Annotated in this window: 53 protein-coding genes and 2 pseudogenes (2 of these 55 only partly in view); 28 read left to right on the top strand and 27 right to left on the bottom strand. The window is 59.5% G+C overall.

Going from position 1 to position 57,308, the window contains the following annotated elements; genetic code table 11:
- From IB264_RS13155 to IB264_RS13140, 4 genes are all read left to right on the top strand, one after another.
- Window positions 1-612: the 3' portion of a LysR family transcriptional regulator gene (locus IB264_RS13155; RefSeq protein ID WP_025430697.1), read on the top strand. It extends 282 nt beyond the left edge of the window; only the last 612 of its 894 coding nucleotides appear in the window; its start codon lies beyond the left edge, outside the window; its stop codon occupies window positions 610-612.
- A gap of 398 nt (window positions 613-1,010) precedes the next feature.
- Entirely contained in the window at window positions 1,011-2,096 is a 1,086-nt protein-coding gene (locus IB264_RS13150; RefSeq protein ID WP_192433644.1) for a substrate-binding domain-containing protein, read from the top strand.
- Window positions 2,097-2,183: 87 nt separating this feature from the next.
- Window positions 2,184-4,442: an ABC transporter permease gene (locus IB264_RS13145; RefSeq protein WP_025430695.1), complete on the top strand. Its 2,259-nt coding sequence runs from the start codon at window positions 2,184-2,186 to the stop codon at window positions 4,440-4,442.
- Window positions 4,432-5,211: an ATP-binding cassette domain-containing protein gene (locus IB264_RS13140; RefSeq protein ID WP_192433642.1), complete on the top strand. Its 780-nt coding sequence runs from the start codon at window positions 4,432-4,434 to the stop codon at window positions 5,209-5,211. Before IB264_RS13145 ends, IB264_RS13140 begins: the two co-directional genes overlap by 11 nt.
- A 571-nt stretch (window positions 5,212-5,782) precedes the next feature.
- Here the strand turns inward: IB264_RS13140 and IB264_RS13135 are convergent.
- Window positions 5,783-6,121: pseudogene (locus IB264_RS13135) on the bottom strand (GSU2403 family nucleotidyltransferase fold protein); the annotation flags it as partial.
- 2 nt (window positions 6,122-6,123) lie between these two features.
- Between IB264_RS13135 and IB264_RS13130 the strand changes: the two are divergent.
- Window positions 6,124-6,492: pseudogene (locus IB264_RS13130) on the top strand (2,3-bisphosphoglycerate-independent phosphoglycerate mutase); the annotation flags it as partial.
- Between the two features lie 170 nt (window positions 6,493-6,662).
- Here IB264_RS13130 and IB264_RS13125 read toward each other — a convergent pair.
- Window positions 6,663-7,112: a glyoxalase superfamily protein gene (locus IB264_RS13125; RefSeq protein WP_309141646.1), complete on the bottom strand. Its 450-nt coding sequence runs from the start codon at window positions 7,110-7,112 to the stop codon at window positions 6,663-6,665.
- A 79-nt stretch (window positions 7,113-7,191) separates the two neighbouring features.
- Here IB264_RS13125 and IB264_RS13120 point away from each other — a divergent pair, with 79 nt between their 5' ends.
- Window positions 7,192-8,067 (top strand): sigma-70 family RNA polymerase sigma factor, encoded by an 876-nt coding sequence (locus tag IB264_RS13120; protein ID WP_192433639.1) that lies wholly within the window; start codon window positions 7,192-7,194, stop codon window positions 8,065-8,067.
- A gap of 568 nt (window positions 8,068-8,635) precedes the next feature.
- Here IB264_RS13120 and IB264_RS13115 read toward each other — a convergent pair.
- From IB264_RS13115 to IB264_RS13080, 8 genes are all read right to left on the bottom strand, one after another.
- Window positions 8,636-8,941 (bottom strand): hypothetical protein, encoded by a 306-nt coding sequence (locus IB264_RS13115; RefSeq protein WP_025430689.1) that lies wholly within the window; start codon window positions 8,939-8,941, stop codon window positions 8,636-8,638.
- Between the two features lie 21 nt (window positions 8,942-8,962).
- Window positions 8,963-9,169: a cbb3-type cytochrome oxidase assembly protein CcoS gene (gene ccoS / locus IB264_RS13110; RefSeq protein ID WP_309141645.1), complete on the bottom strand. Its 207-nt coding sequence runs from the start codon at window positions 9,167-9,169 to the stop codon at window positions 8,963-8,965.
- 90 nt (window positions 9,170-9,259) lie between these two features.
- Window positions 9,260-10,066 carry a DUF2189 domain-containing protein gene (locus IB264_RS13105; protein WP_025430688.1) on the bottom strand — a complete coding sequence of 269 codons (807 nt, stop codon included), beginning with the start codon at window positions 10,064-10,066 and terminating at the stop codon, window positions 9,260-9,262.
- 213 nt (window positions 10,067-10,279) lie between these two features.
- A complete protein-coding gene (ccoP, locus tag IB264_RS13100; RefSeq protein ID WP_025430687.1) occupies window positions 10,280-11,161 on the bottom strand; it encodes a cytochrome-c oxidase, cbb3-type subunit III in 882 nt (293 codons plus the stop codon).
- Complete coding sequence (locus IB264_RS13095) at window positions 11,152-11,319, bottom strand: CcoQ/FixQ family Cbb3-type cytochrome c oxidase assembly chaperone (protein WP_025430686.1); 168 nt, start codon at window positions 11,317-11,319, stop codon at window positions 11,152-11,154. Before IB264_RS13095 ends, ccoP begins: the two co-directional genes overlap by 10 nt.
- Before the next feature lie 18 nt (window positions 11,320-11,337).
- Window positions 11,338-12,090, bottom strand: coding sequence for a cytochrome-c oxidase, cbb3-type subunit II (gene ccoO, locus IB264_RS13090; RefSeq protein ID WP_192433637.1), 753 nt, complete (start codon window positions 12,088-12,090; stop codon window positions 11,338-11,340).
- Between the two features lie 4 nt (window positions 12,091-12,094).
- Window positions 12,095-13,747, bottom strand: a complete 1,653-nt coding sequence (gene ccoN / locus IB264_RS13085) for a cytochrome-c oxidase, cbb3-type subunit I (RefSeq protein ID WP_246811752.1) — start codon at window positions 13,745-13,747, stop codon at window positions 12,095-12,097.
- 669 nt (window positions 13,748-14,416) lie between these two features.
- Window positions 14,417-15,166, bottom strand: a complete 750-nt coding sequence (locus IB264_RS13080) for an SDR family NAD(P)-dependent oxidoreductase (protein WP_192433635.1) — start codon at window positions 15,164-15,166, stop codon at window positions 14,417-14,419.
- A 58-nt stretch (window positions 15,167-15,224) separates the two neighbouring features.
- Here IB264_RS13080 and IB264_RS13075 point away from each other — a divergent pair, with 58 nt between their 5' ends.
- Window positions 15,225-16,157, top strand: a complete 933-nt coding sequence (locus tag IB264_RS13075) for a LysR family transcriptional regulator (protein ID WP_192433633.1) — start codon at window positions 15,225-15,227, stop codon at window positions 16,155-16,157.
- Window positions 16,158-16,177: 20 nt separating this feature from the next.
- Here IB264_RS13075 and IB264_RS13070 read toward each other — a convergent pair whose 3' ends face one another.
- From IB264_RS13070 to IB264_RS13055, 4 genes are read right to left on the bottom strand one after another with little or no spacing between them, the layout of a single operon-like run.
- The gene (locus tag IB264_RS13070) at window positions 16,178-16,879 is read right to left on the bottom strand and encodes a response regulator transcription factor (RefSeq protein ID WP_192433631.1); all 702 of its coding nucleotides are present in this window, start codon (window positions 16,877-16,879) and stop codon (window positions 16,178-16,180) included.
- Complete coding sequence (locus IB264_RS13065) at window positions 16,869-17,255, bottom strand: response regulator (protein ID WP_192433629.1); 387 nt, start codon at window positions 17,253-17,255, stop codon at window positions 16,869-16,871. Before IB264_RS13065 ends, IB264_RS13070 begins: the two co-directional genes overlap by 11 nt.
- 2 nt (window positions 17,256-17,257) lie before the next feature.
- Window positions 17,258-17,899, bottom strand: a complete 642-nt coding sequence (locus tag IB264_RS13060) for a response regulator transcription factor (protein WP_084815304.1) — start codon at window positions 17,897-17,899, stop codon at window positions 17,258-17,260.
- A complete protein-coding gene (locus IB264_RS13055) occupies window positions 17,896-21,585 on the bottom strand; it encodes a PAS domain-containing protein (protein WP_192433627.1) in 3,690 nt (1,229 codons plus the stop codon). Before IB264_RS13055 ends, IB264_RS13060 begins: the two co-directional genes overlap by 4 nt.
- A gap of 418 nt (window positions 21,586-22,003) precedes the next feature.
- On the opposite strand from IB264_RS13055, the gene IB264_RS13050 reads away from it, so the two are divergent.
- The 4 genes from IB264_RS13050 (at window position 22,004) to IB264_RS13035 (ending at window position 25,445) form a co-directional block, all read left to right on the top strand.
- Window positions 22,004-22,957, top strand: coding sequence for an MBL fold metallo-hydrolase (locus IB264_RS13050; RefSeq protein WP_192433625.1), 954 nt, complete (start codon window positions 22,004-22,006; stop codon window positions 22,955-22,957).
- Between the two features lie 148 nt (window positions 22,958-23,105).
- On the top strand, window positions 23,106-23,858 hold the full coding sequence (locus IB264_RS13045) for an SDR family oxidoreductase (RefSeq protein ID WP_192433623.1): 753 nt from the start codon (window positions 23,106-23,108) through the stop codon (window positions 23,856-23,858).
- Between the two features lie 62 nt (window positions 23,859-23,920).
- Complete coding sequence (locus IB264_RS13040; RefSeq protein ID WP_084815307.1) at window positions 23,921-24,346, top strand: cupin domain-containing protein; 426 nt, start codon at window positions 23,921-23,923, stop codon at window positions 24,344-24,346.
- 70 nt (window positions 24,347-24,416) lie between these two features.
- Window positions 24,417-25,445: a mechanosensitive ion channel family protein gene (locus IB264_RS13035; protein WP_084815308.1), complete on the top strand. Its 1,029-nt coding sequence runs from the start codon at window positions 24,417-24,419 to the stop codon at window positions 25,443-25,445.
- A gap of 729 nt (window positions 25,446-26,174) precedes the next feature.
- On the opposite strand, the gene IB264_RS13030 is transcribed toward IB264_RS13035, so the two are convergent.
- The 3 genes from IB264_RS13030 to IB264_RS13020 form a co-directional block, all read right to left on the bottom strand.
- Complete coding sequence (locus IB264_RS13030) at window positions 26,175-27,380, bottom strand: NAD(P)/FAD-dependent oxidoreductase (protein ID WP_192433621.1); 1,206 nt, start codon at window positions 27,378-27,380, stop codon at window positions 26,175-26,177.
- Between the two features lie 114 nt (window positions 27,381-27,494).
- Window positions 27,495-28,325 (bottom strand): alpha/beta fold hydrolase, encoded by an 831-nt coding sequence (locus IB264_RS13025; RefSeq protein WP_192433619.1) that lies wholly within the window; start codon window positions 28,323-28,325, stop codon window positions 27,495-27,497.
- 436 nt (window positions 28,326-28,761) lie between these two features.
- A complete protein-coding gene (locus tag IB264_RS13020; RefSeq protein WP_084815312.1) occupies window positions 28,762-29,712 on the bottom strand; it encodes an AraC family transcriptional regulator in 951 nt (316 codons plus the stop codon).
- Between the two features lie 463 nt (window positions 29,713-30,175).
- Here IB264_RS13020 and IB264_RS13015 point away from each other — a divergent pair, with 463 nt between their 5' ends.
- Window positions 30,176-30,430, top strand: coding sequence for a type II toxin-antitoxin system Phd/YefM family antitoxin (locus tag IB264_RS13015; protein WP_025430670.1), 255 nt, complete (start codon window positions 30,176-30,178; stop codon window positions 30,428-30,430).
- Window positions 30,427-30,849, top strand: coding sequence for a type II toxin-antitoxin system VapC family toxin (locus tag IB264_RS13010; protein WP_025430669.1), 423 nt, complete (start codon window positions 30,427-30,429; stop codon window positions 30,847-30,849). Before IB264_RS13015 ends, IB264_RS13010 begins: the two co-directional genes overlap by 4 nt.
- Before the next feature lie 417 nt (window positions 30,850-31,266).
- Here IB264_RS13010 and IB264_RS13005 read toward each other — a convergent pair whose 3' ends face one another.
- Complete coding sequence (locus tag IB264_RS13005) at window positions 31,267-32,163, bottom strand: SMP-30/gluconolactonase/LRE family protein (protein WP_084815314.1); 897 nt, start codon at window positions 32,161-32,163, stop codon at window positions 31,267-31,269.
- Window positions 32,164-32,276: 113 nt separating this feature from the next.
- On the opposite strand from IB264_RS13005, the gene IB264_RS13000 reads away from it, so the two are divergent.
- The 8 genes from IB264_RS13000 (at window position 32,277) to IB264_RS12965 (ending at window position 39,897) form a co-directional block, all read left to right on the top strand.
- Window positions 32,277-32,999: a FadR/GntR family transcriptional regulator gene (locus tag IB264_RS13000; protein WP_025430665.1), complete on the top strand. Its 723-nt coding sequence runs from the start codon at window positions 32,277-32,279 to the stop codon at window positions 32,997-32,999.
- An 11-nt stretch (window positions 33,000-33,010) separates the two neighbouring features.
- Window positions 33,011-34,213 (top strand): mandelate racemase/muconate lactonizing enzyme family protein, encoded by a 1,203-nt coding sequence (locus IB264_RS12995; RefSeq protein ID WP_084815315.1) that lies wholly within the window; start codon window positions 33,011-33,013, stop codon window positions 34,211-34,213.
- A 46-nt stretch (window positions 34,214-34,259) separates the two neighbouring features.
- Window positions 34,260-35,240, top strand: a complete 981-nt coding sequence (locus IB264_RS12990; protein ID WP_084815316.1) for a sugar ABC transporter substrate-binding protein — start codon at window positions 34,260-34,262, stop codon at window positions 35,238-35,240.
- Window positions 35,241-35,404: 164 nt separating this feature from the next.
- Window positions 35,405-36,382, top strand: coding sequence for an ABC transporter permease (locus IB264_RS12985; RefSeq protein WP_192433617.1), 978 nt, complete (start codon window positions 35,405-35,407; stop codon window positions 36,380-36,382).
- 3 nt (window positions 36,383-36,385) lie between these two features.
- Window positions 36,386-37,117 (top strand): ATP-binding cassette domain-containing protein, encoded by a 732-nt coding sequence (locus IB264_RS12980; protein ID WP_025430661.1) that lies wholly within the window; start codon window positions 36,386-36,388, stop codon window positions 37,115-37,117.
- 11 nt (window positions 37,118-37,128) lie between these two features.
- Window positions 37,129-37,872, top strand: coding sequence for an SDR family oxidoreductase (locus IB264_RS12975; protein ID WP_025430660.1), 744 nt, complete (start codon window positions 37,129-37,131; stop codon window positions 37,870-37,872).
- Between the two features lie 5 nt (window positions 37,873-37,877).
- A complete protein-coding gene (locus tag IB264_RS12970) occupies window positions 37,878-38,774 on the top strand; it encodes an aldose 1-epimerase (RefSeq protein ID WP_210335611.1) in 897 nt (298 codons plus the stop codon).
- Window positions 38,761-39,897, top strand: a complete 1,137-nt coding sequence (locus IB264_RS12965) for a fumarylacetoacetate hydrolase family protein (RefSeq protein ID WP_192433613.1) — start codon at window positions 38,761-38,763, stop codon at window positions 39,895-39,897. Before IB264_RS12970 ends, IB264_RS12965 begins: the two co-directional genes overlap by 14 nt.
- Window positions 39,898-40,274: 377 nt before the next feature.
- Here IB264_RS12965 and IB264_RS12960 read toward each other — a convergent pair whose 3' ends face one another.
- Complete coding sequence (locus IB264_RS12960) at window positions 40,275-42,176, bottom strand: potassium transporter Kup (RefSeq protein WP_192433611.1); 1,902 nt, start codon at window positions 42,174-42,176, stop codon at window positions 40,275-40,277.
- Between the two features lie 284 nt (window positions 42,177-42,460).
- On the bottom strand, window positions 42,461-43,192 hold the full coding sequence (locus IB264_RS12955) for a GntR family transcriptional regulator (protein ID WP_025430655.1): 732 nt from the start codon (window positions 43,190-43,192) through the stop codon (window positions 42,461-42,463).
- Between the two features lie 218 nt (window positions 43,193-43,410).
- Between IB264_RS12955 and IB264_RS12950 the strand changes: the two genes are divergently transcribed.
- Both IB264_RS12950 and IB264_RS12945 read left to right on the top strand, forming a co-directional pair.
- Complete coding sequence (locus IB264_RS12950) at window positions 43,411-44,424, top strand: SIS domain-containing protein (RefSeq protein WP_025430654.1); 1,014 nt, start codon at window positions 43,411-43,413, stop codon at window positions 44,422-44,424.
- 83 nt (window positions 44,425-44,507) lie between these two features.
- Window positions 44,508-45,320: a PfkB family carbohydrate kinase gene (locus tag IB264_RS12945; RefSeq protein ID WP_192433609.1), complete on the top strand. Its 813-nt coding sequence runs from the start codon at window positions 44,508-44,510 to the stop codon at window positions 45,318-45,320.
- A gap of 131 nt (window positions 45,321-45,451) precedes the next feature.
- Here IB264_RS12945 and IB264_RS12940 read toward each other — a convergent pair whose 3' ends face one another.
- From IB264_RS12940 to IB264_RS12910, 7 genes are all read right to left on the bottom strand, one after another.
- Entirely contained in the window at window positions 45,452-46,423 is a 972-nt protein-coding gene (locus IB264_RS12940; protein ID WP_025430652.1) for an amino acid ABC transporter permease, read from the bottom strand.
- A gap of 21 nt (window positions 46,424-46,444) precedes the next feature.
- Window positions 46,445-47,725, bottom strand: coding sequence for an FAD-binding oxidoreductase (locus IB264_RS12935; protein ID WP_192433607.1), 1,281 nt, complete (start codon window positions 47,723-47,725; stop codon window positions 46,445-46,447).
- A 64-nt stretch (window positions 47,726-47,789) separates the two neighbouring features.
- Window positions 47,790-48,617, bottom strand: a complete 828-nt coding sequence (locus tag IB264_RS12930) for a transporter substrate-binding domain-containing protein (RefSeq protein WP_025430650.1) — start codon at window positions 48,615-48,617, stop codon at window positions 47,790-47,792.
- A 581-nt stretch (window positions 48,618-49,198) separates the two neighbouring features.
- Window positions 49,199-49,504: a hypothetical protein gene (locus IB264_RS12925; protein ID WP_192433605.1), complete on the bottom strand. Its 306-nt coding sequence runs from the start codon at window positions 49,502-49,504 to the stop codon at window positions 49,199-49,201.
- 215 nt (window positions 49,505-49,719) lie between these two features.
- Window positions 49,720-51,453: an adenylate/guanylate cyclase domain-containing protein gene (locus IB264_RS12920; RefSeq protein WP_192433603.1), complete on the bottom strand. Its 1,734-nt coding sequence runs from the start codon at window positions 51,451-51,453 to the stop codon at window positions 49,720-49,722.
- Between the two features lie 251 nt (window positions 51,454-51,704).
- Window positions 51,705-52,487 (bottom strand): pyrroline-5-carboxylate reductase, encoded by a 783-nt coding sequence (locus IB264_RS12915; RefSeq protein ID WP_192433601.1) that lies wholly within the window; start codon window positions 52,485-52,487, stop codon window positions 51,705-51,707.
- Window positions 52,488-52,490: 3 nt separating this feature from the next.
- Window positions 52,491-53,210 (bottom strand): GntR family transcriptional regulator, encoded by a 720-nt coding sequence (locus tag IB264_RS12910; protein ID WP_025430602.1) that lies wholly within the window; start codon window positions 53,208-53,210, stop codon window positions 52,491-52,493.
- 198 nt (window positions 53,211-53,408) lie between these two features.
- On the opposite strand from IB264_RS12910, the gene IB264_RS12905 reads away from it, so the two are divergent.
- From IB264_RS12905 to IB264_RS12885, 5 genes are all read left to right on the top strand, one after another.
- Window positions 53,409-54,242, top strand: coding sequence for an ABC transporter substrate-binding protein (locus IB264_RS12905; protein ID WP_192433599.1), 834 nt, complete (start codon window positions 53,409-53,411; stop codon window positions 54,240-54,242).
- Window positions 54,243-54,303: 61 nt separating this feature from the next.
- Entirely contained in the window at window positions 54,304-55,074 is a 771-nt protein-coding gene (locus IB264_RS12900) for an amino acid ABC transporter ATP-binding protein (RefSeq protein WP_192433597.1), read from the top strand.
- A gap of 10 nt (window positions 55,075-55,084) precedes the next feature.
- Window positions 55,085-55,753, top strand: a complete 669-nt coding sequence (locus tag IB264_RS12895) for an amino acid ABC transporter permease (protein ID WP_192433595.1) — start codon at window positions 55,085-55,087, stop codon at window positions 55,751-55,753.
- A gap of 11 nt (window positions 55,754-55,764) precedes the next feature.
- Window positions 55,765-56,430, top strand: coding sequence for an amino acid ABC transporter permease (locus tag IB264_RS12890; protein ID WP_192433593.1), 666 nt, complete (start codon window positions 55,765-55,767; stop codon window positions 56,428-56,430).
- Between the two features lie 35 nt (window positions 56,431-56,465).
- Window positions 56,466-57,308: the 5' portion of a dihydrodipicolinate synthase family protein gene (locus IB264_RS12885; RefSeq protein ID WP_192433591.1), read on the top strand. Its footprint extends 36 nt past the window's final position; only the first 843 of its 879 coding nucleotides appear in the window; it begins with the start codon at window positions 56,466-56,468; its stop codon lies off the right edge, out of view.

Here is a 57,308-nt window from a genome sequence, read left to right as displayed (position 1 = left end):
GCCGTGCCGTTTTCTTTCGGTCCGACCCACTTCGCTCCTGTGCTCGCGCAAATGGCACAACGCCACCCGCAGCTCCACATCCATACGTCCTACAGCGATCGCTTTGTTGATCTCATCGCAGAGGGCTTTGATTGCGCGATCCGGGTTGGCTATCTGCAGGACTCCAACCTGATCGCAAGACGCGTCGGTCCGCTCTACGGGAAGCTGGTCGCAAGCCCGGACTATATTAGAACGCATGGTTCCCCCGAGACACCGGCGGAGCTCGTCGCCCATCAGGCCCTCATGCAAGGAACGGAGGCCTGGCAATTCATGGATGGCGAAGAGATCATTACGGTCCATCCGCGGGGACGCTTCAAGGCCGACAACGCCCTGGCTCTCGCCGCCGCCGCATTGGCAGGGGTTGGCATAGCTTGGATCCCCGATGGCGTAACCCATGAATATGTAGCTTCCGGCGCGCTGGTTCCCGTCATGACACGCTATCCGCCACCTCCGGCAGGCATATATATCATCCGCCCGTCGGGGCAGCATCCCGCAAGAAAGGTACGTGTCCTCACAGAAATGCTGATCGAGTGTTTCGAGGAGGCTCCGGCCCCTGTGAGCGGCGGTCTCTAAGGCACTAACGTCGCGATGTCAGGGCGTGGGGCTACCGTTTCTGGCGCAATGCGGATTTCTACTGCGCGTAATGTATCGTGAGGAACGGTCAGCTTCGATTGTTCGACGGTCCATCGCTGGGTCGTCCACTTGCGCCCGTGCTGGCGGAACGGCTCAATCGGCGCAAGCGCGCCGTTACCGAATGCGCGCCGAGTCCGCCTTTTGCACCTTCGCATTCCAGGTTCATCTTCGGTGGACAACAACTTAACGCCGCCGCCAAACAAATTCGCCAGCACCACGCGTTCACCATTTACTTACGATGGAATTACGCGGAAAATTAGCGTCGTGGGAGGAAGGCATTCGGCCCTCACGACTAGCGCGCCCGAACGGCTTCTGCCCCTTTCAAGGGAGGACCAGTTATGAGGCGTATTTTGTTGCACGCGGCAGCATCGGTCGCGGCGCTCTCGCTTGGCGTCTCGTATGCATCCGCGCAATCAGGCAGTGTCGAGAAGGCGGTCGGCGGCTACAGTTTCGAGGACGCCGCAAAAGAGGCGCCCGGTACCAAGGACTTCCATTCGGCCGACGGCCACCTCACCTTTGGTGTCGTGACGCACACGGCCGGGAACGGCTTTTTCGATCCCGTCTATGTTGGCGCCATGGTGGCCGGCAACATGATCGGCGCCAAGATCCTGCTGCTTGGCTCGGAGTCGCCGGTGGACGATCCGGCCCGCGAGATCGAAATACTTAATCAGATCGTTCAGGATCCGACGATCGACGGCATCATCATGACGACGCCGCAGATCGGCGCCTACAACGACATCGTAAAGGCCGCCGAGGCAAAGGGCATTCCCGTCGCCACGACGAACTCCTTTGACGGGACGCTGCTCAACCGCAGCGGCATCAGTCATACCGGCCAGGACGCATCCGCGGCCGCGATCGGCGGCGAAGCACTTGCCAAATGCGTACTCGACAGCGGCAAGACCAGCGGCTCGATCCTGCTGCCGTCCTCGACCGCGATGGGCAACATCGAAGTGAACAATCGGGTGACCTCTGCCTTTAATGCGATCGTCAAGACACTGAAAGACGCCGGAAAGCTTGAAAATTTCAAGGTGGACGCCGGGCCGGAGAATGTCGGCATCGACACGAACCCGAACGATCCCGTGAACGCGCTCGTGTCGCTCTTCGAGTCGCGTGGTGACGTCGTCGGAGCCTTCACCGCAAACAACGTCTTCACGCCGCCCCTCGTCAAGGCAGTCGCGCAAATGGGATGGACCGGTAAGTTCTGCGCCTTCGGCTTCGATCTGGGGCCGGCGCAGCAAGAGGGCATCACCGCGGGGAACCTTACGGGCTCGCTGGGACAACAGCCGTTCCTGCAAGGCTTTTGGCCGGTCATGCAGCTCTACCTGCAGATCGACCGCGGCATCTCGGCCGCCAATCTCGACACGCGGGCCCAACTGGTGACGAAGGCGACAGTCGCCAATGTCGGCAAGCGCTTCGAGAACTGATTTCGCACGAGCCGCCTGACATATACGGGCGGGAGGGCTGAACGTTCCTGCCGCCCGCGCAAGTGCAAAGTTCGACCGGACAAACCCATGGCGCCTGTGGAGACGACATCGCTCGGCCGCGCGCCTCCGCAGCTCGCCGGCGGCTGGGAGGCCGGTCTCCTACTGTTCCTTGTCCTGCTCTATGTCGGCGGCGTGTTCGCCAATCCGACCTTCTTCGCCTCGACGGACGCGCTTCACGCCCTGCTTCGTGACACCTCCCGCGTGGGGATCATCGCCGTAGGGATGACCTTCGTTATCGTCAACAAGGACCTCGATCTATCGGTAGGTTCCACCTACGGTCTCGTCGCGGTGGTGTTCGCCAGGCTTTTTTCACCGAGCTTTCTCGATCTCGACATCACCGCCTCGGTCATTCTTTGCCTGCTGCTGGGGACGGCGATCGGGTTGCTCAACGGCGTGCTCGTGACCATCCTGAGGGCGCCGGCATTCATAGCGACGCTGACGATCCTCTTCATCGGCCGTGGTTTCGTGCTGGCGCTGACGCACGGCCAGGCGATCTATTATTCCGGCAAGGCGGATGAATTTCCGCTCTTCTTCCACCTAGGCCAAACCAATTTCCTCGGCTTCAACAACCAGATCCTCGTCTTCGCCTCCGTTGTCGCGCTCGGAGCCTTTGTGCTTGCCAAGACCCGCTGGGGCTACGAGACACTCGCCACCGGTGGCAACGAACAGGCGGCAGTCTATGCCGGTATTCCCGCGCGCTGGGTGCGCATCCGCGCCTACCTGATCTCGTCGCTCTGCGCGACCCTTGCGGCTCTCCTGTCGGCGGCACAGGATAAGGGTGTAACCCCTCTTTATGGCGTCAGCTGGGAACTCACCGTCATCGCATCCGTGGTCATCGGCGGCGCGTCGATCCTGGGCGGTCGCGGCCGCGTGTTAGGCTCTTGCCTGGGGGCCGCAGTCGTCGTGCTGGTCGACAAGGTCTTGCGCGAAGGATGGCCGATCACGCGCATCGTCGTCATCGACGGCGAGAGTATTGCGGTCAACGCCAGGTTCACCCTGCCCGCGGGCGCGGTGCTGGTTTTCCTCGGCTTCCTTCTCGTCACTGCGGTGCTGATAGAGCCCCACCTCATCCGCCGCCAGGTCGCGGGCCGCTTCTGGGCGTGGCTGCGCGGCCGCCCGCCGCCACCCGCCTATGAGATGGGCGGCGTGGCTCTCGAGGGCGTCCAGACCAAGGGAGCGATGGCGAGCGACCTGGCGCTGACGGCTACCGGGTTTGGCAAGTTTCTCGCCCGCCGCGACGCGCTTGCCATCATCCTGACCGTCCTGTTGTGGCTGACGGGGCTCACCCTCAGGCCCGACTACTGGTGGAATCTCTCCAATACGTTCGCGATCCTGCTCAACTACACAGAACTTGCCCTCATTGCGGTCGGGCTCACCTATGTCATCGCTGCTGGCGATATCGATCTCTCGGTCGGGGCGGTGCTTGCGCTTTCCGGCAGCACCGCGGCCTATTTCCTGAAGGTGCTTGGCGCTGACCCGATGACCGCCGTGGCGATGGGGCTGGTTGTCGGGATGGTAGCCGGCCTCGTCAACGCCACCGTCACGGTCGGTTTCAAGCTGCCGGCCTTCATCGCTACGCTAGGCATGTTCTACATCGCCCGCGGTCTTGCCGCCTGGTTCGTCGCCGGCCAGCAACTGACGGGCTGGCCCGAAAGCTACAACCTGCTCGGCCGCAAGGCGAACGACGTCCTCCTGCATTTCGGCTTTTCGCTGCCGCCTGGCTTTCTTCGGACCGTTGCAGAAGTCGTCAGCGTGCAGACGATCTGGATGTTCTTTGTCGCCCTGGTGGCTGGCCTCGTGCTCGCTTACTCGCCGTTCGGACTGAAGGTCCTGTCCACCGGCGGCAACCTCCGCGCCGCGGCTTACGCGGGAATCAACACGAACCGCGTGCGTTTCCTCGCGCTCTTGTTGTCGGCGCTCTGCGCCTCCATGGCCGGGATCATCAACGTCGCCTACTTCCGCAGTTTCAACCCCGTCGCCGGCCAGTTCCGCGAACTGGACGCCATCGCCTCGGTTATCATCGGTGGCGGATCGATCTTCGGCGGTTACGGCACCATCATCGGCTCGCTTGCCGGCGCTGCGGCGATCACGCTCGTGCGGGCGCTGCTGCAATTGAACGTCCAGGGGTTCACCATGCCGCAGCACTGGATCAATGTCTTCATCGGCGTCATCCTTATCCTGGCCGTGCTCGTCGACATTTGGGTGCGCCAGGCCAATATCTTCGGACGCATGCGCTCCTATTTGGCGCGACGCGGACAAGCTTCGGAGACCACTCATGGCCGCTGATACCCAAGGCACACCGATCGTGGAAATGCGGGGCATCGAAAAGGTATTCGGTGCCGTCCAGGCGCTACGCTCGGTCGACCTGGTGCTCCATCCCGGCGAAATCCTCGGTCTCGTTGGCGACAATTCCGCCGGCAAATCGACGCTAATGAAAATCCTGACCGGCGCCTACCAGCGCGATGCTGGCGAGATCTTCGTCGCCGGACACCCGGTGCGTTTTAGGAGCCCGCATGAGAGCCGCGACGTCGGTATCGAGATGATCTATCAGGATTTCGCGCTGTGCGGGAACATGGACGTCGGGCAGAACATATTTCTGGGCCGCTGGCCGCTCAAAGGCCCGTTCGTCAATCGGCGGAAGATGTATGCGGAAGCCGACAAGGTACTGAAACGGCTCAAGGTCGACGTCAACTCCGTGTACCAGAAGGTCGAAAGCCTGTCGGGCGGCCGCCAGCAATCGGTGGCGATTGCCCGCGCCATCTCGTTCGAGCCGCAGGTCGTAATCCTCGATGAGCCGACCGCCAATCTTTCGGTGATGGCGACCGAACGCCTGCTTGAAACGATGCTGGAATTGAAGAGGCAGGGTGTAGCCCAGATTATCATCTCTCATCGGCTGGTCGATATCTTTGCCGTCGGCGATCGCGTGATGGTGCTGAAGCGCGGCGAGTATGTCGGCGACCGCTATATCAAGCACACTGACGAACACGAGATTCTGGAGATCATTGTTTCCGGCACCCGCGAACGGGCAATCACGGCGGAGCAGGCAGTGCGTTGACCGGGCACGGACGCGGTATCGGCAGAGCATTGGTGCGCGACGTTTACGCCTGCTCAATGCCGCAGAAATCCTGGGAATCCGCGGCGTGTTGGTGCATGCGATTTCCGATAGTGCGCGAGCCTTCTATGAGGCGGTTGGCTTCCTGCCTTCGCCATCGGACCCCCCATGATGCTGATGGTCGGGTTGCATGATCTCAAAAGCGCGCTGAACTTCTAACCTTAGCTTGGGAACAAATTTGCCCAGCGCAGAAGTCAGCGCGTGCCCGGTGGCCAGGCATGTTCACGTGCTGTGCTTGTAGATTCGTATAAAGTATCGCTCGGAACTCGACGCACTGGCGGCTAACCCTTCAGGCGAGCGTGAGCTTCCTCTTCCACCGAGTCTCCGCTGCCGGAATGGTGTGATCGCTTACGAAGCCGCATTCGGCATGAGGCCACTTCGAGACAGGTCGTGATCTCAATGTGTCCGGAGAGATTGGGGAACTCTTCGGCGCCGTCACATACGAAGTAAAGCTTACCCAAAGTCGGCTATGCCGCGTGTGTCGAAAAATGACACGATCACCGCTGTCATGTCGCTACCCTTTGCCGAGAGTGTTGACTTCCACACCGAGGGCGCCCGCCAGCGCCTCCTTACCGTTACCAGGCATCAGCGCGATGCCTGCCGCAAGGCCCTCCTGCCACGAGGCCCCCCGATCCCATTCCTCCTGGTAAGCGTCCGCCAAGAGGTCGCCCTGCCGGGTTTGGATCATGGCCTCGAAGAGCGTGGCCGCTTGCAGGAGGTCCTTGTCCCGCTTCGCACGCCCGAGCGCGTCCGTGAGCCGCCTTGAAGCCACAATGAGCTTGTGGACGGCATACCGTTCGGGAGCAGGCACGTTCACGCTCAGGCCTTCCCGATGGAGCGGCACCGTCCGCACAAGTGGTGAATTTCGCCAATCCCGACATGGTTGGGCATACCGGTAGCCTCGAAGCCGCAATCGAGGCGGTCGAAACGGTGGATACGGCCTTGGGCAGCGTCGTCAGCAGCGTGGCTGGCACGGGTGGCTGCCTGTTGGTTATTGCCGACCACGGAAATTGCGAGATGATGATCGACCCAATCAACAACGAGCCCCATACGGCACATACCCTGAATCCGGTGCCGGCGATCCTCTTTGGTCGTGAGGACGTGGCTACGCTGAACAACGGGATTCTTGCCGATGTTGCGCCGACCGTCCTTTCGCTCATGGGCATCGAGCAGCCGGCCACGATGACCGGGAAGCCGCTCTTTTCGACCAGTGGCTGCGAGTAAGCGCCGACGTTAGCGTCAATGGAGGTCGCGGAGGAATGCCGGCGGCCAGATCGCTCCGGCGGCGCGGCTTAGCTCCCATCAATAGTGGGAGTTTCGCCAAGCTCTATCGCATAGTCGCAGGCGCGGCCGACAACAGTGTCCTTGCCGATGCCGCGCCGACTTCCGGCTCGCTATTTCCCGAGCTGCCGTGGGCTTCCCTGCTGCCGCAGAGCAATCCGATTGCCGTAGGGATCCAGGGCAGTCACCCGCACACCATAGGCGTAGTCCTCAGGCTCAGGCTCGACGAACTTGATGCCGCGCGCCCTGAGCTCGCCGAAGTCCTTCCGAAGGTCGTCCGTTTGAAGAAAGATCGTGCCCATTTTGTCCTCCTCGGAAGCTGCGCGGCCTCCTGTGCCGGGCCAAAGCAGGATCGGCCATCCCTGACCTTTGTAGCTCATCACCAGGAATCGGCCCTCAGGCCCGGGGTTATCGGCCACTTTCTCGAAGCCGAAGTTACTCGTGTAGAAGTCGAGCGCCTTTTCTTGATCTGACACAAACAAGGCGGCGAACATGATTTTGCTGAACATTGTTATACCTCTCTGCTCCGTGCGAGCACCGGCGTTTAAATGAGACGACGCCACCGCCGGAACCGACCGCTGTCACATCCGCTAGGTTTCGTTCGTCATGCTCATGACGGAGCCAACGAAGGAAATGTGACCGATGGAAGCAAAAAAAATCTCACTGGAACAGTTCGAGACCAATCGCCCCCACCTGCGCGCAGTGGCCTGCCGCATGCTCGGTTCGTTGAACGAGGCGGAGGACGCGGTGCAGGAAACGTGGCTGCGCCTGTCCCAGACGGAGGCAGGGGACATCTCGAACCTGGGCGGTTGGCTAACCACCGTCACAGCCCGAATCTGCCTCGATATTCTGCGATCACGCAAGGCGCGGCGTGAGGAACCGCTCGACGAAATCGAATCCGGTCCTGTCGGCACACGCGAAGCTGGCAAAAGTCCGGAGGATCAAATATCCGCAGCGGATTCGGTTGGCCTAGCTCTGTTTGTGGTACTCGAAAAACTTGCCCCCGCTGAGCGGCTGGCGCTCGTGCTGCACGATGTATTTGCCGTACCGTACGGTGAGATCGCTCCCATTGTCGGCCGTTCCACGGAGGCAACACGCCAGCTCGCAAGCCGTGCTCGCCGCCGCGTACAAGGTTCGCCCATTGCGTCCAACCCTAATCGCGCCAGGCAGCGGAGTCTCGTGGAAGCCTTTCTCGCCGCCGCGCAAAACGGCGACTTCGATGCACTTGTTTCAGTGCTCGATCCGGACGTCGCTTTCCGGGCTGACAAGGAGGCTATGCGTCAGGGTTCAGTTCCTGAGATCCGCGGCGCAATGGCGGTGGCAGAGGCTTTCAAAGGTCGCGCGCGCACCGCATTGCCGGTGCTTGTGGATGGAGGCTTTGGTCTCGTCATCGCTCCCGACGAACGCCAGCGCATCGTGCTCCGTCTCTCGTGTAAGAATGAAAGAATCACCGCGATTTGGGCGATCGCGGATCCGGAGAGCCTCGCACGGCTCGACCTGGCACTGCTGCCGGATTGAAGCGGCTGCTAGCGTCCCCGCTGCCCTCGTCCGGGGATCGCGCATTATGGAAGTGCCCTGTGAAGACCTACCGGATGAACTGGATTTCGGTATCACACACCCGCATACCGAAGGCGTGTCGCTGACACATAGACGATGAGGTGTGGCGGAAGGTCAGTCGAATGGCATCTGGATCGCTAGAGGCGGTCTGCGTATGAACGGATGCGCGTGAGGATCTCTTTCAAGTTGGGCCTGCCGTGATAATAAAGCGGCGCGGTCCGTTCATAAGCGCTTTCGTAGAGCGCGAATATCCCCGGGGTCGCGACCGATCGACGGCCAGTGCCGTGGTCGGCACCCTTCATGAGTTCTTGGTCTTGCAGGCTGATCAGCTTCAGCAGGGCGACTATGTCTTGGCTCTACATAGTCTCCGTCCTCTGTCCTAGGACTGAGGACGGCCTTTGCTTCTATGTCAAAGCCAAAGTCAACCCCCGCTCTGGGGCCAGCATAACCCTCGATTTCGACAAGGCGCGCCCTTTCGAAAGCTGCTCGGCTTCCTGCTCAAACGAGACATGGGTGGCGGCCACCCGGCTCAAGGTTCCTCAATGGCCTTTGGTACGCGGCGGCCCCTGACGACGCCCAGAACCGCTCCCAAGGTTCCACCCATGACCGCACCTGCGGAACCACCCGCCAGAACTGCAATGAAGGCGTTAAGCAGGGCGGGCAGGAGGCCGGTCGCGGTCTGTACGAGAATCCCCGCCGCCAACCCCAAAACAGCTCCGATAACGCCGAGTATAATTGCGAAGCCCGTCACCGTCTCTGACGGATCGATCTTTGCTGGAAGTCGGGGTTCATCGATCGACGGGTGTCCGTTTCGAATGTCTGTGCCATGCTCCATTTGCCACTTCCTATCGCCGCTTCAATCGCCCACTTGCGAAACGCCCTTGCATCGTTGGCGTTCCCTGTGAGGTGTAGGCCGATCCCCACCCGAGGCGCCACCGCCGTCGTTCAAGAGGATTAGCGACGCTGCACAGTCCAAATCGCGGAACTGTCCAGCGCGCACAGACCGGAGGAATGCACACAGCCCGACTGCGCCCATAAGGAGTGCCACGGGGATGAGAACCACCACTTAACTCATGATATCACGGCGGCGTGGCCGCTCCATTGTTCCCATCGTTGTCTGGAGAAATGTCAGCGAACGAGCAGCAAGCCATGGCTACTTCACCGCTTTATAAGCATGCCAGGTTGCGTGGCCGAGAAGCGGGAAGATTACGATCAACCCAATGCCCGCGGTGGCCACTGCGACCACAAACAGAGCCAAAATTAGCGCACCCCAGAGCAACATTGGACGCAAGTTGTTCCAAACCAACGCGGCACTGACACCCATTGCCGTGAAGGCATCGATCTGCTGGTCGAGAAGCATTGGGATCGAAAAGGCGCTGATTGCAAAGGAGAAACCTGCGAACAAGGCTCCCACAAATAGACCCACGGCTAGCATCGCCCAGCCGGTCGGCGTGGTGAGGAGCAGTTCGGCGACGTGCTGGAGGCCGGGGAAGGGGCGAACGCCAAAAAAGAGTGCGTAAATCAGGACTGCGGCTCGCATCCACAGAAGCATGAGCATGCAAAGGAGCAACCCTGTGAAAAATACCTGTGCGCCAGCTCTCGGGCGGACGCCAAGCATTCCACCGAACGTGGTCTGCTGCGAGTTTTCAAGGCGCGCACTCTTCAAATAAAGACCCGACGCCAGAAGTGGTGCGATGATCATCAGACCTGCAACAACAGGAAAGAGAAAGTAATCGCGTCCGGTTGCAAACAATACCCACACCGAGAGGATCCAGAGAGCGAAGACGGCGATGCCATAGGCCAGACTTTGGGCGGGGGAGATCGAGAAGTCGCGCCAGCCTTTAGCCAGCCAGGTGAACGGGGCGTTGATGGGAAGGTGTCGTTGCCACTTGGGGTTCCAAGTTTCTTCTATACCCGAGACCTCACTAATGAGACGCCTGGTTTTGTTGTGCGAAACCATATGACTCTCCTTAAGCTCGGGATCAGCACGATGACTTGGCTGCCTTGAACTGCCCCGGTGAGGTTCCGGTATCCTTCAGATGCGCCACACATCCAGGATCGCTGTCGTACGCCACAAACAACAAATGAGCATTAGCGCCAACAAAGAGCGCGCATGCCGCAGCAATGAGGGAGAAAACTAGGATGGACGATTTCGATCGGCGTCTTGTCGCCATCACGGCTTCTCTACTCCAAGGGAGTTCACATAAAGAGCCAGGACCTTGATCTCGAGGGGCGTCAACCTCTCGTCCCAAGTTGGCATGTGGCCCTGCCGTCCGCCGTGAACTGTGTCGATGATGTTCTGGATGCTGCCGCCATACACCCAGTACTGGTCTGTAAGATTGGGTGCGCCAACCTCCTGGTTACCTTTGGCATCCTCACCATGGCACGCGGCGCACGTTGTCAGGAAGACTTCGCGGCCGCGCTCCATTTGCCCGACATTATCGGCAGTAGAGGCGCCGGGATTAGTTAGGGAGCGAACATACAATGCAACATCCCTGATCTGATTGCGATCCAGCATTTCGTCACGGCCAAAGGCGGGCATCTGCGCCACCCGGCTTTCCGCATGCTGGGTGTTGATCCCGACTTTGAGTGTCTGAGCGACATTTTCCGGACTGCCGCCCCACAGCCAATCGTCATCCGTGAGGTCTGGGTAGTTATTCCTACCCCTCCCATCGACGCCATGACAGGCAGCACAGTTATCTCCGAACAATTGGTGACCCATCGATCTGACGGTGGCCATTAAACGTTCGTCGGCTCTGATTTCGTCGAAAGATAGGGTTTCAATTTGTGTCGTCAGAGCGGCCCGGTCTGACTTGGCAGTTGCCAATCTCTCTTCGACGGTTTTGCGCTGGTCGATACCCAGCAACCCCTTAGTATAGGTTGAGCCAAGCGGCCATGTAGGAAGCAGCACCCACCAGACTAGCGCGAAGATATGCGTGATGATGAGGAAGAGAAGGACGCCGCGAGGCACCGGAGTGTCCAGTTCTTTTATGCCATTCCACTCGTGCCCGGTTGTCTTGCGGCCGCTAACGGGATCGATTTCGTCTACTTCCATGGGACATCGTCCTCATCGAGAATGTTGTGTTTTGCCCGGTCGAACCGAGCCTTGTTCGACGGCCAGAAAGTGTAAACAAGCACGCAAATTGAAAAGCCGATGAGGTAGAACAAGCCCCAACTCTTGGCTGCTTCAACCAGAGTATCGTGCGAAAACATTTCGGCTCTCCCCTGGGTTCAATCGTTGGGATCGGGTGCTTGTTCCGTCGCCGCCGTGTCGGCATAGGCGGCTTTGGTCAGGCCGCCGAGCACTTGGAGGTAGGCGACGAGCGCATCCATCTCGGTCAAGTTCGTGGCAACGCCATCGAAGGCACTGACTGTCGTTTTCTCCCCGTATCGCTCGGAGACACCTGACGATTGCGTGCTGTCGGGCATTGCCTGGCCGTAGGCGTCAGACGAGGCATTGGCAATCATCTCGTCCGTGTATGGTACGCCAACCATTCGCTGTGCTTGGAGGTGCTCGGCGAGGTCGTTAATCCGCAACGGTGTCCTCGCAAGCCAAGCATAAGCCGGCATGTTCGATTCCGGCACAACGTCACGAGGATTGGTTAGATGAGCGACGTGCCAGAAGTCTGAGTACTTCCCACCAATGCGGGCGAGATCGGGTCCCGTGCGTTTAGATCCCCATAACATTGGATGATCGTATTTCGACTCGACTGCGAGAGAGTAGGGGCCATACCGTTCAACTTCATCGGGTAGTGTGCGGATCATCTGGCTGTGACAGGCGTAGCAACCTTCCCGGATATAGATATTGCGGCCTGCCAACTCGAGCGGCGTATAAAGCCGCATATCGTCGACGGTTTCGACAGTCTCGTCGATCGTGAACAAGGGGGCAATCTCCACAATGCCCCCTACGCTTGCCGCAGCGATGATAGCCAGTACAAATCCGATTGCAGTTCGTTCGAGCTTGCGATGAAACAGTTCTGGCATCGCCTTACTCCGCTGGGCCTGTTGTCGTGTTCTGTGAGATCGACGTGATAGGCGGCGCATCTCCTGCGTAACCACCCACTGGGACTTCCCGAACGGTCATCCAGATATTGTAGGTCGCAACGATCGCACCCAACAGGAAGAGGCCCCCCCCGAAGGCCCGGGCGATATAATAGGGATACATTGCGACAAGCGAATCGACGAACGAGTAGGTAAGATTGTTGTCCTCACTATAGGTGCGCCACATCAGACCCTGGATGATGCCCGAGTTCCACATGGCAAACACATAGATCAGGGTGCCTGCGAGGGCGAGCCAGAAGTGAACTTCGACCAGCGTGGCTGAATACATGCGTTCCCGTTTCCAGATGGCGGGAACCAGCGTGTACAGCGATCCGTACGTGATCAGCGCTACCCATCCGAGTGCACCCGCATGCACGTGCCCGACGGTCCAATCCGTATAATGGGAAAGGGAGTTCACCGGGCGTATGGCGAGAAACGAACCTTCGAACGTGGACAACCCATAGAAAAAGGCGGCGGTCATCATGAAACGAAGTGTGGCGTCATCCCGCACCTTGTGCCACGCACCGTTGAGCGTGAGCAGCGCGTTTCCCGCTGAGGCCCATGATGGAACGAGCAACATGACCGAAAACGTCATGCCCAGATTTTGCACCCAATGGGGCAGCGCCGTGTAGTGTAAGTGATGGGATCCGGCCCACATATAAAAGAACGTGATACCCCAGAAGCTTAGTATCGATAGGCGATACGAAAAAATGGGGCGTTCGGCTCGTTTCGGCAAATAGTAATAAAGCATTGCCAGAAATCCGGCGGTCAAAAAGAAAGCAACAGCGTTGTGCCCATACCACCATTGAACCATAGAATCCTGGACACCTGCCCATATCGTATAGCTTTTTGCATGGCCGAATGAGACCGGGACCGTCAGGTTGTTGACGATGTGCAAGATAGCGACCACCAGGATGAAAGCCATATAGTACCAGTTGGCGACATAGATGTGCGGTTCACGGCGGCGCGCTAAAGTCCTGATGTACAGGATGAAGTAGGTCACCCAGACAATTACCAGCCAGAGATCAGCATACCATTCGGCCTCGGCATATTCTTTCGATTGGGTGATCCCCATGAAATACCCGGTGACTGCCAATATGCAGAAAAGATTATAGCCCATCAGCACGAACCACGGACTGAGCTGGTCTGCCAATCTTGCACGGGACGTTCTCTGGACGACGTGGAATGAGGTTGCGATCAAGGCATTGCCACCAAAACCAAAGATGACGCCGGTCGTATGCGCTGGACGGATACGGCCGAAACTTGTCCATGCCGTATCGAAGTTAAGGTTAGGCCAAGCTAGCTGTGCGGCCGCCCAAACTCCAATGAACATCCCAAAGATCGCCCAGGCCAGGGTGAATGCGACACCGGCCTTGATCGGATCATCATAGTATCTCTCGATCCGGGTTGGATCGGGCACACCCTCAAATGCACGCGAAATAATGATGAATATGAGCGCGACACTGTAGAAGAAGATTATTGCGCCATGAACGCCCAAGGGGTCCGTTCGACCAGCCGCTCCCATCGCGATCCCGATGAGCGCGAGCAAAATTAATATGGCGGACGCCACCCCCCGTTCCGCGGTCGTCAACTGTCCCATGGTTGGACCCCTCCTGCAGTGCCTCGTGTTCGACCATCTATCTGCCGCTAAGTGCTTTTCAAGTGCGAAAACAACGAATTGATATTTGTCAGCGGGACACGAGATGTTACAACAATCTACCCAACTGCGCTCACTGCGGCCCTGGTCAGTCAGCCGCGCCGTATCAAGGTAGCAGAACATTGCAGCATCGGCGAATTGATGAGGGGTCGCTTAATTGGGTTATCGACTCGCAACCTTCTAGTCCGCAACGATCGGTCTGCGGCCGACGTTGCTCGCCCACATTGGCCGCAAGCATCTCTATAGCGAGCTGCATATCTTCAGCTCGACCAATGACATCATCCAAGGCCTGGAGTACGCAATTTCGAGCTGAGGAAAGTGCGAGGTGTCGAGTTCCGGATCGGCTCGGTGGCGTTGCGTTCGCGATTGACGCGCGAACGCCTAGGTCGCCTTCAGGCAGATCAACATCCTCGAATAGCGCTCGCCAGGAATTTCCCAGAGATAGCGATCGAGTTTCCATCCGCGCGACCTTCGTGTCCCGCACCTTCAGTTTGTTGCCTTAGCTGAAGGAGCTACCGGTCACTAGCTTTCGAGCTCCAATAGGCTGGCATCAGCGGCTTTCGGAGGTCGCGAGCCGTAAATCGAAGGGGATTTCTACGATCTCCCATCCTTTTAGGCCAGGGTCATGCCGCCGTCGACATGAAGCTCGATCCCGTTGACAAAGCTTCCCGCATCGGAGGCGAGGAAGAGTGCGGCGCGCGCCAACTCTTCCGGTCGGCCGAGACGGCCTGCGGGGATCAGGGAAGCCATGTAATCTTCGAATGCCGGCCGCTCGGCCTCCGATACGCCCAGCTTGGCGAGGATTTCGGTCTCGACCGGTCCCGGGCTCAGGATGTTGACGCGGATCCGCCGCGACTTGAATTCGATCGCCCAGTTTTTCGCAAAAGCGGCGGTTGCTGCCTTTGAACCGGCATAGACAGTATGATCAGGGAGGATCTTCGTGGCCGCGAGCGAGCTCGTAACGATGATGCTTCCGCCGTCGCGGATCAGAGGGGCGATCGTCTGCACGCCGAAGAACACGCCGCGCGTATTGATGGCGAACTGCCGGTCATAGTCATCCGGAGTAACCTCAGCGGAGGTGGTGAGATTGATGACCCCAGCATTGGCCATGTAAATGTCGAGCCCGCCGAAGCGGCTCTTCACGGTGTTCGCCAGCCTGCGATGATCCTCCAAGTCGGCAGCATCTCCAACGAAGCCGATGGCCGACGGACCGATTTCTTGAACGGCGCGGTCGACAGCTTCCTGCCGGCGCCCGGTAATGATGACGTGCGCTCCTTCTTCCGTGAACAGCCGAGCAGTCGCCTTGCCTATACCGCTATTGCCGCCGGTGATGACGGCGACCTTGTCTTTGAGGTGTTGCATTGTTTATCTCCTTTCAACGAGAAATTAGATAAACGCTGCCACCCTGCGTCATTAGATCATGGGCGGGCACATGATCTGTGCCCCGGAGGTGCAAATGCCGAACCTGCTCAACGAGACGCCCGGATTGATGGCTTTTGTACGGACGGTAGAGGCTGGATCGTTCAGCGCCGCGGCCCGCGATCTGGCGACGACACCGTCAGCGGTGTCGAAGAGCGTGGCGCGGCTGGAGAAGAAGATCGGCGCCCGGTTGTTCCTGCGCTCCACGCGCGCCCTGATGCTTACCCAGGATGGGCAGGTTTTCTTCGACCGCGTTGCGCCGCTGTTACGGGAGCTGGATTCAAGTGAAGAGGCGATCAGGTCCGACGTTGCGCCCTCGGGTCGGTTGCGCATCAGTATGCCTAACGAGATGGCTCCTCTACTGCTGCCGCGCCTCTTCGGTAACTTTGCAGCTGACTATCCGAACCTGCATCTTGAAGTCGGACTTACGGATCGGTTCGTCGATCTGATCAGGGAGGACTACGACGTTGCGCTGCGCGTTGGAAATCCCGCGCCGGGAGACCTAATGGTTCGTCACCTGGCCGACCTGCCAATGACGATCGTCGGGTCTTCGACCTTTCTGAAGACCTGGGGCGATCCTGCAACTGCCGAAGCGCTGGCGGCTCTACCCTTCGCCCGCTATGCACTGGGAGGTATCACGCAACCTCTGCGTCTTCCGGACGGGACGAGCTTCATTCCCTTCGGGCGCGTCGATTGCGACTCAGGGGCCGCACTCATTCAGGCTGCGCTTAGCGGGTTGGGGGCGGCCTATCTTCTGCGATGTCTGGTCGCGAAAGACCTGGAAGGCGGCACGCTTGTTACACTCGCGGCGGGGTTTGCGTTTCCCAGCGCTCCTTTTAACGCACTGCACGCCTTTGGCCGCACGGTGCCGTTGCGCGTAAAACTGTTCTGCGATTTCATCGCCCGCGAGGCAAAAGCCCTCGAAGCCATCTGAGCAACTGATGTTGGGGTTGATCAGAACCCAGGTCCAACGGTCTCACGTATCGTCGGGGGTAGGGCCTGCCATGCCCTGATCAGATCGCCGATGGAACGGACCTCCATCTTGCGCATGACATTGGCACGGTGCAGCTTCACCGTGACTTCGCTGATGCCGAGGTCGAAGGCGATCTGTTTGTTGAGGCGTCCGCGCGTCACCACCTCACGCAGGATCTCGCGTTCTCGATGCGTCAGCGTCCCTAAACGTTCAAGATTGCGCTTGACGACGGTCGCCTCTGCGCGCCGGGCCCCATCCAATGCGATAGCGGCTATCACTGCATCGAGCAGCGTCTGGTCCGACACAGGCTTGGTCAGAAAATCCACAGCGCCCGCCTTCATCGCTTGAACAGTCATCGGGATGTCGCCATGACCGGTCAGGAAAATGATGGGTTTGGCAATGCCCCTCTCCGCCAGATGGTGCTGCAGGTGGAGCCCGCTTGCTCCTGGCATGTGCACGTCCAGGATCAGGCAGCCCGGGCTATTCAATATGTCGACGGCGTTGAGCACGTCCTGGGTCGAGGCGAAACTGACGGGCTGGAAGCCAGCCGAGAAGATCAACTCCGACAAAGCTTCGCGCACAGCTGCATCGTCATCGACGATAGTGACAATGGGTTCGGCCGAATTATTCTTGTCCTGCGGAAACAAGGGGGCTGATTTTCCAGCTGACTGACTAACTCTCATGTCGCCCTCCATCTCTCGATTTTAGGGCCTCGCCTATGGCGACGAGCAGGGCAGGGGCATCGAAGGGCTTGCGGAAGAAACCGCTGATACCCTGGGCGCGACCCTGGTCGGCGATTTCGTGCCGGCCGGTGATCAGGAATACCGGCAATTCCGGACGCGCCTTTTTCACCTGATCACGAAGCTCAAAGCCGTTCATGCTAGCCATGCCGATGTCGCTAATGAGCAGGTCCAAATGCGAAAGTCCATGGTCGAGCAAACTCCTTGCCGACATGAAGCAACAGGCCGCATACCCGGCGGATTCCAGAAGCTCTTCCAGTGATTCCAGCAGCCTCGGATCGTCATCGACAACCGCGACCATTGGTCTTGTCTTCCCCATGTTTAGTTTCCTCCGGCCCGGCGAGAGTGGGTGATGGGTATCCCCAATCGCTCCGCTTTACGCACGAGATCGGCGAGTGATGCCGCCGCCATTTTTTGCATCACATTCCTCCGGTGGATTTGCAGTGTAACTTCGCTGATCGCCAGTTCCGCCGCCGCCTGCTTGTTCAGGAGACCGCTGACAACGAGTGGCATCACCTCGCGCTCTCGTGGCGTGAGGGCGAGGTATCGCTGTTTCAGCTCCTTCAGTTCGGCCCGTTCCAATCGTTTTTTTCGGTTCTCGGCGATCGCCGTATGGACTGCGGCCAGGAGGTCCACATCGCTGAATGGCTTGGTGAGGAAATCCACTGCACCATCCTTCATCGCACGCACCGAAGAGGGAATGTCGCCATGTCCGGTGATGAAGACGATCGACGGATGATCTCCCTCGGCGATCTGCCGCTGTAGTTCGAGTCCATTGATATCGGGCAATTCGACATCGAGGATCAGACAAGCGGGAACATCCGGCTTCGCGGCACTCACATACTCGCCCGCCGACCCGAAGGCGACGGCGCGCAGGCCATAGGCCTCCAGGAGTTCGCCGAGCGCCTCCGTGATGCGTCCGTCGTCGTCCACAATGAAAACAACATGGTCATCCGTCGTCATGGCGCCGCTTCCTTTACAACTGGTAAGGTGAAAATGAATCGAGCGCCGCCCGGTTCATTTTTTTCGGCCCATAAACGTCCGCCATGTGCCTCGACGATCGAGCGGCAGATGGCGAGACCCATGCCCATTCCATTTTCCTTCGTGGTGAAGAACGGCTCGAAAATCCGGTCGGAAAAATCGCTGTCGGTTCCCTGGTCGCCTATTTCGGTCTGCACCTCGTTACCCACTTGATGCGTGAGCACATGCAGAACTCTTTCTCCTTCGATGGATTCCATTGCCTCCATGCCATTGCGGATGAGATTGACCAGAACCTGCTGGATCTGGATGCGGTCGACGGTAACCGGCGAAAGTTTGCTTTCCACGTCGATGTCGAGCCGGACACGACGGCGCAATGCCTCCCCGGCAACCAGGTTGCACGCTTCCGCGATAATGCCTGAGAGCGCCAGGCTGGCCCTGTTCTCCGCTGATTGCTTGAAGAGAGCCCGGATACGGCCAACGACATCAGCCGCAGAATTGGCGTCGCGGATGACCCGTTCGGTCGTGATCTTGGCGCGCGCGACATTGACCGGCTCGGCGGACAGCCACCGGTAGCACGCGTGCGAATTTGCGACGATAGCCGCCAGCGGCTGGTTCACTTCGTGAGCGATGGAGGCGGAAAGCTCCGCAAGGCTTGCCGCCTGGCTGGCGCGGGCGAGCCGCTCCTGAGCCAGGCGCAGTTCATCCTGCATCCGAACCTCGCCATCGATATCCAGGCAGATGACGTTCCATTGCACAATGGTGCCTTCGACGTTGCGCATCGGCGCTGCGCGCGTCTCGATCCAGCGATATTCACCATCGAAGCGCCGCAGACGATGTTTCCTGAGATAAGGCTCGCCGCTTGCCAACGAAAGCGCATATTGCTCCTTGACGCCGGCAAGGTCATCAGGATGGACGCCGGCGTCGAGCGTTGCATCCAGCCGTGATTTCTCCCCGCCGTCTAATTCTTCAAGCTCATAACCGAGGAAATCGCGGAGTTGCTGGCTTCGATAGACCGGCTCGCCATTTGGCGCAGCGCAATCGATCATGGCCGGCAGTGTTTCCACCAGTTGCCAGAGAAAGCGTTCCCGCTCGCGCAATGCCTCCTGCGCGCGCATCTCGTCTTCGATGTCGATTGAAGCAAAGTACCACTGTACGATCGCGCCATCTGCACCGCGCAGCGGCTGAGCGCGCGCCTCGATCCAGCGATAGCCGCCATTTTTCAGGCGCCGGCGAAACCGGTTGACGAAGGGCTGGCCGGTCGCAAAGCCTTTTTTTGCCCGCGCAAACATTGTCGGAAAGTCGTCGGGGTGAGCCACTTCCTGGGCCAGCGCATCGAAGTCCTTGATCTGCGCCGTCGGCGCACCGGCCTGGTCCTGATATCGCTTGCTGACATAGGTCATCTCGCCCGATGGCGCGAAGCTTAGGATGCTGAAGGGCACGGCCTCGATCATCTGCTCCAACTGCTGCTTGCTATTCCGCAGCGCTTCTTCAGCCTGCACGAGGTCATCGATGTCGTGCGAGAGGCCGTACCACTGAAGGATGCGTCCGTCGTCATCGCGCATCGGCTCAGCGCTGCCTTCCACCCAGCGATAGACGCCATCCGCGCGTCGCAGGCGATATTTCATGGAGAAGCGTTCGCCGGTCGCAATGCTGCGATACAGCGCCTCCTTCATCCGTGTCGCATCATCCGGATGCACGACAGCCTGAATAATAGCCGCGAGAGGATGGACGCCCTCGACATCGACATCGCCCGCGTCCACACCCAGAAACTCGATCAACCGCCTGTTGAAAAAGTTGGGCACGCCGTCGGGCGTCAACCGCCAGAGGTAGCTGGGAACCATGTTTACAAGCTGCGAGAATTCCCGTTCTCGTTTGTGCAGCGCCTCCTCGGCTTCCTTGCGCTCTGTGATATCGATGAAGCCGACCAGGCTCTTGTCGGCAACGGCGCCGGGGCGGGCGGTGGCGAAAACAACGTCCATGACGCTGCCGTCCATGCGCGCCACCCTGGTCTCTTCCTGGAAGACCTCTTCGCCGCGATAGCGCGCTTCGATGGAACGGCGGATGGTGGCAAGGCCCGGCTGCCAGTAGCGGGTGATCGGCCCGCCCATTTCCTCCGCGCTGTTTGCGCCAAACATATCAACGACATGCTGGTTGACTTCTTCGACCTCAAGGGCTTCCAACGCGCGACCAAGGAATTCGGGATGCTCGTCAATATAGGTTTCGAGATTGGCAACGCCCTGTGCGCGCAGTTCCCCGAACATCGGAATAAGCTTGCCTGCATCTACCTGGACAAGGCCGATAGGCATGTAGTGGAAGAGGTCGCGATAGCGGCGCTCGCTTTGCTGAAGCGCTTCCTGCGCTCGCACTTCGTCATCGATGTCTAGGGAAATTGCGAACCATTGCACGATTGCGCCGTTTTCATCTTGCAACGGTTCCGCCCGGCCATCGACCCAGCGGTAGACGCCATCAGCACGACGCATGCGGTATTTCATGGAATAGGGTTCGCCCGTGGCCAAGGACTGGCGGACCGCTTGCAGCAAGCTGTCGGCATCGTCGGGATGGACGAGGCTTTGTACGGCCGTCACAAGTCGGCTTTCATTCGGCTTGCTCAACTGTTGCAAGTCAAGTCCGAAAAAATCGGTAAGGCGCTTGTTGAAGAAGGTCGGCTCGCCCTCGGGGGTCAGCCGCCTGATGTGAACCGGGACCATGTCCACGATCTGAGAGAGCTCCCGCTCTCTGTCCCGTAAAGTCGCCACGCTTTGGCGCAGGTTAAGCAATGCCAGTTGATGCTGCCGGGATATCGCGGCGACGATAAGGGCCGAAAATGCCGAGATCGCTAGAAAAAGCTGCAGCATGATCTGTCTGTGGCGCTGGGTCTCGGGATCGCCGGCAAACGGGCTGGCGCCGGATATCGTGAATATCGCCGTGATCAGCGTGAGGAGCGCCAGAATGACGACGGCCCCCTTGAGCTCGAAGCGCACTGCGGCCCAAAGCAGCGGCGGCATGATGATATAGGCGAAGGGTAGGTAGCCGCTGAGAGAAAGGGCGGCGACGCCGAGGAAGATCAGCCCAAGGACGCTGGCTTCTGCCCATCGGGCCGCCGAGATTTCAGATTTGTCACGCCAGTTCTGAATCACGATCAACGCCAGTGGTGCAACGATCAAGGCGCCGGTGGCATCTCCAATCCACCACAGCGGCCATGCTCCGGTGAAGGTTTGAGACAATATGCCGAACCAAGCCAGCGTGGCACTTCCAACCGTCGCGCTCACCATCGGCGCAATTCCTGCACATAGAACAACGAAGGCGAGGACTTCCTGCAAGGTTTCCAAACGGATCGATCGCTTCAAGATCAAGTTGACCAGCAAGGCGCCGACCACAGCCTCGAGGGCGTTGCCGACATATATCAGGAAGGCGGCAGGCAACGGGGTGTGGAACCACAGGACATTGCTGAACAGTTCGGCGAAACATCCCGCCAGCACCCACCACGGCCAGCTCTGCCTCGGAGTAAGAACGAGCGTGGCAATGAAAAGCCCGCTCGGAGCCCAAATGGAAATACCCGTTCCAGGAACGATTGCGAGCGCCTGAGCGAAACCGCAGCCCAGAACGTAGGCTACGATAAAAAGACCCAGATGCCGTAGGTGGGGACGATACGGCCAGACGGGCATCATCGGCTGCTCCTGCAGGGCAAATACAGTTTGGGATCACCAGCGTTTAGATTGTTTTAGTCTCGATATTGGCGCTGGCGGCATCGGTCGCACCCTAGTCTGGCCACCGCACCGCCGCAACTTATGGGATTCCATGTATTGGCGGCGGTGCGACTGTTCGGCGATCATTGCCGGCGGCTTCTCTCGCGAACGCATTCAACTGACCGGCAAAACCCCGGGCGATTGCCACATGCACACGCGTCGGCAGCAATTGCTCTACAGCGGCAGCAATCGTTCTGGCGCAGCCGCAGATCGGTTTCGATAGATCATCAGAGGACACGCCAGCAGTGAGTGTGTCGCCGATCTCTAAATGCCGCACTGACTGCGCTGTCCGTACAGGGAGCGTACGCCACACCAACATAGAGAAAAGGAGTTTTCAAAGATGAACCAGATGATCAATGACACTCAGGAGGCAAGCATGAAACTGGACAACACTTCACATCCCGGTAGAGCGGCACCTGAAGAGCTGGTTCCGTCGCGATACGCGGTGCAGATCGGCGAGATTGACGTGCTGGTAATCAGCGATGGGGTGCTACCGCTCCCAACCGCGATGTTGGGACACAACGCGGAGCCGGAGGCGCGGGCCGCCTGGCTGGGCGATATGTTCCTGCCGCAGGACGCTTTCGACTGGGCACTGAACGTGGTCGTGGTGCGTAGCGGCGCGCAGACCATCCTCATCGACGCAGGGCTGGGACTCGATCCGGATTTAAACTTGCCGCGGGCTGGGCAGTTGATGAAGCGGCTGGCGGCCGCCGGCATCGACCTTGCATCCGTGACCGACGTGGTGCTGACCCACATGCACATGGACCATGTTGGCGGGCTGCTCGTCGACGGGGTGAAGGAACAGCTGAATCCGGACCTGCGGATCCACGTGGCCGCTGCCGAGGTCAAATTCTGGGAGTCGCCCGATTTCTCCCATGTCTCGATGCCGGCAGGCTTCCCTGACGCCCTTCGGGCGGCCGCCAAGCGGTTCAGCCAAGACTATCAGAGCCAGCTGCGGCTGTTCGAGGATGAGCACCAGGTGGCGCCGGGCGTGGTCGTCTCTCGTACCGGCGGCCACACCCCCGGGCACAGCGTGGTCCGCGTAGCCTCGGGCAACGACCGGCTGATGTTTGCCGGTGACGCCGTGTTCGCGGTCGGGTTCGACCACCCCGACTGGCACAACGGTTTCGAACATGATCCTGAGGAGGCTGCCCGCGTTCGGGTCCGGCTTTTGCAGGAGCTGGCAGCGACCGGCGAACTGCTGGTGGCAACGCATATGCCGTTTCCTTCCGTTGGCCACGTCGCGGTCGACGGCGACGCCTTTCGGTGGGTACCGGTCTTCTGGGACTACTGACCGCTTGCTGAATTGAGGCTGAACCAGAGCGTGTATCATTGAAGGCCGTGTCCAGCTCGGCCTTCAAGCCCAAGCTTCAACCAGGCGATCACCTATCCAGCTATTGAACCACGCGCACCGCATGGGCGCGCAGCAAATGGAGCATCTTATGAAAATCGTGATTATCGGCGGAACCGGCCTGATCGGTTCCAAGACCGCAGAGCGGCTGCGCACGAAAGGGCATGAGGTCATTGCCGCTGCCCCGAAAACCGGCGTTAATACCCTTACCGGGGAGGGCTTGGCGGAGGCACTAAGGAATACCGAGGTGGTGATCGACCTCGCGAACTCGCCATCCTTCGAGGATAAGGCCGTGCTGGAATTCTTTCAGACGGCGGGCAAGAACCTGATGGCTGCGGAAATCGTGGCCGGCGTGAAACACCACGTCGCGCTTTCCATCGTCGGCACCGATCGGTTGCCGGATAGCGGTTATCTTCGAGCCAAGGTCGCCCAGGAAAAGATCATCCGCGCAGCTGGCATTCCCTATACGATCGTGCGTTCCACACAGTTCATGGAATTTCTCGGCGGCATCGCCCAGGAGGGCACAGTTGGCGACACGGCCCGCTTGTCGACGGGTTCTCTGCAGCCGATTGCGTCCGACGACGTCGCCGATTTTGTGACGGACGCGGCGCTTGCTGCGCCGGCTAACGGCATCGTCGAAATCTGCGGCCCCGAGCGGGCGCGCCTCTGTGATTTCGCCGCGCGCTACCTCAAGGCGATCGGAGATTCCCGCACCGTTGTCGCAGATCCGGATGCCCACTATTTCGGGACCAAACTGGAGGACGGGTCACTCGTCTCCGACAATCATCCTCGCATCGGGCGCATCGGTTTCGATGATTGGTTTGCGACAACGCCCAGACAATAACGACTTTCATACGGGTTGTCTGAGAGGCGGCCCGGTGCCTCAGTCACGAAAGGACGATAGACATGATCAAGTCGTTGCATTTTGCCGTTGCGTTGACGGCTCTCCTATCAGGTTCGGCTCTTGCACATGATACGCCGGGCGGCGACGAGGGCGCGAAGGTTACGCTGGTCTATGACCATGAACTGCCGAACGTTCCCGGCAAGAGCATGAAGGGCGTTCTCGTCGAATATGCTCCGGGCGGTTTCTCGGAGGGCCACACACATCCAGCGTCCTCCTTCATTTACGCGACCGTTCTCGAAGGCGCGATCCGCAGTCAGGTCAATGACGGTCCCGTCACGGTCTATAGCGCCGGTGAAAGCTTTTCGGAATTGCCGGGCGATCGCCACGGTGTCAGCGAAAACGCCAGCAAGACTAAGCCGGCAAAGCTGCTCGCTGTCTTCGTGGTCGATACCGCTGAGCAGGAACTGACCATCCCGATCAAGAAATAGGCTATCAGGCCGGGCCTGCAGTGCTGGTGCCCGGTCGCTCTTTGACGCAACCGTAATCGGTGATTCTGCCATGTTTGGTGATGACAATTTCGTGCCGCTTGTTCTGGTCAACCTTCTGGGAATTGCCGGCATCGTTGTGTGGCACATCCAGGGCGGCACCCGTCCGACGGGCCGTCTGATCGTCCAGATTCTGTTCTTCACCAGCATGAGCCTCGTGCTCTACCTAGGGGGTATCGCTCCGCATCGGCCCGACAGTGCCTATACGCAGGGTTTTGGCGCGCTGCTTTCCAAATCGGCCAGAATCCTGTGGTGGACCCATCTCGCCTGGACGGTCATCGGCTTCATCCAGATCTACGTCAGATTGAACCGCAAGCCACGGGAAGCGCATCTCATCCAGGATATGGCCATTGCCGTCATCTATCTCGGCGTGGCGCTTTCCGTCATCGGTTTTGTCTTTGGCATGCCAGTCGGCACCTTGGTCACAACCTCGGGCGTCATAGCTGTTATCTTCGGCCTTGCGCTACAGAATACGCTCGGCGATGTCTTTTCCGGCATCGCGCTGACACTCGGCAGGGCCTATGCATTAGGCGACTGGGTCCAGTTGACCGACGGAACCGAGGGGCGCGTCATCGAAACCAACTGGCGCTCCACCAACCTTCTGACCGTTGCGCACAATGTCGTCGTGCTACCGAACAGCATCCTGGCAAAGCAGGGCGTGACAAATCTCAGCCGCCCTGACGAGACCCACCAGATCGCAGTGCGGGTGCGCATCGCTGCAACGCAAAGACCACGCCTCGTCGAGGACGTCATGCGGTCTGTGCTGCAAGCCAGCGTCCTAATCCTCAAGAATCCGCCGCCGGTCGTCGCTGTGAAAGCCATCGACGCGATCGCCATCGAAGTCGAGCTGCAGTTCCGCGTCGACAACGTCGCCATTCGAACGCCGGCCAAGAACGAGATCGTAGACCTGCTTCATGATCAATGCAGAGTAAGCGGGCTTTCGCTGGCCATGCCTGCCGAAAGCCTCGCTTTCGTGCCGGCACCGATGGACAACCAATATGCTGCCGCGAGTAAAGATACGCACTCATCCCGGCCGATCTAGGTCACCGCCACAAAAGATCGTTGCCGGACACGAATTGGGACGAACTGGGCGAGGAAATTGTCGTCTCGTTTGCCAAATCGGTTGCGATGGCAATTAAGTATCAGATTCTTTTTGACATTCGCTCAACAGCGCTGCGCTTTTCATAAAGCCGCGAGCTGAAGATGAGTATTGCCCCCGATTGGGTGTGAATCGGATACACGGCAGATCTTGAGGAGAGATCGGTCATGTCTGCGCGATTCCTGGCAAGTTGACGGAGCCTCAATGGAACTGGCTTGCGCCTTTGATGCCCGGCGGCTACCGCGGCAAGCGGGGACCGCGAACCGAGAACAGACGCTTTATGGATGCGATCTTCTAGATGCCCCGTTCCGGTCGGCGCTGGCGCGACCTTACCGTAGCGATTTGGAACGGAGCATTGTCAAGTCGCACCACTATTGAGTGGATGGGTGGGACGTGCCGCAGGGTCTCTTCGACACTCATCGACGATGGCGATTTCGAATGGTTGTGCGTGCATGCCACAGTCATTCGCGCTCAATAGCATTCCAGTGCTTCACGCAGGCAAAAGGGAGCTCTGATGCCGGAGGTCTCGGCGTTCCAAGGCAGGCCTTTGGCCAAGCTCCGTATCTTGACCGGCAGGAGAAAGCGATCGATGAATTGGCGGGACGCCTCACGAGGAGCCGCAATATAACGGGCTGCGCTCTTGTGTAGAGCGCAGCTCGTGTCGTGATGCGATCAGAGATCCGTCACACACTCCGGATCGGCGGAAGCCAGCGCAGCGGCGCGCTCGGGCTGGGGCGGATAGATCCAGACGGTGTTGATTTCCTGCTTGGTCGCCTTCGCTTTCTCGCCGACCATCTCCACCTTACGGTCCCAGCCTCGGGTGAAGAGGGCCCCGGCATCGCCGAGGTCAAGGCAGGTGACATAGGCTTCCTGATGATATTGCCGGGCCGGCACACCCAACAGTTCAGCGGCGGCGTTGTTGCCCGCGAAGGCGCCCATTCGTGTGGCGTGCTGGCACGACATCAGTGCGTAGTTGCCGCAGCCGTCGCACGCGGCGCGGGCCGCATCCCCGGCGGCGAACACGCCGGGCACGGACGACACCCGCAGGCAGCCGTCGACCAGCAAACGGTCGAACTTGTCACGCTCTCCGGAAATTTTGGTGGTCAGCGGATTGGCCCGCATGCCTGCCGCCCAGATTACGGTCATGGTTTCGATATACTCGCCGGTACTCAGCGTAACACCGGATTTATCCAGCGATGAAACCCCGGCGTTGAGCCGCGTTTCCACGCCGAGCTTGCGCAGTGCTTCCTCGATGATCGGGCGAGGACCTTCGCCCATGTCGGGGGCAACCGCGCTGCTGCGATCGATGATAATGACCCGGGGGGTGACGGTTTTGTCGAACAGGGCCCGCAGCCGCGAAGGCATTTCGGTCGCCGCCTCGATCCCTGTGAAACCGGCGCCGGCAACAACGATGGTGTCGCGGGCGGCCGAAGCCGGCATCGTCGCAAGCGCGTGGAGGTGGCGATCGAGGGCAATAGCGTCATTGATGTTATCGATGCTAAAGGCGTATTCGGCAAGGCCGGGAATATTCGGGCGGAACAGCCGGCTGCCGGTGGCGAGCACAAGGCGATGATACTGAAGGGACTTTCGCTCGCCCTTGGCATTGACGACGTCTATGGTGCGGGCCTTCGGGTCGATCGCTTCGACGCTGCCCTGCACATAGGCGACATCGATGGCGTCAAATACATCCTGCAGAGGTGCGGTCAGGGTCTCGGGGTTCGGCTCGTAAAGCCGGGGGCGGATGACGAGCGTCGGTTCCGGAGACACCAGCGCGATTTCGAGCTCTTCGGGCGAAACGCCTTCGATGTCGCGCAGGCGGGCTGCGGAAAGTGCGGCGTACATGCCGGCGAAGCCGGCGCCCACGATCACAAGTCTCATGTTATTCACTCCATAATTTGTAGTTTCAAAGGGCCGCGCGTCATCGTTGCCGGTCCTGATGGGCGGCGAGATGATCGGTAATCGATGGCGCGCGAATTGCTGAAGTGACGTCGCTTAGGCGGTGATGAAGGCCAGCACGTCGGCATTGACGACATCTGCATGGGTCGTGCACAGCCCATGCGGCAGTTTCTCGTAGATCTTCAGCGTGCCGGCCTGCAGGAGCTTCGCCGACAACGGAGCTGAGGCGCCGATCGGGACGATTTGGTCGTCATCGCCATGCAGCACCAGCGTCGGCACTGTGATGCTCCTCAGGTCTTCGGTGAAATCCGTCTCCGAGAATGCTTTGATGCCTTCGTAATGCGCTTTCGCGCCGCCCATCATGCCCTGACGCCACCAGTTTGAGATGACTGCCTGCGAAGGCTCGGCACCCGGGCGGTTGTAACCGTAGAAGGGGCCGCTCGGAAAATCGCGATAGAACTGCGAACGGTTGGCGGCCAGCTGGCTGCGCAATCCGTCGAATGCCTCGATCGGCAAACCGCCGGGATTGGCGGCGGTCTTCAGCATCAACGGCGGCACGGCCGCAATCAGGATCAGTTTGGCCACACGGCCCTTCCCGTAGCGCGCGACATACCGCGCGGCTTCACCGCCGCCGGTAGAGTGGCCGACATGGATCGCGTTGCGAAGATCGAGGTAGTCGATCATTGCGGCAACGTCGGAAGCGTAGTGATCCATGTCGTGACCGTCACTCACCTGGCTCGACCGGCCATGACCGCGGCGATCATGAGCGATCACGCGAAAGCCCTTGCTGAGGAAGAAGAGCATTTGATTATCCCAATCGTCGGAGCTGAGCGGCCAGCCGTGGTGAAAGACGATCGGTTGAGCGGACTTCGGTCCCCAGTCCTTGTAGAAAAGTTGAACACCGTCACTCGTTGTAATGGAGGTCATTGTGCTGATCCTTTGTAGAATATTTGCTTCGTCGCCAGTCATCGGTTCGAACGGGCAGGCCGCTACGGATCGCTTCGTTGCGATTGACCCCTAGTCGGTCCCATTGAGGTGTCCCAGACCATCCTTTGTCTCCGCAGGATCCATTGGTGTGGGCGCAATGGTTGTTTAGCGAAACAAGTCTACGGCTGCGCCAGAGGGATTGGCGCCGTTGCAGAGCAATTGCGGTTTAGCGGATGCGCCGCGGTTCATCGCCCGGCGTTTACCGGTCGGCTTTTGAAATGCGGCGGCCAATGATATTCGCGAGGCGCGGTCAAGTGCGGCTGCGACCAGCGCCATGCCAGGGGGATCGCGTGGCATGGGTCATCGTTTGTTCGAGCCCATGGCGTCGCAGCAAAAAACGCGACAGTCCGGAATTTCAGGCGAAAGGAGATTGCGATCAGCCGTGGCGGCGCCGCCAATCAGTCGGTGTTTCACCGGTCAATTTTCGGAATGCAGCCGCAAATGCTGTTTGCGAGGTGTAACCGAGGGAGGCTGCGACCAACGCGATCGAATTTTGAGGATCGCGCAGCATGTTTATGGCCTGCTCGAGCCGATATTGACGCAGCCAGTTGTGAGGGGAAAGCCCCGTGCTTTCCTTGAAAGCGCGACAGAAATGAAAACGTGACAGCCCGGAATCGGCTGCGAGGGCCGCGAGGGAGACGTCCGCATCGACGTCCGACCGCAATCGCTCGATGGCTCGGCGCAGCACGCTCGGCGCGAGGCCGCCGAGCGCCGGCTGATAGTTCGGTGCCTTGCCGGTATGTGCAGCCAGCAGACGCGTGGCCAGAAGATCAGTCAACTGCTGCCTGAACAGTGTATCCAGTACCCTATTGCCTTCCAGGACGTCGGCTGCGCTCAGGAGCAGTCGGGATGTAATGAGGTCCGGATGTGCCGTTCGCTCCAGGAGATCGGTTGGTGTGAAGGTATCGGTTTCGTCGGCAATGCGTGTCAGGGTCGTGCGAGGAAGATAGAGCTGAACGACATCAACCGGTTTCGGAATATCCCATCGGGAGCTTGATCCAGCCGGTATGATGATCACAACCCCGCGACGAAACGTTCCGCTCGCAATCGATCTTCCTGACCGCCGTTCCATGCGCTGTATCGCGCCGTTGTAAGCCATTATGACATGATCGGTCATGGGCTCAACGACGTCATGCAAGGGGCCGTGATTCCAGTGGGCGATTGCGCCGCCGGACGAGTCAGCCGCGAGATGAATGGGCGCGGTCCTGAGAACGCGCGACATTTCGCTTGCAGGATTCTGGTCAGCGGCCGGCATTTCACCCCGGCGCGACTCGAATTTCTCAGCCGGCGAGCTATCGAGAGGATCACAGGAGCAAGCCAAGCTCATGATTGGGTGCTCGTTGACTGGTGCAGCGTATGTGGGATCCCGACAACAATCGCGGGATCATTGAGCATCCGCCCATGGTGGCCGACGTTGGCAGTCGTACGACGCATGACATCCTCCAATGTCGCGAGCGATTTCGCCGCGCTTTTGGTTGTTCGCGCATTATGTGACGCAGGAGAGATATCAAAAACTTCGAGGGGAAAAACCTATTCTCCGGGATAGGTAGTGCTCGCCGTTGGATCTCGTTCTCAATCAGGCGGGCTCTAGCGTCGCGCGATTTATAGCCGCCAGCCTGAGGGGCCGATAATGCACCTCCCGGGGAAAAAGTTCACATAATGTATCGACTGGAATGCTGACCTTGGACGATGGTATCGAGGCCCAGCGTAAACCGCTCGGGCGTATGCTCGGCTTGTTATTTCTTTCTCTCATGCTATATGTAGGTAATTACCTACATGGAGGTCCAGCCGTGAGCATCACGACCCTTTCCAGCCGAGAGTTGAACCACGACGTCAGTAGCGCAAAGAAGGCGGCAAGGAGCGGTCCGGTGATCATCACAGATCGTGGCAAGCCTTCCCATGTCCTCATGACCTATGATGAATTCGAGCGCCTGAGCGGCAAGCATCGCAGTCTTGTCGACGCTCTTGCGATGTCCGGCCTTTCGGCGATCGATTTCGAGCCGCGCCGCGTCGAAGTCAGGCCGCGCGAAGCGGATTTGTTTTGAAGTATCTGTTGGACACCAACGTGATTTCCGAACTGCGCAAGGTTGGCGACGGCAAAGCCGATGCCAATGTGGTAGCGTGGGTCGGATCGGAAGATGCGGCGCGCTTCTTCATTTCCGCCATCACGATTCTTGAATTGGAGCGAGGAGTGCTCGGCGTGCAGCGCCGGGACGCCACACAGGGCGCTCGGCTGCGCTCATGGCTCGACAGTCATGTGCGCCCTGAGTTCGCCGGTCGTATTCTTCCAGTTGATGATGTGGTTGCGACGCGTTGCGCGCACCTGCATATCCCCGATCGGCGAAACGAGGCCGACGCTTTGATTGCCGCGACTGCTCTGGTCCATGACATGATTGTGGTCACCCGCAATGTACGGGACTTTGAAGGCACCGGCGTTGTTGTGGTTGATCCCTGGCAAAGCTGACCGCTACAGCGCAAACAGGCTTGTCCCAGTGCCGAACCGGCTCCGGCGAGATACCGCACAACCCGGGCGTTGCTCAGCAAGCGACTGAGATATCCCGTGGTCAAACGAGATCGAGTGATCTGCACATAGTCCTGCTCGATCGTCTTAAACTCGCGGTCAAGATATTGTTCCACGTCATCCACCACTGCTGCGCGACATCGCAGATGATATGGTGAGCGACATCAAGGATCCGAAATTCACCGCTTCGAGAAGGCCGCTGCCTACCGGCGCTGGCGAGCCATATCGGCGCGCCGATCAATAGCGCTCTCATCCTTGAGCACTGGGACGATCTCTTCCGCCTGGGCCTGAGCTAGCTTAGGGCAGCCGTACGTGTACGAGTCATGGTACGCGAATACGTCTGGCAACCTGAAATCGAGGTCATTGACCGAACCGATTGGCCGGCAGCCCGCAAACACCTGCCCGAATCCCGAACACAGATCCCTCGTACGGATTGTCGGCAAGGTACGCGTCGCTCATCGTGAAGCGTGCTGAAGTAACGAACAGAGTTTCAAGTCCAGGCCCGCCAAAAGCACAGCTGGTTGGCCACGAACAGGGCAGATCGACAATGCGATCTATTATACCGCTCGGCGTGAAACGAACCACGCAACCGCCACCGGCGACGCGACAATTCCAGATGAAACCCTCCGCATCGACGCAAGATCCGTCTGGAAGACCACGATTGAAGCCAGAAAGGATCGTCCGCCGGTCGTGAAGAGACCAGGATTTGTCATCCAAGGCGTAACTGTAGATCGTGTTGTCTTCGGTGTCGGCCGTAATGAGCCGACCGTCTTCAGTCCATATTAGTGTGTTGGTGATGCCAAAGCGGTCATCCGAAACCGAGCATAGCTCTCCGACCGCATAACGATAGAGCCTTCCCGTCTTTGCCGATATCGCCTGCGGCGTGCCATCGAGACCGATATTGTCCTGCATGGTGCCAACCCAGAATGCGCCATCTGGCCCGACAACGCCTTCGTTCAGGCGGTTTCGCGGAAGCTCCGATTCAACCTCTGCTATGGCGCGGAGTTGGCCGCCGAAGTCCCATAACGCAATTGACTTCCTCAATCCGACAATGGCGCCTCCGTCCTTACGAAGGCCAATTGAAGTCACGAGATCATGGAAGTTCCACTTTTCGTGTTTGCCCGAGTCCGGGCGTAAGCGATGGATCGATTTCCCGACGATGTCGACCCAGCATAGCGCATGTTCTCGTTCGTCCCATACGGCACTTTCTCCGACGACGTTTTTCGCGGCGAGAACAACGTCAACCTCAACTCCCATGGAATTCCCCCGTTTGGTCTTCGAATTCAATCTTGACATACAGCTTATGCGTAAACTATGAATCGGATCAAGTAAACCTGTCCGACAGGTTTTGGCATTTTGGGAGGCAACGTATGAACCTGCGGCCAGTTGAAGACGAGCAACATATAGCCGGCAGCCTGGTCGGCACCGCGATCGGCGCGATCACCCAGCACATCCGGACAAATGAACTCGGCCCCGGCGACCGGCTGCCTAGTGAGGCAACCTTATCGAAGGAACTCAGCGTATCTCGATCGGTGGTCCGCGAGGCGTTCAGGTCGCTCGCCACGATGCGCTTGATTGATCTCAGTGCGGGTAAGCGCGCCACCGTGGCGCAGCTCGATCACGGAGCAATGTCCTTGATGATCGAGCACGGCGTACACACTGCCCAGATCAACATCAATCAGGTCTACGACGTGCGCCGAACCATAGAGACCCGTACGGCGACGCTCGCCGCACTGAGGCGGACGGACGCGGAAGCGCGCACCATTCTCGGACTTGCGAAGGCAATGGAGGACAATTTTGTAGACGCAGAGAAAGTAATGGAGAGCGACCTCGCGTTTCATCTCGAGATCGCCCGCGCTTCAAAGAATCCGATCTTCTCGATGATTGTCGGCGCCTTCCAGGGCGTGTCGCGGCAGACTTGGCCGATCGGTTGGCGCAGCCGCGCCTCGGACGCAGAGCGGCACGCAATGAACGCAATCCATATCGAGTTGGCGCAAGCGATTGCTGCGGGCGATCCGCAAGCAGCCAGTCAGCTCATGGCCCGGCATTTCGACGAGAGCGTCAAGGCGCTTCTTGCGGCCGGCATCGCATAGGAAGCAGCCTTATGAAAATAACGAAACTGGAAACGGTCCGCGTCGCGGAGCGCCCTAACCTTCTCTGGCTCCTGGTCCATACGGATGAGGGGCTGACCGGGCTCGGGGAAACTTTCTTCGGCGCCGAGACCGTCGAAACCTATATTCATGAATATGTCGCGCCTCGGGTCATCGGCCGCGACCCCTTGCAGATCGACCTCCTCGCCACCGATCTCGTGGGATACCTCGGGTTTCGCTCCTCCGGGGCTGAAGTGCGAGGCAACTCGGCCTTTGACATCGCGCTGTGGGACATCTTCGGCAAGGCAACGAACCAGCCGATCGCCCAGTTGCTCGGCGGTTTCAGTCGCAAGGAAATCCGTACCTACAACACATGCGCGGGCACTGAGTACATCAAGAAGGCGACCGGCCAGACGACAGCGAACTATGATCTGTCCTCGTCGTCCGCGCGCAATTACGACGACCTCAATGGCTTCCTGAACAGCGCCGACGAACTTGCCCATTCCCTGCTTGAAGAGGGCATCACGGCGATGAAGATCTGGCCGTTCGATATCTCTGCGGAAAAGACGCGCGGCCAATATATCTCACTGCCCGATCTTAAGTCGGCGCTTAAGCCCTTCGAGAAGATCCGTTCGGCGGTCGGCGACCGGATGGATATCATGGTCGAGTTCCATTCGATGTGGCAGCTGTTGCCAGCAATGCAGATCGCCAAAGCACTCGCGCCATACCAAACATTCTGGCACGAGGATCCCATCAAAATGGACAGCCTCTCGAGCCTCAAGCGCTACGCAGCAGTCTCGCCGGCACCGATCTCAGCCTCGGAAACGTTGGGCTCGCGCTGGGCCTTTCGCGACCTTCTGGAAACCGACGCTGCCGGCGTGGTCATGCTCGACATCAGCTGGTGCGGCGGATTGTCGGAAGCACGCAAGATCGCCGCTATGGCGGAGGCATGGCACTTGCCCGTCGCGCCGCATGACTGCACCGGCCCGGTCGTCCTTTGCGCATCGACGCATCTATCGCTAAACGCGCCCAATGCGCTGGTACAGGAGAGCGTCCGCGCCTTCTACAAGACCTGGTACCGCGACCTCGTCACGGCGTTGCCCGAAGTCAAGAATGGCATGATCACAGTACCGCCAGGCGCCGGACTGGGCATGGAACTCAATCCGGACCTCGATAAGGCATTCACCGTATTCCGCCGCAGCTCGGATACGAACTGACACGGACCTTCAGCTGCAATCAAAATGAACCAAGGGAGGAGTAAATATGAGAGGGATTTTGACTGGGTGCGCTTTGAGCATAGCGCTTTTGGGCTCGACAGCGCTCGGGGCATCCGCGGAACCGCTAAACATCGTCTTCACGCACCATTCGTCGGCGTCGAATACGTTTTGGCAGGCGGTGAAGAAGGGCTTTGACGACGCCTGCGAGAAGATCGCAGCCAACTGCCAGATGGTCTTTACGCAGAACGAAGGCTCCGTCGAGCAGCAGCTTTCGAACATGGAAGCGGCCCTGGCGCGTAAGCCTGATGCACTTCTAACTTCGATTGTCGACGACAAGGCGTTCGACGACGTCATCGCCCGCGCCACGAAGGACAACGTCGTCGTAATCGGGGTCAATGTGGATGACAGTCAGGGCGCACAAGGAAACATGCGCGCTGCTTTTGTCGGCCAGGGATTCCGACCAGCCGGCCACTCGCTCGGTCAGGCCATGGCGGAGAATTTCCCGAAGGAGGGGCCGATCAAGGTGCTGGTTGGAGTTTCGGCTCCAGGCCAGAACTGGTCTGAGGCGCGCGGGCAGGGCGTCATGGATTTCCTGGAGGAATACAAGGCCGCCAATCCCAACCGAGAGGTTTCCTGGGAGCGAATCGATAGCGGCACTGATCTTGCGATTACGGCCGATCGTGTTGGCGCCTATCTTAATGCCCACCCCGACACCACGGCCTATTTCGACACTGGCTTTTGGCATGCGGCGGTCGCACGGGTGCTGAAGGATCGCGGCGTCGAGCCGGGCAAGGTGCTGCTAGGGGGCTTCGACCTCGTGCCGGAAGTCGTTCAGCAGATGCAGACCGGCTACGTCCAGGTTCAGGTCGATCAGCAGCCCTACATGCAGGGCTTCATGCCAGTCATGCAGGTCTATCTCGCCAAGACTTTCGGGCTCGCCCCGTCCGACATTGACACGGGGCAGGGCATTGTTCGCCCCGCCGATGCCGAGACGATCATGGAGTTCTCCGCCAAGGGTCTTCGCTAACGCACTTCCCCGGGGGCCGGAGCGGATTCTTCGGGAAAGACAAACTAGCCTGTTCAGGGCGTTAGAGTGTGCTTTGCCCGTCAAGTTGAACGGGCAGAGCGCCAAATTTGGCCGAGAGGGTACGGCGAGCACATCGCCGCCCTCTCGTACTGGAGCCGCATGCAATGAAACGTTTTTTGAAAATCTACATGGATAAGCCCGAACTGGCCGCGCTTATCCTTCTCCTGCTTCTCATGGGTATCTTCCAGAGCCAGTCCGAAGGCGTGTTCTTGAGTCTTGACAATTTGCGCGGCGTTTTGGGGATCCTGCCCGAGATGGCACTGGTCGCGATCGGTGTGACGGTTCTCATGATCTGCGGTGAATTCGACCTTTCAGTGGGGGCCGTATTCGCCCTGATGCCGATGTCGATGGCGGTGCTGATGGTTACAGGAATTTCGTTCTCACTGGCACTGATCGCCGGCCTTCTTGTGTGCGTCTTTATCGGCCTTCTGAACGGTTTTCTGACTATTCGCTTCGCGATACCAAGTTTCATCACCACGCTTGGCATGATGTTTGTCGCCAGATCCCTGACTGTCGTGATCTCGGGCGGATTTCCACCGCTTCTCCCGGCCGATCTCCCCACGTGGCTCTTCACTAGCTTCGTCGGGCCGGGCGAACTGGTGAGAATGTCATTCATCTGGTTTGTGGCCATCGCTGGTCTCGTGTCGTTGCTCCTCAGCCGTACGAACTTTGGCAACTGGATCCGAGCAACCGGCGGATTCCTGCCGGCGGCAGCGGCACTCGGCATCCCGACAGCGCGCGTCAAGATCGCCTGTTTCATTCTCTGCTCGGTACTAAGCGGATTTGCCGGATTGATCCAGGTGCTTCGCCTCGGTTCGCCCCTGCCGTCAATCGGCGAGGGAATGGAGCTTCAGGCCGTGGCGGCGGCGGTTATCGGTGGCACTGCACTGACTGGCGGGGTCGGCGCCGTTTTGGGCGGCATCGTGGGCGTGGCGCTGATCCGCGTGATCGACAATGGTCTCGTTCTCAGCCAGGTCGACGCCAACTGGTTCAAGTTCGCCATCGGCTCGCTGACCATCTTTGCGGTGGTCGCCAATTCTTGGCTGCGCAAGCGCGCAAAGTCCATCAAAGTGGAGGTTTGAACCATGAAGGATACCATCGTTTCCGTCAAAAACCTGCACAAGTGGTATTCGGGCGTGCATGCGCTGAAAGGCGTCTCGGTCGATTTCGCCCGCAACGAAGCAGTGGGCCTCATCGGTGATAACGGTGCCGGCAAATCCACACTGATCAATATCCTCTCCGGTGTGCAGAAGCAGGATGAGGGTGACATCTATATCGAATCCGAGAAAGTCGCGATCTGCAGCCCGCGCGATTCCATGCGTCTCGGCATCGAGACGATCTACCAGTACAACTCCATGGTTCCAACCATGTCGATTGCGCGGAATCTGTTCATCGGTCGAGAGCCGCTGAAATACTCGGTGTTCGGCGTCGGCGTTATGGATCTACGCAAGATGCGCGAGGAAAGTGTCCGGGCGATCGCAGATGTCGATCTGCATCTCCGCTCGCCCGATGCGCTGGTTGGTGAGCTTTCCGGAGGGCAGCGGCAGGGCGTGGCCATCGCCCGAGCCATGCACTTTAAATCCAAGGTGATGATCCTCGATGAGCCGACTAACCATCTCTCGGTCAAGGAGACCAACAAGGTCATCGGTTTCGTTCGTTCGCTGAAAGAACAGAACGTCACGGGAATCTTCATTAGCCACAATATGCATCATGTCTTTGACTGCTGTGATCGTGTGGTCGCGATGGCGCGTGGACAGATCGTGCTCGACAAGCGTGTCGCCGACACGTCGATCGACGAAGTGCAGTCGGTGCTTTGAAGGGAACGCAAATGGAAACGCTTCAGGGAAAAGTGGCACTCGTCACCGGAGGCCTCGGCACGCTCGGTCGAGCACAGGCAAGGAAGCTCAACAAGGAAGGCGCGACCGTCGTCGTACTTGACCGTCCTGGGCTGGACGATGCGCAGACGCTGGCACGAAGCCTCGGCGAAAACGTGCGCTTTCTTGGTTGTGATCTTAATAATCTCGCCACATCGGAAAGGGTCATACGGGACGAGGCAGAGGCTTTGGGTGGCATCGACATCCTGATCAACAACGCCGCGCTCATCATCAACAAGCCGTTTCAAGATTTCAGCTTGGAGGAGTACGAAGATCAGATCCGTGTCAACTCGTCAGCTGCCTTTGCTGCTGTCAGAGGCTGTGCGGATTTGATGAAGCGCAAGGGGGCAGGCAAGATTATCAACTTTGCTTCCATCACGCTCAATGGCCAATGGGAAGGCTACGTACCATATGTGGCGTCAAAAGGCGCGATGGTCGGTCTCACGAAGTCGCTGGCCCGTGAGCTTGGTCCACATGGCATCAACGTCAATGCGGTTTCGCCAGGTGCGATTGTTTCCGAAGCGGAAGACCGGGTCTTTGCAGATAGGCTTCAGGAATACAACGATTGGATCCTGACGCGGCAGAGCCTCAAAAAACGCATCCAGCCCGACGATGTGGCCGAACTCGTTTTCTTCCTCGTCTCGCCGGCCTCCGACATGATCTCTGGGCAGAACTTCGCGATCGACGGCGGCTGGTAGAGATGGTGGCCGAGCGGATCGTCCTGGACAACGGCAACGCGCGCCTCGAGCTCGTGCCGGCGCTTGGAGGGGGGATTGCGCGGCTTGATGTGCGGCACCCGAACGGTGCACTATTTCCCGTGTTGAGGCCATGGAACGGGCGGATGGAGGATGGCCCTTTCGCACTCGGCTGCAATGTGCTGGTCCCATTTTCCAATCGCATTTCCGGGGGCGGCTTCGAACACGATGGTGCGTTCCATCCTGTTCCTGCCAACCTTCGTGGCGAGCCATTGCCCATTCACGGGGACGGCTTTCAGCGGTGTTGGTGCACGCTTGCCCAGCGCTCAGAGTTCGTCGAACTCGAATGCGACGGGGAGATCGGTCCATTCCGCTATCGGGCACGGCAAATCATCACGCTCGCGTTGGGCAAACTGATCGTAGAGCTCGAAGTTGAAAACATGTCGGAGCAAGCATTGCCGTTCGGCGTGGGATTTCATCCGTGGTTTCCCAGAAATGCGGACACCCGGCTGCGATTTCGTGCCGCGGAGATATGGCTGGAGGACGAGCATCATCTTCCCGCCGGGCGGCAAGAGATCGGTGACGCTTCAGACTGGAACTTCGATAAAGGGCGGAACTTGACCGACGGCTGGATCAACAACGCCTTCGGCGAGTGGGGTGGAGAAGCCGTGATCACGCAAGGCGACGGGGCCATCTCCGTCAGGCTCTCCGCCTCGGATAACCTCGCATATGCATTGGTCTTCTCGCCGGGGTCGAAGGCCGACTTCTTTTGTTTTGAGCCGGTCTCCCACCCTGTCGACGCTCATAATCTTGAGGGTCACCCCGGCCTTCAGGTGCTCGAACACCACCAAAAACTGACTGCTTCAATGACGTTGAAATGGGATGAACGATATGGAACTCAGTAAGAGCGGCACCTTCGTAGGTCGCGTTTGGCTGCCGCAAGAACAGGGGCCGGCGCTGGTGGCTGTTAGGGCCGGCGTAATCTTCGACATCACCTCGAAGGATGCGCCAACGATGCGCGATCTCGCCGAGATGGACGATCCGGTCGGGTTTGTTCGTGCCCAAGAGGGAAAAGCGATCTGCAATCTCGACGATGTTTTGTCCGGCCGGGCCGCTAACCCGAGCATGCCCCGGCTGCTCGCCCCATGCGATCTTCACGCGATCAAGGCCTGCGGAGTGACCTTTGCACGCTCGATGATCGAGCGGGTGATCGAGGAGCGCGCGGCAGGAAATCCCGACCTCGCCTCTAAGATCCGCGAACGCGTGACGGCGGTCGTCGGAGACAGCCTGCGCAATCTCAAGGCCGGTTCGCTGGCAGCGGCCAAGGTCAAGGAGGCATTGATCGAGGAGGGTGTCTGGTCTCAATATCTCGAAGTCGGAATCGGCCCCGACGCTGAAGTCTTCACAAAGGGACAGATCATGTCAGCGGTCGGCCATGGGGACGAGGTGGGGCTCCACCCGATCTCGAGATGGAACAACCCTGAACCGGAGGTGGTGCTGGTTGTCGACAGTCAGGGCCGGGTGAAAGGAGCGACGCTTGGCAACGATGTGAACCTGCGCGATGTCGAAGGACGCTCTGCCCTGTTGCTCGGCAAGGCCAAGGACAACAACGCCTCCTGCGCACTCGGCCCGTTCATTCGACTGTTCGATGAAAGCTATTCAATTGATGACGTTCGCGATGCCGAACTCGATCTGAGGATTGAGGGCGAAGATGGCTATGTCCTGACCGGCCGCAGCTCGATGAAGGAGATCAGCCGCGATCCACTCGACCTCGTGGCACAGACCATCGGTCCCCATCACCAATATCCCGATGGCTTGATGTTGTTCATGGGCACGCTGTTCGCTCCAGTCGAAGATCGCGACGTTCCGGGTCAGGGCTTTACTCATAAGGTCGGCGATGTCGTGACGATTTCCAACGCCAAGCTCGGCGCTCTCGTCAACACGGTGAGGCTGTCCACCGAGTGCCGCCCCTGGACGTTCGGCGCGTCCCATCTCATGCGCAACCTCGCCGCACGCCAGCTGATCTAGGAACCCCATTATGACATTGCACCAGAACCTGATTGCCGGCGAGTGGGTTGGCGGTGATGGCGTTGCCAATATAAATCCGTCCGAAGCTCGGATCGTATCCGTCTTTGAAAGCGGGATGAGCCGGGCAACCGCAGGTGCCGACTTTTGGACGCCATCGCGCTTTCTGAGGCTTTCAATTTTCTCCCCAGCCGCCACCCCGTCAGCGTCCGATATCTTTTGAGCGCTGATCTTTCCGAGCGCTATTTGGTTTCTTTTTGCAGGATTGATAGCATCGGTTTGGCGCGAATGCGGTTCTGAGACCAAATCGTGCTACGTTTAAGCCGGATCTCGGAGCGTGCGGGCGATTGAGCGGTGGCGCGTTCACTCCTTCCGCTCCCTCAGATCGACATCTGTTCCCCAATCTCCACCACCCGATTTGCTGGAAGCTTGAAGTAGGCCGAAGGATCGACACCAAGCCCGGTTAGCGCGATGTAGAGATTGTCCTGCCAGCCCGGCAGCCCAGAATTCGGATCGCTGATCAGCGTGCGACGTCCAAGATAGAACGACGTCTGCATGATCTCGAACTTGAAGCCCGCCTTCTTGCAGAGTGCCAGAGTTTTCGAGACGTTCGGCTCATCCATGAAGCCGAATGTGATCTCGATCCGAGCAAACCGTTCGGAAAGCTTGGTCATCTGCACACGTTTAGTCTCAGGGACGTAGGGTCTTTCCGACGTCTTGACTGTGAGAATGACGTTGTTCTCGTGCAGAACGTGATTGTGCTTGATGTTGTGCAGCAGTACGGCCGGCGTCTTGTCGCCAACGCTTGTCAGGAACACTGCTGTTCCCTTCACCTTGACCGGAGCGTGGAGCGATTCCCTTTCGATGGATGCGATGAACGTGTCGAGCGGGATATCGCTTCTCGACGTCTTCTCCCGAAGCAATTGAGATCCACGCGTCCACGTCCACATCACGAGCATGATAGTGGTCGCAAGCAGTACAGGCACCCACCCGCCGTCATGAATCTTGAGAAGGTTCGCTCCGAGGAAAACGCTTTCCAGCACGAAGAGCGGTATCAGCACAGCGGCCGCGGCGGCCGTGGACCATCGCCAGACCGAACGCAGGAACTGGAACGCCATCAGCGTCGTGACGACCATCGCGCCCGTGACGGAAATGCCATAGGCCGTCGCCAGCGATTCAGAGTCCCCGAATGCGAAGATCAGTACGATGACACCAACAAATAGAAGGCCGTTCACAGCCGGGACGTAGATCTGTCCGGTGTTTGTCTCCGAAGTGAAGGTAATCTGTAAGCGCGGAAGGAAACCGAGGTGAACCGCTTGTCGCGCAAGCGAGAACGCGCCCGTGATCACCGCTTGGCTCGCGATGATGGTGGCGAGCGTCGCGAGTATGACGACCGGGAGTAGGGCCCACTCTGGATACATGAGATAGAACGGGTTTTCCGCAGCTTCGGGGTTTGTGAGGACGAGAGCGCCCTGACCGAGGTAGTTGATCGCGAGCGACGGGAACACGAGGACAAACCAGGCCGTCTGGATCGGCTTGCGGCCGAAATGGCCGAGGTCGGCATAGAGCGCTTCCGCGCCCGTCACTGTCAGGAACACGGCCCCTAGGACGATAAGGCCGGCAAACCCCGCGTGGGTGATGAACCAAAGCGCGTTCATCGGGTTGAGCGCTGCTAGGATCGTATAGTCGTCGCCGATGTGAATTAGGCCGCCCCAGGCCATCGCCAGAAACCAAAGCACTGTAATCGGCCCGAAAAATTTGGATACGGCGGCCGTGCCGTGCGACTGGACCGCAAAGAGCCCAGCCATGATCACGGCGGACATCGGCAATACATAGTCGGAGAGGGCAGGGGTGACGAGCTTGAGACCTTCGAGGGCAGACATCACCGACAGGGCAGGCGTGATCATGGCGTCGCCGATGAAGAGGGCCGCCCCCACGATGCCGGCAAAGAAGAGGACGGGCATGTAGCGCCCGGTCTTCTTCATGAGCAGCGCCAAGAGTGAGAGTGTTCCGCCTTCGCCGTCGTTGTCGGCACGCAGGAGGAATAGGACGTACTTGAAGGTGACGATGACCGTCAGCGTCCACACCATGAGCGAAATGAGGCCGACGACGCTTTCATGGCTGATGCCGTCGCGGGAAAATGGCCTGAGTGCCTCGCGAAACGCATAGAGGGGGCTCGTCCCGATATCGCCGTACACGACCCCGATCGAACCGAGGAGGAGGGCAAGGAATCCTTGAGGCTGGAGGGCATCATGCGGCGTGCCGTCATGTGATGTACTCATGCTGTCTCCGGCCCCGCGGGGCATTGATGACTGGGCGCCCAAGATGTTTCGCCGCCATATGCCCGGAACAACTCCGCCCGGTGCAGGGGGGCGCAGATTTAGTTGCGTTCCTCGCTTCGAGCAAGCCCAGAGGCCCCAACACCAGGATAAACCTGCAGGTTCCACACCGCATGGGCGATGATCGCGGTAGGAAATTGGTGATCGATTATGCCCACTTATACAGAAGCCGAAAAATCAAGCCGACGCTCCCACATCGCGTCCAGCACACCTTCTTCGGAAAGCGCCTACTTGCGCGTCAGGCTAAAGGAGAAATGGCTGCCGCGGTGATAGTCAATCGCGTAGTTCACCGGGACGCCGGCTGCGTTGAAGCAGGTTTCGGTGATGAGCAGGGCTGGCCCGAAATCCCTCAGGTCGTGGCGCTCGACGACGTCATCGGGAAGCATGACGGAGGAGACGCTGGCGGCGGACATGCGCGGGCGGCTGCCGCATTCCTGGAGCAGGTCCATCAGCGATCCGCTCCAGTCGAGGTCGTAGAGCTTCCCCGGGATGATGCTGCGCGGAACGTAGTCGATGCAGTAGAGGATCGGCTCGTCATCATGCAGACGGATGCGCTCGATGCGGATCACGCGACCGGTGGGCGGGAGATGCAAGCTATCGGCGACGCGTGTGTCGGGCGTTTCCTCGGAAATCGACAGCACCTTGTTGACAGTGGAATAACCGTAGTGGCGCGCCATGTCGGTGACACTCTCGAAGACCGTGATCGGGCGATCGACCTGGACGGCCGAGAGCGCCGAAACGAAGCGGCCGCGACCGTGCTCGACATAGATTACGTCGTCCTGTTCGAGCAGCTTCAGGGCTTCGCGCAGCGCCGGGCGAGATATCTTGAAGCGCTGCGTGAGCTGCGCTTCTGTGGGCAGCTTGTCCCCGGGTTTCAGCCCTTCCAACCGGATGAGATCGGCAATCCGGTCCCGAAGCTGAATGGCCAGGGTGCGCGAGTCGCGAAGGGGCTCCTGCACTTCTAATGCCTCGTGTCGTCGTTGATCGTCCAATCGTTCTTGTCTGACAAATCCTTGCCGGTCAAGTGTACGAAAGCCCGGCTTTGTAGCTGCGTCCGCTTCGCTTCACGTGGCATTTCCACAAATCGCGGAAAGCCGCCTTGACAGATATTTCCGATGATGTCAGTTGTCTTACAACTAAAGAGCCATCACCTCCTGTAGACACCGAGAGCAGAACCATGCTGAATTTTGACGAGCAGAGATTCCTCCGTATCCAGTCCGGTGCAGTCGCGCTGCAGAGCCGGCTGGAAACAGTGATCGTATCATGTCTTTCGGCGGGCGCAGAGAACATCTTCTTCCTCGGGACCGGCGGCGCGGCGATCCTGATGCAGCCCGCGGCTCAGTTGCTGCAACGGCGCTCGCGCTTTCCTGCCTTCATCGACATGCCGGCAGAACTGGTGCTCACAGGCTCGTCCCAGCTGACGGACAAGTCGATCGTCGTCATGCCGTCGCTTTCCGGCACGACAAAGGAAAGTGTAGCCCTTCTCGCCAGGCTGAAGGAAATCGGCGCGACTGTTGTGACCCTGGTCGGCCACCAGGAGACGCCGCTGGGCAAGGGCGGAGACCACGTCTTCGTCAACTTTGCCGAGGACGATACATCCTGCGAATCCTTCTATCTGCAGTCGTTGTTCATCGCGCTCGCGATCCTGAACCATCGTGGTGAGATCGAAAATCACGCCGAGATCGTCAGCCAGCTCTCCCGCATGCCGGCGCTGCTGCTGGAGGTGAAGCGGGCCTATGAGCCCAAGGCCGAGGCCTTTGCGAAGATCCTCGCCGCCTCCGACTACCACATCATTACCGGTGCCGGGAACGTTTGGCCGGAAGCGTTCTACTACGGCATGTGTATCCTCGAGGAGATGCAGTGGATCCGCACCCGCCCCGTGCACGCGTCCGATTTTTTCCATGGCACGCTCGAACTCGTCGAAAAGGGCGTCAGCGTCATTCTCTTCAAGGGCGAGGATGCGGCGCGCCCGCTTGCCGAGCGCGTCCAGAACTTTGCGCCGGGCTACACCGACAAGCTTACCGTTCTCGACACTGCCGAGTTCGCATTGCCCGGCGTTTCGGCCGATGTGCGGGCGCTGGTGTCGCCGGTGCTGATGGCGACTGTGCTGGAGCGCATCAGCGCCCATCTTGAAGTCCTGCGCAACCACCCTCTCACGACAAGGCGCTACTACAAGCGCGTCGCCTACTGATATGTGCTGCTTGACGCGATAATCCGGAGCTGCGAATCCGCATCATCGCGTTCGCGGCTTTCGCGTCCTATCCCGAGATACGCATGAAAATCCTCCGCTTCGCCGCCGTCGGCGACAATTGCATAGACCGCTTCCAGCCTCCGCTTTCGCAATCGCTTGTTGGCGGCAACGCTGTCAACGTTGCGGTACAGCTCGCCCGGCTCGGCCACGGCTCGCACTATTTCGGCGCCGTCGGTTCGGATCCGGCCGGTCAGCGGACGCGGCATCTCCTGGCTGACAACGGTGTCGACGTAACGCATATGCAGGAACGTTTCGGCGTCACCGCCTATACCGAGATTGACGTGCTTCCCTCCGGCGACCGCGTCTTCGCTTTCGAGGATTTCGGTGTCTGCGCCGGCTACAAGCCGGATGCGGACGAGATTGCCGTCCTGAAGACCATGGATCACGTGCATGTCGGCTGGATGGACGATGGAGGTGTTCTGCGCCGCACGCTCGCCGACGCCGGTATCAGTGTGTCCCAGGATGTGTCCGTCAATGCCGATCCAGTCAATCTCGGAACCGAGGGCCTGACGATCGCCTTCGGTTCCGCCGGCGACGACGACGCAACGGCGGAAGACTTGCTGCGCCGCCTGCTGGAATGCGGCGTGCCGCTCGCCGTTGTCACCCGAGGCAGCAAGGGGGCCATGGTCAGCGATGGAAGACAAACTGTTTCGATCGGCATCCGGCCGGTCGAGGTGGTCGACACGACCGGTGCCGGCGACAGCTTCATTGCCGGCTTTCTCGCAGCCCGTGTTGCGGGTCTGCCACTACCTGATTGCCTTGCGGCCGGGCGCGACCGGGCTGCTTTGACCTGCATGCATGTCGGCGGTTTTCCGCAGCTGCCGCAGCCGCTCTAACGGGGCCGGCGAGGGCGGCGGCTTCACCATGGCATTGGTGGCCGAGAAGATCCCGAAGGCGAGAACAACGAGAAGGGCGCCGGCCGTTCGACGGCGCGTTAAACGCGCCGCCACGGGCCGTGGCGGGCACGTCAACGGGCATCGAAGCGGCCGAATCGGTCCTCGATGCGAGACTGGGCATATTCCAGCCCGATCGAAAGGATCCAGTAGATCATCGATGCGGTGATCAGCATCTCGATGTGGCGGAACTCGGTCTGGCCCTGGGTGCGGGCGAGATACATGATTTCCCAGACGCCGACAACGGAGACGAGGGAGGAGTCCTTCAGCATGGCGATGAACTGGTTTCCGGTCGGAGGAATGATGACGCGCATCGCCTGCGGCAGGATCACGAGCGCCAGGGTCTGGTTGGGGCTGAGCCCGAGTGCGGTGGCGCCTTCGGTCTGGCCGCGTGAAATGCTCTGGATGCCGGCGCGGAAGATTTCCGTCATGTAGGCGCCGTAGCACAGCGAAAGCGCCAGGATGCCGGCAGGCACCGCGCCGATCACATAACCGACCTGCGGCAGGCCGAGATAGATGATGTAGATCTGCATCAGAAGCGGCAGGCCGCGAAACAGTGAGGTGTAGAAGGTGGCGAGGCCGTAGATCACTCCGTTGCTGGACAATTTGGCGATTGCGCCGGCCAACGCGATGACCGTCGCGATCACGATGGAGATCGCGGAAATGTAGAGCGTCGTCACCACGCCCTGTGAAATGAGAAAGCCGATCTTCTTGGCGATGAAGGCGAAGGACAGATCGAACGAATAGAAGAAGAGCATCAGAAGCACGAAGAGTTCAAGCCAGACGCCGACCACCTGCTGGCGCCGTGAGAGCTGGCGCAACGCCTTCCAGTTGGCGGCAACGATGAGCGCGATCAGGAGAGACGAAACCAGCCGTCCCATGGTCGGGTTTTCGCCAAGCCAACCTGCCGTGGCGGGCAGGACATGGCCAATCCAGGCAGAGCTGACACCGAGCATGTAGAGCGCAAGGACCACCAGGGTGAGGATCAGCAGCGCTCCGGCACGGCGCGAGGCCTCGGGATAGATGAGTATCAATCGACCGATCATGGTTCAGACCTTTCCCGTGTCTCAGGCGGCGCGCTCGCGCCACCAATCCTGTGCCTGGAGCTTCCAATAAGTGAGCTGGGCGACGGCAAGCCCGGCAAGCCCGCCCGCCCAGACGAGGCCGAACGGTTCATAGAGCTTGTAGCGTTCGGTCTCACCGAGAATGCCTTCGGCGATGACCTTGCCGCCAATCGCCGTCGTGTTGAGGCCGTGCCCGCCGAAGGCCGTGCAATACCACACGCCGGGGCTCATGCGCCCAATCTGGGGCATCAAATGGCGGGCATAGGACATGAGGCCGGACCAGGCGATTTCGGTCTTCAACCCGGCGAGTTGCGGATAGGTGCCGACCATTTCGGCGCGCAGTTCGCGCACGAGCGCGTCGCTCGAGGCTGCGCGGGTGGTTATGCGACCGCCCCACAAGAGGCGCCGGCCGCTATCGATCACGCGGTAGTAGTCGCCCGCGCGGCGGTTGTCGCCAATGGCGTCCTTCGTTGCGATCGCCGATGCGATAAGCTCCGGCGCATCCTCGCTGACCATGACGTAGGTCGCGATCGGCAGGAAGGAGCGCTTCAGCTTTCCATTGAGCGATCCGGTGTAACCACCTGTCGTGAAGACGACATCGCGGGCCGTCACGCCTCCACCTGCCGTTTTCACCCGCTTCTGTGCGCCTGCCAGGTCCACGGATTCTACCGCGGACATTTCGCAGATGCGGCTGCCAAGACGTTCGATCTCGCGGGCGATGGCGCGCAGATAGTTCAGCGGGTGCATGTGGAACGCATTGCGGTTGCGCAATGCCTGGAAATAGCGGTCCGACTTGAGGGTCGCGCGGACCGCGTCGCGATCCATGAATTCGAGTTCGTAGCCGTAGCGCCGGCTGGTGTCCTTCGCATAGGCCTTGAGACTTGCAGCATTGTCGTAGCGCAGCACGCTCATCAGGCCGGGTTGCGGCTGCGCGTCATCGATCGCAAGGGCGCGGATGTTTTCGCGGATGAACTCCATGCCTTCGATCGACAGCAGATGGAGGCTGCGGGCTGCTTCTTCGCCAGTGACACGTGCGATTTCGTCGCCGTCCGTTGCATAGCCCGGGCTGACGAAGCCGCCGTTTCGGCCGGATGCGCCGTAACCCACGCTTTCGGCTTCCAGAACCGTGACGCTTTTGCCGGCTCGCGCCAGTTGCAGGGCCGTCGACAGCCCGGCGAGGCCGCCGCCGACGATCACGACGTCGCAATCGTGCGAGCCTGACAGCGCAGGACGCGCTGTCAGATCTACCATCGTGCGTTTATAGTAGGTATCAGGATAGGTCATGCTGTACGGCTCCCCCAGATGCGCGTTGCGGCGCGAGCCAGATCGACCCACGCCGCCATGCTCGTCAGTCAGTGCTGTAGTCCTTGCCGTACCACTTGGTGGTCAACGTGCTGAGAGTGCCGTCCTTCTTCATCTCCTCGATGATGCTGCCGACCTTTGCTGTCCAGTCCGGATCAACTTTTTCGGCGATCACGACGAGCGGCTCGCGGAAGGCATATTCACCTTCCAGGCTGCGGAGCGGATAGCCATTCTTGATGGCGTTGAGGGCCGTCTGCTCAGGCGCGATCACTGCGTCGAGGCGCACGCCGCTGCCGAGGCGAAGATCGTCGAACGGCAGCATGGAATCGGCAAAGGTTCGCACTTCGCCCGGCTCCAGTTTGTATTCGACCGGCGGCAGGCCAGGCGCGTCGATTTCCAGTCGGCGGTTGATGAAGTCTTCCGACGTCGTCGCGGTCTCGACGCCGATGACCTTGCCGTTGAGGTCGGTCACGGACTTCGCCTCGCTGTCCTTGTGCACGACATAGACATAGGGGCTGTAGTAGTAGATGCCGACGAAATCGATGACCTGCGCGCGCGCTTTGGTCGGCGTTACGGAACCGACGCCGAGATCGTAGCGTCCCTGCCAGCGGCCGCCGGTCAGCGTTGCCCAGTCCGGCGTCTCGAAGCTCACTTCGACGCCGAGGCGCTTGGCGATTTCGCGGGAGACGTCGATATCGAAGCCGACCATCTCGTTGCTGTCGTCCAGATAACTCTGAGGCGGCCAGCCGCTGTTGGTGGCGACGACCATCGCCTTTTTTTCCATGACGCGGTCGAGCGTCTGCCCCGCATGGGCAGCTGCGGCCGTGGCGACGAATGCGGCGCCTACGGCCAATCGTACAAAGAGCTTCCTCACATGATCCTCCTATTCGATCCGTCAGCCATGATCCCCTATTATGTAAGATGTCTGACAACTGAATGTGTCAGTGCTTGTATTCTGGAGTCAAGGCAATTTTCCTTCGTCGAAGCTCGCTTGTAACATTAGGCTGTCCCGTTGAAGGCCGCTTCGGTTGGAGACAGGTTCGTCAACACGGCGCTGCTTACCGGAAGAGTCTTCCGTATCCGCCCCCCTCTACGCATCGGGCTTCCGCGTAACGAGGGTCGGCTTCCTGACGCGGGTGAACCAGTATTGGTTCTGGTGCTGGCCGTTGTTTTCTTTGCGGGACGTCGCTCGCAAGTGATCCAAGCCGGGGAGATATGCCGCCATTGTATCCGAACCGGTGGCAGCGGCGCCTCTATGCTTAGATCGCCATGCGTGACAAGCACATGACTTTGAACCGAGGCATCAACGCAGCGGGCCTGTCAGACAGCGGGGAAGGCCTGAAGACGAGGGCCTATCGCAACGTCGCTGGCATCTGGACGGCTACGGCCCCTCGGGTCGCCGATCTCAGGTGAATTGAATTGCGGGTATGTCTGCGCAACATGGCGGCGCAGTTCTTAAATCCCTGACCCGTCGAGTTCTCGCTCGTCTTCGCCTTCCCAGGGTGAGGGCATCGAGGTGCGATTGAGATTGGCCGAGGGCATCGGCATCCAGCACTTCAATTCGGGCTCGGCGTATTCGATGATGCGGCCGGGCGAGGAATCAGAGGCGCGCCAGCCTTCTGCACCGAACTGATCGCCATTCGACCAATACGCGAGGTCAACTTCTGCCGCCCCCTGTTCGGACGGGCGGATCGTAATGAGGATCCGACTGCCGTTTTTCGGTGCGCTTGCCATGTGGCGCCAGGGGTCTGGTTCAGCCATCATTTTCCTCCTGTCTTGCTGCAGGTTGCAAGTGTCGCCACGCCATCGAAAACGGTCAACTCAAACTTTGCACAACCCATCGTCTATCGATTGACTGTCCGATCAAGATGGACGCACCGAATTGAGGCGTACCATCGCTCCTCGGCTGGTATTTCGCCTCAATCATGCGGAGCGGCCAGCGGGGGTAGTCTTCCCTGTTCCCGGCGCATCGACGCTCATGGTGCCAAGCCTGCCTTCACAAGCCCTGTTCGGAACAAATCCAACTGCTCCGGACGCTCCAGCAGCAGTCCTCGGCTGATGAAGTTGTCGATCGAGAAGTCGGGACAGAGCCCTAGCAACTGACGTTTTGCCTTCTCGGTCGCGACCGGATCCCCTGTTTGCGCGTAGCAGGCGACCAGGCGCGCGCACGTGAATGGGCCTGGGTTTGGTAGTTCTTCCAGGGCGGCAGCGGCTTCCGCGTAGCGGCCAGTAAGATAGAGGGCGTTGCTGAGGGCTGCGCTGTACCATGGCGGCGGAAACGGATTTAACCGCAACCCTTCCTCGATCCATTCCAGCGCTTCATCGAGCTTGCCGCGTCGGGCCAGCAGGCCGCCCATTTGCACCAGCGTGTTGGCGTCGTTGGGGTTCATCTGATAGGCCCGACGATAGTGTCGCTCACCCAACTCAAATTCACGTCGGTTAACGTGAATAAGTGCCAGCAGTCGTTGGCAACCACTCTCGCCTTCGTCAAGGGTTACCGCCCTACGCGCCAGGGCTAGCGCTTCGTCAAGAACGCCCGATGGTGAGTTGGCGTAGCCGTTCAGTGCGATTTTCGCCAACGCGAGGTGGGAAAGTGCCAACCCGAACTGCGGATCTCGCTCCAGTGCTGCACTGAACATCGTGAACGCCTGTTGATTGTCGTCCTTGTCGTAGCTGCGCATATGCACAAGGCCGCGCAGGTAGTACTCGTAGGCTGCCAGGCTGCTTGTCGGTTTTCGCAGTGCTTGGCGAACATCCTCGCACTCTATGTGTCCCACGAGGGTGGCGACAATCGTCCGGGTTAGTTGATCCTGAACTGCGAATAGATCTTGGACATCCCGGTCGTAGCGTTCAGACCACAGCTGCTTTCCGGAAACCGCTTCGACGAGCTGGGCCGCAATTCTTAGTCGCTCGCCTGCGCGCCGAACACTGCCCAGAACAAGATAAGTAACACCCAACTTCTTGCTGATCTCATTCAGGTCCGAGTGCCGGCCGCGAAAGCGGAATGACGAGCTAGCATCGATGACGGTAAGCGAACGAAACCGCGCCAGTCCGCATATGACGTCCTCAGTAATTCCGTCGCTGAAAATATCGTGGTGTTGCGATCCGTCCAAATTCTCAAACGGCAAAACAGCAATCGATGTCGGCCTGGCAAGCGAGCCTATCGAAGGGCTCGCTGCCGGCGTTTCCCCCCAATGCCACACGTGGAGGGGACGAGCTATGTTCTTGAGTGATATCTCGCCGCCGTCGACAAATTCCAAGTGGCGACCCGACCCAAGCTGCCGGTGAACGAGATCAGAAATACATATGCCACCTGGCTCCGCCGCCGCCTCCAGGCGGGCTGCAACGTTTACACCATCGCCCAGGACGTCATCACCTTCGACCACCACATCGGCGAGATTGATACCGATCCGCAAGACAAGCGGGAAATCTACTCTCTGGGTTTGCCGGCGTGACTCAAGCTTCGATTGAATTGATATCGCACAATCCACCGCTTCCACAGCCGAGCTGAAGACCACGAGGGAGCCGTCACCCATCAACTTGACAACCCGGCCGCCTCGGGCATCAACACTTGGCTGAAGAACTGTGGATTGCAGCCGTTTAATAGACCGAACTGTTCGCGTTTCGTCGGCTTCCATGAGCCGCGCATAGCCGACGACGTCGGTCGCCATAATGGCCGCCAGCCGCCGATCAACGCGTTGCTTCGCCATTGCGGTCGTCTCCGCATGAGGTGACGGAAGATATTATCGTACTCTCAAGTGCCGCAAAAGGCGCCGGCTGCGCTCTATCCCGTGTCGGGCCTATTCGCGTGCTGGACAAATGGTCCAGAAACCTACGAGCGCTTGGCGCCCTTCCTCGATGCTCTGGAAAGGCGATGGGTGCCGTGCAAAAACTAATTTTCCGCCCGGAACATCCGCGTAGAGGTCGAATGGGGTAGTCTGGCGCAGGGACCTGCGTCGGCCTACCCGCGTATTCGTGCTAGAACGCGGTCGAGCGCGAGCATGATTGAGCGACTCCCGCCATTTTCCTCGAAGTCTCTGAATACCTGCTCGTTCAGGCCACCCTTGGTGGCAAATTCACGGCTCATCTCAATGAAATCGACCTCCTTGTCGGCAAGGAGCGCCGTTTCGGAAAGGCCAGCAAAGAGGGGTGCGAGATAGGCTTGGCCCTTTTCTTCCGGGAGGCCGTTTTCGGCGAGCCATTCTGTCGCGCGATGCATGATGCCGAAGTAGGTGGCCATCAGGGCGCTCGCCGCCGCGAGTAGATCGTATTCCTCCCTGGTATCGCATTCGACGGCGCTGCCTAGCACATTGAAAATTTCAGCGGTCTCCCGGTCCGGTGGATAGACGGCCGTGACACCCTTGCGCCTGCAGACAAAAGGCAGTGGTATCGCCTGCGTCAGGCTCACATCCGCCCCGATCCAGTCCGATAGCGTGGGTCGACCGGTTGCAGCGATGACGCTGATTACCTTCTGACCGTCGCGGAACTGCAGGGGGCGGATGACCGCTTCGGCAATCTGTGGCCGGACCGCAAGAACGACGGTATCGCAACCATCGACGATCGCCTGATTATCGCTTGAGACGAGAACGGCGGGGAAATCCGCTGCGAGTTTCGCGGAAATCTCCGCATTGCGCGAAGAAAGCATGACCTGTGACACGGTGGCCGGCTCTGCGAGCAGGCCACGCACCATTGCGTCGGTGATCGCTCCGGTTCCGATGAATCCGATCTTCTGGGGGAGGGGCATGGTCTATTCCGCAGCAGCGAGCGGCCCGAAGGCGACGTCGGTCGTGTAGTTCTCGCGCAGGAACGAGATGAAGTTGTCCTGAAATTGCCGGGTGTGGGCATGCGCCAGTTCGTCGGCGCGCTCGACGTTCTTCGCCCGGATCGCCTCCAGCATCAACTCATGCTCGTCGGTCAAGAGATAGCCGTCGCCGGTGCGCTCGAGATATTCGAAATGCAGGTGCAGCATGCGCTGACCCTGGTTGAGGAGCCGCTCGTAGAAGGAAGCGAGATAGGTGTTCTTCCCAGCGTAGGCGACGGCCATGTGGAATTGTTTGTTGGCCTCCGACATCTTCAGGTGCACGCCGGTCCTGACCGCGGTCTCGAATTCCTTTTGACGCCTGGAGATGATCTTAAGGTCCGCATCGGTCCTGAGAGCTGCGGCCAACCGGGTATTCATGCGCTGGGCAACATCGAGTGCTTCAACATATTTGGGAAAGCTCGCAACCTCGATCGGCGCCACGATCGTGCTGCGGTTGGAAAGCGTGACCACCAGATCCTCGCCCGCCAGCCGGATCAGGGCCTCGCGCACTGGCGAGCGGGACATATCGAAGCGCTCGGCAAGCGTCATCTCATCCAGCAGTTGGCCCGGCGGCAGGGCGAGCGCGAGAATTTCGTTTCGCAGCGTGTCGTAGACGCTTTTCCAGCCGGTACCGCGCACCCGTTTCGATTCAATCTCGTCAGACACTTACGTCCCTTTCCGTATTTCGTCGGCATTGGGCCAGAAAAACGACCGCGCAGCAATTGTAAAATTTCCGCTTGACTTTGTCGACACGGAGACGACATAAATTTGTCAGTCGACACGTAGCCGACACAAAAAGACAAAAGAACGGCCGTAGCCGACCGGTGGAACCGCGCATTACGCGCTCAAAAATGGGGAATGCACATGCTTTCGAGAGTGATGACGTCCGCGCTGCGGGCGACGGCGGCGCTCGTCCTGGTGGCGAGCTTTTCTCCCACAGCCGCATCGGCTGAGACCGCAGAAGGATACTGGCAGGGCGTCCAGAAAACCGGAACGCTGCGTTGCGGAGCAGCGGTCGCTCCGCCCTATGTCATGCGTGATCCGGCAAGCGGCGAGTATTCCGGCTTCTTCGCCGACCTCTGCCGGGAGTTTGCGGAAGTTTTGAAGGTGAAGCCCGAATTCGTCGACACGACCTGGGACAATATCGTCGCCGGCCTGCAGGCCGGGAAATGGGACGTGTCGCTGGCGCTCAACCGGACACCGGCACGGGCCATGGCCGTTCAGTTCTCCGTTCCGGCGATGGAGTACCAGATCTCGCTTGCCTACAATAAGGACAATCCGAAGATCCCGGCTGGCGCGGCCGCAGTTGCCGATATCGACAAGGCAGACATCACGCTTGCGGTGATGTCGGGCACGGCACAGGACAAGGCGATCTCCGCGGCCGTCAAGACTGCGACGATCTTGCGCTTGCCAACCAACGATGAAACACGCCTTGCCGTCGTATCCCGGCGCGCGGACATCCTCGTCGACGCGTCGGATACCAACCAGCTCTTCACGCAGTCGAACCCGGATTGGGCCGTTGCGCTGAACCCCACTCCGGCGCTTGCAAAACAGGGCGTCGCCTTCGGCCTGCCGCACCAGCTTTCGGCCGCCGATGTCGAGGTGGTCGACATCTTCCTCGAAGAACGCGTTGCAACGGGACACGTTGAGGAACTGATCCGCAAGGCAGTGGACCAGGTTCTCAAAGCCAGCAACTGAGCAATGCCGGGGCCGCCTTCCGGCGGCTCCGCTTTTTTGCCTCAAGGAGGAGGTTTGGACGATGTCGGATACCGCTCCACTCGTTAAAATCGAAGGTCTTCACAAGAGCTACGGCGGCGTGGTGAAGGTACTGCAGGGCCTGGACATAGAGATGAACGCCGGTGACCGCGTTGTCGTCATCGGCCCTTCTGGTGGTGGCAAGTCCACTCTACTGCGCGTCCTGATGGGCCTCGAACAGATCGACAGCGGGTCCGTCGGTTTCGGTGGAAAGCCCTATATCTGCGCAAACGGCAACGGCAAGACCACGATCGATGCCAAGGTCCGGCGGTCGATCGGAATGGTGTTTCAGCACTACACGTTATTCCCGCATCTCGACGTGATCGGAAACCTGATCCTCGCACCGATGAAGGTGAGGGGAGAGAAGAAGGCCGACGCCCGGGCGAGAGCGATGGCACTGCTGACCCGCTTCGGTCTGGCACAGAAGGCCAACGCCTATCCCGCCCAGCTTTCGGGCGGTCAAAAACAGCGGGTGGCAATCGCCCGTGCCTTGATGCTCGATCCGAAACTCATGCTGTTCGACGAGGTGACCTCGGCGCTCGATCCCGAGCTTGTGGCCGAAGTCGAACAGGTGATCTTGCAGCTCGCCCAGCAGCAGATGCCGATGGTCATTGTGACCCACGACATGTGGTTTGCGAAGAACATCGCCTCCCGCGTGATTTTCTGCGCCGGCGGCGTGGTCGTCGAAGATGGTCCGCCAGACCAGGTGCTTGGCTCTCCCAAGGAGGAGCGCACGCGCGAGTTCATCGAGCGGGTGTTCCACATAAAGCACTGAGGAGGACGCCATGAACTACAGTTTTGACTTCGCGTCCGTCTTTCGCAATTTCGGACCGCTCTGGGATGGCCTGCTCGTCACGGTCGAACTCACGATCGCCGCCAATGCCATCGGCCTGACGCTCGGTTTCGTGCTGGCGCTGCTCGTCATGAGCCGCTTTGCGGCGATCCGCCTTCCGATCACGCTCTTCATCGAGTTTTTCCGGTGCACACCGGCGATTATCCAGATCGTCTGGTTTTTCTACTGTGTTCCCATGCTGTTCAACGTGTTCCTGGGCTCCGTCACGATGGGCATTCTGGCGCTCGGGCTCAATCTCGCGGCGTTCAATGCGGAAGCCTATCGTGCCTCCATCCAGGCCGTTCCAAGGGAGCAGCTTGATGCAGGCGTGGCGCTCGGTCTGAGACCGTTCCAACGGATCCTCTACATCGTCCTGCCCGCGGCCGTTCGCAACTCAGTTCCGGTTCTGCTCACCAATGGCATCGGCGCCTTCCAGCAGAGTGCGCTGGTTGCCATCGTCGCCGTTCAGGACCTGATGTACCAGGGCAAGACCCTGGCCACCCAGACCTACCGCCCGATCGAGACGTTCACCATCGTCGCGCTCGTTTACTTCGCCGTTTCGTTTCCGGTGTCCCAGATCGTCGGTTATCTGGAACGCCGTCGCGAAGCCCTGGCAAGCTGAGGAGGCGAGCGATGACGTTCAATTTCGCGATCGTGTTCAAATTCCAGGAGGCGCTCCTGTTCGGCCTCTGGATGACGCTCAAACTGACCCTGATGTGCATCGTGCTCGGTTGCGTCCTCGGATTTCTGCTGGCGCTCGCCAGGACCTCCAGGAGCGCGATCCTGCGCGGCCTGTCCAGTGTCTATGTGGAGTTCTTCCGCGGCACGCCCGTGCTCGTGCAACTGTTCTGGGTTTTCTTCTGCCTGCCGCTGGTCCTCGGTGTCGAGCTCTCCAACATGGCGTCCGGCGTGATCGCGCTGACGCTCTATATGGGTGCGATCAGCAGCGAGACTTTCCGGGCCTCGCTCAAATCTGTCGGACGCGAACAATTGGATGCCTGTGTGGCGCTCGGACTTTCTCCTTGGGCGCGCACGACGAGCGTCGTTCTTCCGCAAGCCATACTGCGCGCCGCACCGACGCTGCTCTCCAACTGTGTCAGTCTCTTCAAAGAGAGCGCGCTTGTCTCGGCCGTCGGCATGGCAGACCTCATGTTTGTCGGCCAAAACATCTCCAACAACACGGCCCGCCCGGTCGAAGTGCTGACCGTCGTCGCCTTCATCTACTTCATCATTGCCTTCCCCCTGACGCGCGCCGTCACCGTCATCGAACAACACATCCTCAAGCGACTGGCCGTCTGACGGCCTCCCATCTGAACCCTCGAATGGAGATCTCCATGAAACTCTCAGGCGTCATGCCCGCCCTCGTTACCCCCTTCGATACGCAAGGCAAGATCGACTTTGCCGCTTTTGAAAAGCATCTGACCAATCTGCGTGAAGCGGGCGTCACGGGCTGGGTGCCTTGCGGGTCCTCAGGTGAATACAGTTTCATGTCCGACGACGAGCGTGACCAGGTGCTGAAGTTCGTCAAGGACTTTGCGAAGCCTGGCGAGACACTGATCGCCGGCACCAACGCGCCGTCGACAGCCGGCGTTATCGCCAACACGTTGCGCGCCAAGGAAATGGGCTACGACGCCGTCTTGTTGGCGACACCCTTCTACACCAAGCCAACCCAGGCCGAACTGATCAAGCACTTCCAGACCGTTCTGGACGCAACCGACGTGAAGATCGTGCTGTACAGCTATCCGGACAAGGACGGGGTCGAACTGGGCTGGGACGTTCTCGACGCGCTCGCCGACGATCCACGCATCATCGGCATCAAGGAAAGTTCGGGCTCCCTGCAGCGCGCCATCGGTATCGCCACCCGCTACGAGGGTCGCATCCAGTTGGTTTCCGGTTCTGATGACATCGCTCTCGATTTCATGGTCTGGGGAGCCGACAGCTGGATCTGCGGACCTGCCAACTGCATGGCGAAGGCCGTCTGCGATCTCGACCGCACGTTCAAGGCTGGCGATCTCGCCAAGGCAAAGAAGCAGATGGCGACGCTCTACACGGCTATGAACATCCTTGAATCGGGCAAGTTCGTACAAAAGCTCAAATATGGCTGCGAAGTCCAGGGTACGCCGGTTGGCGAATGCCGGGCTCCGCTCGGTCCGCTGACGGATGAGGAAAAAGCCGAG

Origin of the sequence: Ensifer sp. ENS11 (assembly GCF_014851895.1) — a bacterium.
GTDB classification, from domain to species: Bacteria; Pseudomonadota; Alphaproteobacteria; order Rhizobiales; family Rhizobiaceae; genus Ensifer; species Ensifer canadensis.
Note: the sequence above shows the minus strand (reverse complement) of the source record. Positions and strands in the feature narration are given on the sequence as shown.

What these genes read in the sequence shown, in the direction of transcription:
- IB264_RS12915 (WP_192433601.1), bottom strand. Translation starts at nt 52,487, where the DNA reads ATGCCCCTCCCCCAGAAGATCGGATTCATCGGAACCGGAGCGATCACC.
- IB264_RS13045 (WP_192433623.1), top strand. Translation starts at nt 23,106, where the DNA reads ATGAAAATCGTGATTATCGGCGGAACCGGCCTGATCGGTTCCAAGACC.
- IB264_RS12920 (WP_192433603.1), bottom strand. Translation starts at nt 51,453, where the DNA reads ATGGCGAAGCAACGCGTTGATCGGCGGCTGGCGGCCATTATGGCGACC.
- IB264_RS13145 (WP_025430695.1), top strand. Translation starts at nt 2,184, where the DNA reads ATGGCGCCTGTGGAGACGACATCGCTCGGCCGCGCGCCTCCGCAGCTC.
- IB264_RS12975 (WP_025430660.1), top strand. Translation starts at nt 37,129, where the DNA reads ATGGAAACGCTTCAGGGAAAAGTGGCACTCGTCACCGGAGGCCTCGGC.
- IB264_RS12895 (WP_192433595.1), top strand. Translation starts at nt 55,085, where the DNA reads ATGAACTACAGTTTTGACTTCGCGTCCGTCTTTCGCAATTTCGGACCG.
- IB264_RS12935 (WP_192433607.1), bottom strand. Translation starts at nt 47,725, where the DNA reads ATGACCTATCCTGATACCTACTATAAACGCACGATGGTAGATCTGACA.
- ccoP (WP_025430687.1), bottom strand. Translation starts at nt 11,161, where the DNA reads ATGGAAGTAGACGAAATCGATCCCGTTAGCGGCCGCAAGACAACCGGG.
- ccoO (WP_192433637.1), bottom strand. Translation starts at nt 12,090, where the DNA reads ATGCCAGAACTGTTTCATCGCAAGCTCGAACGAACTGCAATCGGATTT.
- IB264_RS13025 (WP_192433619.1), bottom strand. Translation starts at nt 28,325, where the DNA reads ATGACCTCCATTACAACGAGTGACGGTGTTCAACTTTTCTACAAGGAC.
- IB264_RS12965 (WP_192433613.1), top strand. Translation starts at nt 38,761, where the DNA reads ATGGAACTCAGTAAGAGCGGCACCTTCGTAGGTCGCGTTTGGCTGCCG.
- IB264_RS12995 (WP_084815315.1), top strand. Translation starts at nt 33,011, where the DNA reads ATGAAAATAACGAAACTGGAAACGGTCCGCGTCGCGGAGCGCCCTAAC.
- IB264_RS13070 (WP_192433631.1), bottom strand. Translation starts at nt 16,879, where the DNA reads ATGAGAGTTAGTCAGTCAGCTGGAAAATCAGCCCCCTTGTTTCCGCAG.
- ccoN (WP_246811752.1), bottom strand. Translation starts at nt 13,747, where the DNA reads ATGGGACAGTTGACGACCGCGGAACGGGGGGTGGCGTCCGCCATATTA.
- IB264_RS12960 (WP_192433611.1), bottom strand. Translation starts at nt 42,176, where the DNA reads ATGAGTACATCACATGACGGCACGCCGCATGATGCCCTCCAGCCTCAA.
- IB264_RS12980 (WP_025430661.1), top strand. Translation starts at nt 36,386, where the DNA reads ATGAAGGATACCATCGTTTCCGTCAAAAACCTGCACAAGTGGTATTCG.
- IB264_RS13065 (WP_192433629.1), bottom strand. Translation starts at nt 17,255, where the DNA reads ATGGGGAAGACAAGACCAATGGTCGCGGTTGTCGATGACGATCCGAGG.
- IB264_RS13005 (WP_084815314.1), bottom strand. Translation starts at nt 32,163, where the DNA reads ATGGGAGTTGAGGTTGACGTTGTTCTCGCCGCGAAAAACGTCGTCGGA.
- IB264_RS13040 (WP_084815307.1), top strand. Translation starts at nt 23,921, where the DNA reads ATGATCAAGTCGTTGCATTTTGCCGTTGCGTTGACGGCTCTCCTATCA.
- IB264_RS12990 (WP_084815316.1), top strand. Translation starts at nt 34,260, where the DNA reads ATGAGAGGGATTTTGACTGGGTGCGCTTTGAGCATAGCGCTTTTGGGC.
- IB264_RS13105 (WP_025430688.1), bottom strand. Translation starts at nt 10,066, where the DNA reads ATGGTTTCGCACAACAAAACCAGGCGTCTCATTAGTGAGGTCTCGGGT.
- IB264_RS13115 (WP_025430689.1), bottom strand. Translation starts at nt 8,941, where the DNA reads ATGGAGCATGGCACAGACATTCGAAACGGACACCCGTCGATCGATGAA.
- IB264_RS12985 (WP_192433617.1), top strand. Translation starts at nt 35,405, where the DNA reads ATGAAACGTTTTTTGAAAATCTACATGGATAAGCCCGAACTGGCCGCG.
- IB264_RS13140 (WP_192433642.1), top strand. Translation starts at nt 4,432, where the DNA reads ATGGCCGCTGATACCCAAGGCACACCGATCGTGGAAATGCGGGGCATC.
- IB264_RS13080 (WP_192433635.1), bottom strand. Translation starts at nt 15,166, where the DNA reads ATGCAACACCTCAAAGACAAGGTCGCCGTCATCACCGGCGGCAATAGC.
- IB264_RS12940 (WP_025430652.1), bottom strand. Translation starts at nt 46,423, where the DNA reads ATGATCGGTCGATTGATACTCATCTATCCCGAGGCCTCGCGCCGTGCC.
- IB264_RS13095 (WP_025430686.1), bottom strand. Translation starts at nt 11,319, where the DNA reads ATGTTTTCGCACGATACTCTGGTTGAAGCAGCCAAGAGTTGGGGCTTG.
- IB264_RS12900 (WP_192433597.1), top strand. Translation starts at nt 54,304, where the DNA reads ATGTCGGATACCGCTCCACTCGTTAAAATCGAAGGTCTTCACAAGAGC.
- IB264_RS13075 (WP_192433633.1), top strand. Translation starts at nt 15,225, where the DNA reads ATGGGCGGGCACATGATCTGTGCCCCGGAGGTGCAAATGCCGAACCTG.
- IB264_RS13030 (WP_192433621.1), bottom strand. Translation starts at nt 27,380, where the DNA reads ATGAGACTTGTGATCGTGGGCGCCGGCTTCGCCGGCATGTACGCCGCA.
- IB264_RS13000 (WP_025430665.1), top strand. Translation starts at nt 32,277, where the DNA reads ATGAACCTGCGGCCAGTTGAAGACGAGCAACATATAGCCGGCAGCCTG.
- IB264_RS13120 (WP_192433639.1), top strand. Translation starts at nt 7,192, where the DNA reads ATGGAAGCAAAAAAAATCTCACTGGAACAGTTCGAGACCAATCGCCCC.
- IB264_RS13055 (WP_192433627.1), bottom strand. Translation starts at nt 21,585, where the DNA reads ATGATGCCCGTCTGGCCGTATCGTCCCCACCTACGGCATCTGGGTCTT.
- IB264_RS12950 (WP_025430654.1), top strand. Translation starts at nt 43,411, where the DNA reads ATGCTGAATTTTGACGAGCAGAGATTCCTCCGTATCCAGTCCGGTGCA.
- IB264_RS12890 (WP_192433593.1), top strand. Translation starts at nt 55,765, where the DNA reads ATGACGTTCAATTTCGCGATCGTGTTCAAATTCCAGGAGGCGCTCCTG.
- IB264_RS13035 (WP_084815308.1), top strand. Translation starts at nt 24,417, where the DNA reads ATGTTTGGTGATGACAATTTCGTGCCGCTTGTTCTGGTCAACCTTCTG.
- IB264_RS13020 (WP_084815312.1), bottom strand. Translation starts at nt 29,712, where the DNA reads ATGAGCTTGGCTTGCTCCTGTGATCCTCTCGATAGCTCGCCGGCTGAG.
- IB264_RS12945 (WP_192433609.1), top strand. Translation starts at nt 44,508, where the DNA reads ATGAAAATCCTCCGCTTCGCCGCCGTCGGCGACAATTGCATAGACCGC.
- IB264_RS13060 (WP_084815304.1), bottom strand. Translation starts at nt 17,899, where the DNA reads ATGACGACGGATGACCATGTTGTTTTCATTGTGGACGACGACGGACGC.
- IB264_RS13050 (WP_192433625.1), top strand. Translation starts at nt 22,004, where the DNA reads ATGAACCAGATGATCAATGACACTCAGGAGGCAAGCATGAAACTGGAC.
- IB264_RS13150 (WP_192433644.1), top strand. Translation starts at nt 1,011, where the DNA reads ATGAGGCGTATTTTGTTGCACGCGGCAGCATCGGTCGCGGCGCTCTCG.
- IB264_RS12905 (WP_192433599.1), top strand. Translation starts at nt 53,409, where the DNA reads ATGCTTTCGAGAGTGATGACGTCCGCGCTGCGGGCGACGGCGGCGCTC.
- IB264_RS12925 (WP_192433605.1), bottom strand. Translation starts at nt 49,504, where the DNA reads ATGGCTGAACCAGACCCCTGGCGCCACATGGCAAGCGCACCGAAAAAC.